Genomic DNA, 57,671 nt, shown 5'->3' on the forward strand with positions numbered 1-57,671 from the left:
ACCACTCCCAATCTCATCCTCCTCGATACAAACGGGGATGGAATTCCCGATGCGGTTGACAGCAATGGAGATGGGATTGCCGACTACTACATCAGTCCCAATCCACCTGGTTTTCTGACAACTGCACCTGGTGGAACAGGAAACCCAGTTGTCATCATCATTGATTCGAATGGGAACCCAGTTGGGTTTGATACAGATGGGGACGGCGTCGCCAATGACACGACCATTGTGACTATTCTTAGCGATACCACACCTCCCACTCTCACTAGTTCTTTGTTAGCTGGTTCCTATTCAACAGCACAGACGACTACGCTTACTTGTTCGGATAACAGAGCTCCTGGTTCCATTGTTTACACTTTGGATGCGAGTTCGCCTAGTTTTTCTCCAAAAACGGGAACAGTATCCAATCGATCCTCTCAATCCATTTCCTTATCGACAGAAGGAAATCATACGTTACAAGCGCTCTGCCGTGACCTAGCAGGAAATCTTTCAGCACCACTGAACATCACATATACGATAGATAGCCAAATCCCAGCGATCTCTATTGTGAGCCAAACAGCAGCAGCCATCAGTTCCCAAGTGGGTGCGATAAATAGTTCAACAATCACTTGGAGGACAAATCGTTCTGGCTCCTTTGTCATCCGAGAAGGGAGTGATTGTTCCCAAGGAACACTTGTGACTTCAGGAAATGCCTCTGCCAATGCGGACCAGCCCTTCCAACGGTCTCATTCCAATTTTACGGGTGAAGGCACGAAGACCTATCGGATTTGTGTCACTGGTTCGAATGGACTTACCGGTTTTGCCTCCGCAACTCTGATGCGGGACGATACGGCACCGACTGTTACCACTTCACCAGGAGCTGGGAATTTTAGTTTGGCAACATCTGTGTCTGCCTCTTGTTCCGATACTGGTGGATCAGGATGTGACAAGATCGCCTATGCCGTGCAAGTTGGCTCTTCGCCGAACAATCCTTCCATCCAAGGAACGACTGGCACAATCACAAGTGGAAACTTATACAATGCAAGCCTTGCCATGACGGATGGGTCCACCACCTATACAAAGTTTGTGGCAAGAGACCTTGCTGGGAATGTTTCCAGTGTTCACTCGCAAAATTATACGGTTGATACCGAAGTTGCGAACATCACAGTCAACACTTATACCCAAGCCACCAATGGATCTTCTCATGTTTCCCTCCATTGGCAAAGTTCAAAAGCTGGCACATACCAAATCCGAATCGGCGGCACCAATTGTTCCAATGGAACTGCGGTGAGCAATGGGGGAAATAATTCCAATGCCACAGGGAATGCTTCTGCATCCACAGAAATCACATCCACAATTGCCAACTCACAGTTTGCCGAAGGGGACAATACCGTTCGTATTTGTGTTGCAAACTTAGTCGGAAGCTTTGGCTCCAATTCACGAACCATTCAAAAAGACACGACAGCACCCGTGGTGACAATGGCCTCTCCTTCAGGTGTTGGTCCCTTTGCCACCGGAACCCAACTCCAACTTAGTTGTTCCGATACAAATGGAACCGGCTGTGATAAAATCATTTATACCTTAAATGGCACAGAACCAACGTTTGATGGAAGTGGTGCCGTGACAAATGGATCTGTGTATACAGCACCTGTGGCTCTTTCGGATGGTGCAAACCAAGTGCGTTACCTGGCCCGAGACTTAGCAGGAAACGTAAGTGCCGGTGGGAACCAGAGTTTCGATATCGTTGGCCCACCTGATGCACCAGTCTTTGTCTCTGCGCTTGGAGGAGGGACCACTGCATTCGTTCAATGGTGGCAGGTAACGGGAGCAACATCTTACACAGTGTATTATAGCACAAGTCCAGGAGTTACAGCTTCAGATTCAAGTTTTGGTCCAATAAACCAACCCTATGCGACAATTACAGGTCTCAATAGCGGGACATTGTATTACTTTAAGGTTGCTGCAAATAATGTCGTTGGCCAAAGTGCTTTGTCATTAATAGAGGCTGGTGCATTGACAACAGAGAACCCACCTGGCACAAGTTTAGCTGGCGATTTCATAGATATCTCAGCAGGTTACGATGTTACTCACGATTATAATCCAAGCGCAGCCATTGATGAAATAGGTAAAAAAATATTTGTATCTTCAATATTACAATCTACTAATCAAATACGATTAGTACGTTGTGAGCTCAATGGAACTTCTTGCATTGGCACTACCCTTACAAGTGAACAATCTGCTTCCCATTTTACCATTACGAAATCAAAATTAGTTTTTGATCCTTTTAACAGGAAAATACTTGTTATAAATAATATTGGATTACTGCCCACTATGTTTAAATGCGACTTAGATTTATCAAATTGTATCTATAGGAATATCTCTGCCGGCCAAGGACAAAATTCTGCTTCAAATAAAAGTATTAAAGGCATAGTGGACCCTATCAATAGGAAACTATTGGTTCTTTCGTATAATACCAATGGAAGTGCAGTGAGTCTTTTTCGATGTGATCTAGATGGAGTGAATTGCTCACATTCAAACATAATTAACTCTGGTGGACTTCGTTCGTCTGACATGATATTTGATCAAAAAAACAGGAAATTAATTATTGCAGGTTCAAATGGAAATGGTACGTTAATGGTTTTTAACTGTAATTTAGATGCTAGCTCATGTATTAACAGAATGAACATTGGATCTTTGTATTCTGGTGCCGTACCTAGTCTCGCAATAGATCCTACCAATGATAAATTGTTGATTGGTACTATGAATATAGGCAACTCAAGAAAACCTAATATTACTAAATGTAATTTAGATGGAACAAGTTGCACACAAACCGACGTATCTCTTGGTTACGGACATGGCTCTGGTAATTCCCCGGTTTTAAATGTTGATCTCGTCAACAATAAAATTTTACTGGTGACAAGAAATGAACCTAATCTTTACAGACCTGGTTTGTTTCGATGTGACTCAAATATTACAAATTGCAACCATACAGATCTATTAGGCCCCGGAGGGACCCAAGAATCAGGCAACCAAATTACGTTAACCGAATATACTGAACCAGAGGCAATTTTTGATCGAATTAATGGGAAACTTTTGATTATTGTAACCGCAGGTATATCTTCAAATAGAAGACCTCACCTCTTCATCTGGTAAACCCCTGCGCCAGGGATCCGAAGGGCTTAGGTCACCTGCCATCGCTCGATGGTGGGGGACGGGAGCGTGAGCGCACCCCGGAGTGAGCCCGGTCGGCTTTTATAAAAGTCACACCAGCGAACCAATGCGAGGCGCCCATCATCATGAAACAAAAATCTAATAACAAGTAACCAAAGGAACCCAATGAATCTGAAAACACTTCTAATGATCTTCTTTCTCTCTACGAACTTTCTTTTTGCACAAGAGGCAGTGGAAGAGCGAAAAACGAATCCCAAAACCTATGAATATGGATTGAAGGGACAAAATTTTACCTATGTTCCGTTTGAAACAAATTCAATCATCGCTTACAACAAATCGGATTTACGCAATAACAAAGATTTGGTGTATTTGCCATTCTTTAAGTATCGGAATATGGAGAAAAAATTTGGATTTGATTTTGATATGGTGAATATCAAACTTGCGGATCCTTACCAAAAAACGTTTTACTTGGGTAGTAATGGACTTTTTCCTTCGGCGATTCCCTATGGAAATTTCCAAAGGCAAGAATACCGGTTTAATTTCTTTTATATGCCTCTTGAGAACCAAATTTTTTATTTTGGACTTGGGTTATTAAAAATCGATCGGATGTATCAGGTTGAAAATTATGAATTTACCGACAGTATTCGTCATGACAAAATCAATTCCTACGGGATTTCCATTCCACTTCGTAGTAATATTCAAATTTGGGAAGGATTGGAATTAAATTTAGGATTGGATCCTTATATTACTTACGGTAACAGAGATTATGTGAACCAATGGACGGGAAATCGTTATTCGGCCGATGGCAGATATGGCCCTTATTTTTCGTTATCAAAAACCAATCCAAACAATATCACAGAAATTTTAGGATTTCAGGCAGAGATTTCTCTCTCCTACAAAATTTATGACCAAACTCGATTGTATTTTGGCTTTATGCGAAACCAGTCTAAGATCCGTTCCATCAATTTTGACCAAACAAATTATACCTATTATGGCGCAGACAATCAGTTGTATGTGACAAGTAGAAGCCCCTTTGAAAGTGCTATCGACACTCATAGTTCCTATTATTTAGGAATTTCAAACACACACTAAACCATTAGGACGACGATCCATTTTAAAATTTATCATTTAATCGGTTGATTTTGCATCTACTCAAATTGGAGTAGATGCATGAATGAATCAATGATCTTTGAAATCACTGTCCAATCCTTTAAAAAAGGTCTTGGGAATTTACTAAAAATTTTAGAAAAAGCAGAACTCCATGCGGAATCTAAAAAGTTCCCTTTCGAAAACTTACTGACGGCAAGATTATTCCCAGACCAATTCCATTTAACCAAACAAATCCAAATTGCCAGTGATACGGCAAAACTTTGTGTCGCGCGTATTTCGGGAAAAGAGGCACCGAAACACGATGATACGGAATCAAACTTGGCGGAACTGAAAACAAGGATCCAATCGGTAATCCAGTATTTAGAAACGTATACAGAATCAGATTTTAAATCTGTGTTTGAGATGAAAGTATCGCAGCCGAGATGGGAAGGACAGTATCTCACCGGATTTGAATACCTAACCCATCATGCAATCCCAAACTTTTATTTTCACGTCACTACTGCTTATGCAATTCTAAGACACAACGGCGTGGAGATTGGGAAAAAAGATTATTTGGGTGAGATGCCATTTAAGAAATAAAATCCATAGAATTGATTCGAGTATGTAAAAACTCGAGTCATTGCAAAAAGACAGAATTAAGAAATGTAAATTGGTGATCCATCAGAGATTTCTGAGTGGTTGTTTGAACTCATTTCAATTCATTCCATCGAATTAATCCGTTTATCCCCCCCCCCCCTGCGCCAGGGATCCGGAGGGCTTGGTCACCTGCCATCGCTCGATGGCTGGGGACGGGAGCGTTAGCGCACCCCGGAGTGAGCCCGCTCGGTTTGCAAAGGAAGTCCATTCAACGAACCAATCCGAGGCGCCCAAAAATTCATTTATGGAGATTGGATGATCATAGAATATCTTAATCACAACCTAATGGTTGGTCGCAAGCAATTGCAAACAATCATTCAATAAAAAAACCACCCGAGGTAACCCAAGGATGGTTTATCATGAATTCCTTTTCTTGTAAAAGGGAATTTGAATGGCCGCCTAATCGGAACCAGGCGACGACTCTTTTTTTGTTTTCCTAACGCGGTTTATGCGATCGGGCCGTATTGGCTGTAATCAAATTCCTTTGAACCAGTGAGATACTTTTTGTAGTTTTCTACAAATTGTTTCGCAAGGTCAGCGGCAGTTTTGTCGTATTCTTCTTTGTTTTCCCAAGCGTTACGTGGGTTTAGGATATGTGCATCCACACCATTTACCGATTTAGGGAAAGACACTTGGAATACTGGGTGTTTTTCAAACTCTGATTTTTCAATGTTTCCATTGAGGATTTCATTGATGATTTGGCGAGTTGCAGGAAGGTTCATCCTTTTTCCAACACCATACTTGCCACCCACAAGTCCTGTGTTGATGAGGTAGGCATTTACTTGGTGTTTTTTCATTTTTTCACCGAGTAACTTTGCATAGTATGTTGGGTGGAGGGTCATAAACGCCTGACCAAAACAAGCAGAGAAAGTCGCTTGTGGTTCTTTGACACCGCGCTCTGTTCCAGCCACCTTTGCCGTATAACCAGAAAGGAAGTGGTACATCGCTTGTTCGATGGAAAGTTTCGATACCGCTGGAAGCACTCCATATGCATCATAAGTTAAGAAGATCACAGTGTTTGGGTGACCCGCTTTCGATCCTGGTTGGATGTTGTCGATGTGGAAGATCGGGTAAGAAACACGTGTGTTTTCTGTTTTTGCCGCAGAAGAGTAATCTACTTTCTTAGTAGTTGCATCGTAGACAACGTTTTCAAGGAGAGCATCACGTCGGATCGCTGCATAGATTTCTGGTTCTGTTTTTGGATCGAGGTTGATGGTTTTTGCGTAACAGCCACCTTCAATGTTGAAGATTCCATTGTCGTCCCAACCATGTTCATCATCACCAATCAGTTTACGATTTGGATCAGTGGAAAGGGTTGTTTTTCCTGTTCCAGAAAGACCAAAAAATAGGGCGCTATCTCCATCCTTACCAACGTTAGCGGAACAATGCATAGTTAATACATTCTTAAGTGGCAAGTAGTAGTTCATGACGGAGAAAATCCCTTTTTTCATTTCCCCACCGTATTCCGTTCCACCGATGATACAGATTTTTTTCGCTAAGTGGAAGATCACAAACACTTCAGAATTGAGGCCGTGTTCTTTGTATTTTGCGTTTTTGTAACCAGATGCATTGATGATCGTAAACTCTGGGTTGAGTTTTGCGAGTTCTTCTTTGGTTGGGCGAAGGAACATGTTGGTGCAAAAGTGGTGTTGCCAAGCTCGTTCTGTTACCACACGGAGAGAGATACGTGTGTCGTCGTTTGTTCCTGCATGGCCATCGAAAACATAAAGTTTTTTGTTATCGAGGAATTTTGTAACTTCTGCGTAGAGTTCGTTGAAAATGGCTTCGGAAACCTTTGTGTTCACTGGTCCCCACCAAATGTTATTGGTAGAAGAAGGTTCATCGACAAAGTATTTGTCTTTTGGGGAACGACCCGTAAAAATCCCTGTATCCACCATCATCGTTCCGTTATCAGAAGTAACACCTTCTTTGTTATTCAATTCGTGCTGGTAAATTTCTTCGTATGATAAGTTATGGAAGACTTCGGACGGTTTTAGGCCTAATTCAGCAAGGCCTTTTAGATTAGTAGATACTGACATGGATCTCTCCTCGATTTCACTTTGTGTTTTTCTAGCTTCTTACTTTGCGAGTCGGTGTCAATAACAGAAAATGAAGATTCTCCACGCTTCCGCAGAATATTTTCCCTATATTAAGATGGGTGGCCTAGCCGATATGCTTGCCTCCCTCACAAAAGAACAGGCAAAGGCTGAGGAAGTTTATGTCGCATTACCTCTGATTGGGAAGTTGGGCAAAGAGCCGAAGTGGACTGGCAATGAATACAAAGCCCTGCTCCCAGAAGATGCCAAAGAAGGAACCATAGCTGTCAGCTTACTAACCAAAGCCAGATTCCTAGAGGCGGAAGAATCTGGTGTGAAATTGTACTTTTTTGATTCGGAATTATTTGCAAATCTCGAATCCATCTACGGGCAGGCGGAAGAACATTACCGCTTCGCTATCTTTTCTTACGCTTGTTATGCGTTAAGCCAATTCTTACAAGTGGATGCCTTCCATGCGCATGACTGGCACACTGCCATCGCTTTAGCCCTACAAAAAAATTCACAAAAATCCATCCCTTCCATTTTTACGATCCACAATCTCGCTTACCAAGGGGACCATCCCTTTTGGATGACTGGATTTTTAAAAGAAGATCCATTCCGACTCGTCACAAGTCCCTTTGAACATGATGATAAGTGCAATTATATAAAGGCAGGGATTCTCAGTGCAGGCCAAATCACAACCGTAAGCCCGGGTTACCGAGAAGAAACCTTAAATGAACCGAATGGATTTGGACTGAGTTATGTGTTAAACAAACGAAAGGATGATTATAGAGGGATATTAAACGGAATCGATTCAGACGAATGGAACCCTGAGTCCGACAAACGAATTTTCCAAACGTACAACACCACCAATTGGAAAGATGGCAAACGGAAAAACAAAGAATCACTGTATCAAGAAATCGGAAGGCCTAAGTTGCCATTGGATGCCCCACTCATTGGCCTGATCGGCAGACTCACCTACCAAAAAGGATTTCCCACATTCCTCCAAGCATTATTAGAAAGACGCCACCTACCACACCGTTATGTGGTTTTAGGCTCAGGGGATCCCGAAACAGAAAATGCGTTTTTCCATTTGTCGGATACATTGCCCGATGTGTTTTATTTTTATAAAGGATACAACGAATCCCTTGCTCATAAAATTGAGGCCGCCAGTGATTTTTTCCTAATGCCATCCCTCTTTGAACCTTGTGGCCTAAACCAAATGTACAGCCATGCCTATGGAACCATTCCAATTGTGTCTCGTGTCGGTGGACTAAAGGATACAGTAGAAGAATCAAATTTATTAAAGTACAAAACTGGAATTGTCTTTGAACCGAATGACAAAGCTTCATTAGGCTATGCTTTGGAACGAGCGAACAATTTGTTCGTTTCTCGCGAAAGAGATGATGTAGTGAAAAATATTATGAAACTTGATTGGACGTGGACAAAACGTAAGTTAGAGTATGATTCAATTTATAAAACTGCAATCGAACTTTTACAATGAATTGTTAGACCAAGAGCGAGTGACCATAGATTGATACTCAGAAATCATTTTTTCCTTGAGAAATAAATTGTATTGAAATGTTGTCTCCAGTAGACGATGAATTCTATTTATTCTGCGATTCTCATTTTTTTATTTTCCTTTAGCACTTGCAAACTCAATCTGAATAACCCCAGTGATCCTTATTCCCGTGATTTCTTTTTAACCAATGTCATGCGTGCTTTTTTATCCTTTGATCCATGTCCTAATTTTCAAAGTTGGAAACGAACTTATGGAACAGGAACAAATAAAACCACAGGATCAGATTTAATTGTACTCTCTAACGGAGATTATATGGTGTCAGGCATCACAAGGCAGTACATCATCCCAGGTTCTCCCACGGGAGTCACAAACAATTTTGCTGGGGCCAACGGAACAACTCTCAATACATTTTTAATGCGCATATCCAAAGAGAATGGTGATATCCTTTGGGTGGATTATCTGGGGGAGGCAAGTAGCGAGGTTACTTATAAACCTAAACTAAAAAAATATTCCAATGGAGATACTTCGGTTGCGTTTATTGTTAAAGGTGCCGAACAACCAGGGACACTCAATGCAAAATCAGGGATTGGAGCAACCTCAGCACTATTTGTTGGTCGCATCCGTGAAGATGGATCACGCGTATGGTTTACATATTTAGATTCAGCCAGTATTGGTGAATATATTGTCTCTGCGATGGATACATCCAACCGTTTGCATGTTTTTATTGAAAATACGGGAGGATCACCAGCTAACGCACCTTTTGTTGATGGCCCTGCCATAAGCAATACTTCTCTCGATCCAGGGACAGACACTGATATGATCCACTTGGCTGTGAATGAAAATGGTGTAATGATTTTCCAACGGTACTTTACAAGCTCCGGAGGAGATTATATTTTTGGAGCAGAAGCGAATGCCTATGGACTTTTTGTCACGGGAACGTCAAGCCAAGGATCCAATGGATCGACCCATCCCAATCCTTCCTACCAGGTTCCATTTGTTATGAAATTGAATGAAACGGATGGAACGATGGATTGGTATTCTTATATTGGAACGAATTCCGAATCGGACTATGGTGCCTCACGATTTTTTCTGAAAGATGATTTGATTTATATGATTGGGTATGGCCGCTTCACTTACGGAAGTCCAAAAGAACCAATCGTTGCCACTGACGGAGCAAACAAACATTTTATCATAACGAAATTGAATACTAGTGGTGCCACTCTTTGGAATACATTTTTAGGAAGTGCTTCCGAAAATGTAATGGATACAACGGAATCAGAACCAATCCTCCTAGCGAATTCGCAACTTTTAGTCAGAACACAGACCACAGCAGTGAATGGTCGTTTTGATTCGATTCCAGATTTGATCACTGGGAATGGATCCGGTCCTTATACCATCGCGGATGTATTTATCAATTCACAAACAGGAACTTTCGACAGATTTCATTATTCATCCAATTTAAGTTTGCCCGCAATGGAACAAACAGAAAGGATACGAGAGGTTTGCACAGGAAAGATCGTGCGACTAAACTATACCCGTTATACCACTACTCCACCCATTGAAGCCACACAAATCTCGATTGAGAATGTAAGTTTACCATAATTCAACCGTTCCAAGGTATGGGCGCATCGCAGTTGTTTGGTGGAAATACCATCCCCTGACCAAGCGACCGCGCTTTCCGCTCCAATCTTTTGCTTCGCAAAAGGATTTCCGCTGCAATCGCTTGCGCATTTCCTACCAATTAGTAGAGAATCTAACCACGGTTTTTCCCTATTTTGAAGTGATTTTTTTTAGTGTAAGCCTACAAAAGACTTGAGAATCAAATCCATATCGGTTCTCTTTTCAAGAAGAAACTCATTCAATAAATTTCCGATTTCAAATTGGGAATACAATATTGGAAGCAAATGAAAAAACATACGAAACTTAATTCTATTTTACTCATTCTTGCAATTAGCATCCTTTTTCTGGTCTCCCTTGGCAATTGCAAACTGAACTTAAACAATCCAGCAGATCCCTTTTCAAAATCGTTTTTAGAAACCTTTTTACTGAATGCGTATTTAAACTCACTTTGTGATCCCAATGTTAGAGGCAACCTTCGATTGGGTAGTGGAACGAAGATGATCATACCGATGTCAATCAAAACCCTGCGTAGTGGGAAAACGGTTGTAACTGCGATCACAGAAGAACCATTGGTATGGAATGGATCTGCCAATGGGATTCATTCCAACCACCAAAACTCTAGCTTCAATGCGGTGACATTTGTAATAGACAGACACTTTTCAAAAATCCTCTGGCTTGATTATTTGGGTGAGATGAGTTATGGAATCGAGGATTGGCCTCATGATCCCTTAATATCCGTAGATGAATTTTCCAATGGTGATTTAGGATTTTTTGTTTTGGTCAATGGACTTGGAAGATCCAATACAATCAATGATAAGGTAAATAATGTTGCTTATTACTTGGCCCGTTACAACCAAGACACAGGTGCAATCGTCTGGCAAGGTTATGCGAATAAAAACAATACTCGTATCACTATTTCTGGTTATGGATTGAAAATCAATGAGAGAGACGAGATGGTACTTCGTTTCACTTCTAATGCTGGTGCAACCCCAAGCTCCGATACGGCGGGACTCAGTTTTCCCAGTCTCCCGGTTCCCCAAACCGCATCAAATGGATCCATTTCAAATCAAACCGAAGTGGGGATTGCCATCATCAGTGGAGACGGAGTAGGAAAAATCCAATCGTTTTTCCCTAATACAGGAAATGTAACGGAAACTATGGATCATTTTGTGATTGGAGATAAAATTTATATTTTCGGAAATACAAACTTCAATTTTGTTTCAACATCTGGCCACCCATTTGTCAATGAGTTAAGGTCCTTTATCGGGATTGCCAACCAAAATCTAACTTGGGACTCCGTCGGTTATTTTGGTACGAGTGCTTCTACTTCACAAACTTTTTTACAGTATGTGACTTATGGGAATGGAAGATTCTTTATCCTTGGTAAATCTACCAACGCATTTTCCAATACAGGCACCCTCTACCCTTTTGAAGGATTAGGTCTGAATCGAAATTATTTTTTAGCATCCTCAACCATCAACTCAACGACGCCAAACTGGTTTCAGTTTTTAGGTTCAAACACTGTTGATGTTCCTGAAACCTATCCCAATGCGTTTGCTTACCGGAGTACAACCGATGAATTTTTAGGAGAACTATTAGCAAACGATAATGGTAGCCAATTTACAGGAATTCCATCCGACTTTGTGAGTGGATCCATACAAAATCCTTTTGGACAGGTTCGAGCCAAACTTGTTCCACAATCGGGACAATTCAAAACTCTAGAATATTTCAACGGAAGTGAAGCCGGTGGAAACAATGTAACGATACTCACGAACCAAACAGAAATTTGCCAAGGAAGGATGGTCAAAGTAAAATTTTTATCTCCAACCTCATCCACTGTGTCGAGCATCCGTTCCATTGAAGTTTCCACAAGGCCTGCAAGCGAGGAACCGTAAAGAATCCATAGTGAACTTAAGATCCTTTGTCAAATCCAAGATCGTAATTTGAATTTCTATCCCAAAGTTGGTGTGGAGAAAAATATCTTTTCCAATTTTTTTTTCCCAATTTTGTCACAAACAAAAAAACCCGTTGTCTTAAAGGGTAATCGAATCTTTAGGAGGATTCAATGAAATTCGCATCACTACTACTCACTGGCTTTGTAGCCATTGAACATGTTTTCATTTTGGTTTTGGAAATGTTTTTATGGAAAACGGAATTTGGAATGAAGGTATTCCAACTCACACCTGAAACAGCTGAGATCACTTCGAAACTTGCAAAAAACCAAGGTTTGTACAATGGATTTTTGGCGGCTGGACTATTTTGGGCTTTGTTTTTCATCAAAGACCAAAATCAAAAATTCCAAACCATTTTGTTTTTTCTCATTTGCATTGTGGTGGCAGGGATTTATGGCTCAGCGACTGCAAAATTTTCCATTTTGTTTTCGCAAGGTTTACCTGCATTCTTAGCATTAGTTTTACACTGGTTGGCTTACAAAAAATAATAATGAATGATCCGCACCTATCTTTATTAGAAGATTGTTTATTAGGGAAAACAAAAGCGTTGGAAGAGTTGATTCAATTCTTCCAACCAAAAGTATTTTCTTTGGCTCTCAAATTTTTATGGAACCCAGAAGATGCGGAAGATGCCACCCAAGAAATCTTAGTCAAAGTGATAACAAATCTAGGTGGGTTTCGAAGAGAAAGTAAACTCTCCACTTGGATTTACAAAATTGCAAGTAACCACCTGATCAATATAAAAAAATCCAAACTAGAATCAAAACAGATTCACTTACGAACCATTCGGGAAGAATTGCACAGATCACAAAGTCCTTCTGTTTCCAATGATGCATTTGAGCCTGCTTCACAAAGAGAAGGAGATGAGGTAAAAGAAAAAATATCTCATCTGGTTTTACATGTCCAAGTGGCATGCACCTATGCGATGTTACAAGCTTTAACAAGAAAGTATAGAATGGCCTATCTATTGGGAGAGGTATTTTCTCTTTCTAGTGAAGAAGCAGGTTATGTGATGGGAATTCGAGCCGATGCTTTCCGACAAATCCTAAAAAGAGCAAGAACCCAAATGGAAGAATTTTTAGGAAAAGAATGTAGTTTAACAAATGCGAAAAATCCTTGCCAATGCAAAAATCGAATCCGTTTTGCATCAAAAGCAGGAAGGATCAAATCCTACCTCCAACTTTCGGAACAAATGAAACGAGATGGAAGGTGGCATGAAATGAAACCACTCTTTCCCGAAACAACGAAACTTAGAAAGGCAGCGGAAGTTTTTCGTAACCAACCAAAGTTTTTACCGAAAAAAAACCAACTGGATTCAATCCGCGATTTATTAAATCACTCCTTTCCACTCTCGACTCGGTGAGTTGCCGTATATCCTTTTGTAAGCTTTTGAAAAGGAAAATGAAGAGGCATACCCAACATTTTGCGCAATTTCTTCCAATCCCATATTTCCTTTTTGGAATAATTGTTTGGCTTTCTCCATCCTAAGTTTCGCCAAATATTCCATAGGTGGAATTCCAAGTACATCCCGAAACTTGTTTGCTAAATTAGCACGTGAGATACCTGTTTCTTTGGCCAGAGATTCAATGGTCCAATCTTTTGCATAAGCATTGTGTAATTTTTCTAATGCATACAAAACAGATTTGTCCTGGAACGCTTTGATCCAACCCACAGTTGAATTTTCTTGTTGGTTCAACCAAATTCGAATCATATAGTATAACATAATATCTGTTAATCTTTGTATAATTAAATCAGTACCTAAGTTAAGTTCTAATTCTTTGGATAAAATCTGAATGATGTCTTCTAAGGAATGGTGTTTCTGGATGTTGGAATAAGGAATATAAATGTAGTCAGGAAGTTCAGCGAGTAAAGGATGGATGGGCCCAATTGGCACCTCATAACGAATGGTTACAAATGTAGTCACTGGAACGTCAGTTTTTGTTTGATTGAATTTTTCACCTAAAAATCGTTCAATGGTGACTACTTTCGCTTTTGGATCGGATAAGAGTTCGTGATGGATTCCTTTTGTGATGAACAACAAATCTCCTTTTTGTAATTGGAAAATTTTTTTTCCCATCCTCGCATAACAGCTACCTTGCGTGACGACATGAAAGCCCCCACTCCTTTCACAGGGAAAATGGAATCCAAAACTTTCATAAATTTGACCCTTAGATAATAAGTCGTTTTTCCAACCAGCCGAAGACAAAATATCTGATAATAAATCCATACAATGAAAATACACCAAAACATACTATTTGTCTACAAATTTATACGATTGGATATATTTTTAATATCATTCGACATAGACAGTCCATAATTTTTGGTTAAAATAGTATTAAATAGGAAACTAGATCCAAACAATGAATGCAATGGATCAAAAAAGGATAAACACATGAAAGTATTTGTATATGGCGGAACAGGCCTTGTTGGGGGACACTTAGTCAAAGAATTACTTAAATCAGGCCATGAAGTTTGGGTTGGTTCCCGTAAACCGGAAGCACAAACCAAGGAACCGAATTTGCATTGGGTTTTTGCCGATTCCAAAGAACCAAAAAAAGGGGTCGAGGTATTGGAAACGATGGATTCTGCTTTTTTCCTTAGCCCTCCTGGGGAAACAAACCAATATGAAATCCTCTCACCTTGGATCGAAAAAGCAAAACAAGTTGGATTAAAAAAATTAGTGCTCATGACGGCAATGGGAGTGGAACATGCACCTCCGGAAGCACCCTTTCGAAAAACCGAACTATTGTTAGAAAGTTCTGGGATCCCATACAACATCATCCGCCCTAATTGGTTTATGCAAAATTTTAATACATTTTGGATTGCAGGGATCAAACAAGACGGGAAAGTTTATTTTCCTGGTGGGAATGCGAATGCAAGTTTTATTGATGCAAGAGACATTGCTTCCGTTGCTTTCGTTTTACTAACTACCAATACCTATGAGAACCAAGCCTTTGCGTTAACGGGAAAAGAATCAATCGACCATGTCCAAGTTGCAAAACACTTAACATCTGTCAGTGGAAAAAATATTGAATATGTTGATGTAGATCCAAAGGTTTTCGAATCATCTATGGTTTCCGTTGGACTATCAAAAGATTATGCTTCCTTTCTTGTGATGATCGCTGGAGCCTTAAAAGATGGATTTGCATCCCCCATTGTTGACTCAGTGAAACAAATCACAGGGAAAGAACCAATTTCATTTCAAAAGTATGCAGAAGACCATGCAAATTTTTGGAAATAAAATTGATTTATAACACAATTTGCTACTGATCTACTGGAATAACAAATTTTTATTTTTTCAGTGGACCAGTAGGTTTCACCATCTTTTAATCTGCGATGAGAATCCGATTGGATGCACCCCCCTTCACATCTTCTAAAATATTTCGCAGTAATAATTTTTGAAAAGGAAGGAATGCCGACCCACTCACGTTCACATGATTTTTATAAAACTTTTTCGTTGGGATCACCTTCTTTTGTTTGAGAGTTTTGGGATCGTAAATGTGAAGACCAGAATTGCGTACCCAAACAAGTTCCCCTTCTTTCCAAAATCCAAGTTTATGGCCATGTGTCCCCCATTTGGATTTTTTTACGTCTGACAAGTTGTCTGTATTGTACATCCGAACTTCCCCCGTGTCGGAAGCAGCCATGTATAAAAACTTTCCATCCTTTGAAAAACTAATCCCATAGGGTGTAGAGGGAATCGAAAATGCTTGGAAACTATCTGTATCCAATTTAAATAAATACCCAGTTGGGTTTCGATTTTGAAATGCTTCCGCATAACAAGCGATCACTATTTGATTGGTCTCTGGATGGAACTCTGGTGTGTATGGATAAAATTTAGATTTGTATTCTTTAAGTTTTGTAACCAATTGGTTTTGGACTTTATAAACAAAAGCAGTTACATCTTCGGATACATCATCCTTTAAATCTGCATCCACAGCAAACGTAAAATAGGCAATTTGGTCTTTCTCTGAAAAACCAATAAAAGAACTTTGGGCAAAAGATTTTTTATCGTCTTCAGGAATTTCGAATATAGGTTCCACAACATCAATTGTATTTGTACCGAGATCCCAACCTACATAAAAGTATTTTTTAGCTTTCGATGATTTGGCTTTGTTTTCCAAAACAAATCCTGCACGTTTGCTGGTTTCATCATAAAATAAAAACTCATACACAGATAAAGGAAGGCGTTTGCCTTTAGTTTCAATTTGTCCGAGAAAGTCTTGTGTGTGCGCTAGATAATACGTTTCCAAAGGAATGGGTTTGTAAATTTTTTGTTTGGAACTTGTTTCATAAAAGTAAACTCCAGGTTCGTCAAAATCTGCGGTTTGCCCAATAAAAATCCATTTCCCAGCATTTACGAAGTAAGGGTTGTTGCCCTCCACAAATGTGGGACGGACATTGAAGTCTGTTGCAAAGCTAAACTCAGATTCGATTGTTTGCGAAATCAAAGTGGTTGTGAAAAGAAAACAAAGTAGAATTAAAAATCTTTTTAAGGGCATGGAACTCTCCCAATCTTTTGGTATGGTGGATTACACTACATGATCATCCATTTTTTACAACTATTGTTTACATAATTTTTTGACTAAAAGAAAGAAAAGTATCTAAATTAAATTTCGATTCGTCGCGATGAACACAGTTCGCAACATGGTCATAGACATACCACTGTTAGGACTTTGCACTTCATGATTCGCATTCTAATTCCTATTTGTATTTTCATTTTACTTTCTTGCAAACCGGATCTGAATAACCCAAACGACCCAGCAAAATCAGATTTTTGGATCCGTAACTTCATTCAATCCCTACTTTTAAATGACGGATGTCGAAACTTTTCAGCATGGGAAAGAAGGTATGGATCGGGTCTATATGCAACTTATGGAACTGATTTTCTTTTTTTACCGGATGGAGACATCATTGTCATTGGGGCAACAGAAGATCCAATTCTATCGGGCGTCACAGAAGGTATCACTGGAAATTTCCAAGGTACACCTGGTGAGAGCTTAAATTTATTCCTATTACGACTATCCAGAAATAATGGAGATATCGTTTGGGTTGACTATTTAGGGCAAATGTATAGCAACCTTAATTTCAATCCAAGGCTTAGCCGATTTGCAAATGGTGATCTTGCGATTAGTTTTATATCAACTGTCTCTGGACAGAATGTACCGGGTTTGTTATCTCCGAGAGAATCCAATCCGAATTCCATTTACGTAGGAAGGCATAGAACCGATGGCAGTCGGACTTGGTATACCTATTTAGACTCGGTTGATGTTGGTAATTTTTTAGTAACAGCAGTGGATGGCTTCGACCAAATCCATTTGTTTTTAGTGAATGAAGGATCCAATGGCCATACAGCATTTTCGGAATTACCTACTCCGCAAAATTCGCCTCAAGGAAGTGAATCAGACACAGATATTTTATATGCAATTCTAGAAGGAAATGGACAAGGAAAACTACAAAAATATATCGCTAGTGATTACTATGATTTTCCAAATAATGCAACCTATTTAAATGGTTCAATATACTTGGGTGGGGTTTCAGCAGGCAGCATGAATGGGTACATCCATCCAACGATTGGACAAACATTACCTTATATCATAAAAGTCAATCCGGAAGGAAACATAGAATATTTAGTTTATAATGGTAACCCGAGTGCAACTTACGGTGATAGCCGACAACTTGTCGTTACTGAAACTTCAATTTTACAACTGATCACAACCAATAGTTCTTGGAGTTCTGTTGTTAAGGAAACAATGCAAAATGATACAGAACATTATGCATTTGCACAATATGATCTAAATGGAAATTTACAATGGGTATCCTTTTTAGGATCATCCACCGGTGATGTAGAAATGTTTGAAGAACCACCAACGATCTTTGAATCTAAATCTGGATTATGGAGGAATCGCTCTCGTATCCCAAATTTGTTTGATCGTTACAGTTCTGGATCCTCGGTTTCCACAGGAGATGGGTCTGGCGCATATCAAATTGCCGATGTGTACATCCAACCAAATACAGGTTTTTTTGAATCCATTCGATATACTTCTAACTTTTCTTCCCCCGAATCAAAACGGACAGATCAAATGAAAGAATTATGTGCTGGGAAGGTTGGGTACATGGATCGGGTGTTCACTTCAACAGAAACCACTCCTACAAAATTAGGGTTCCAAACCTCAATCGAATGATTTCAATTCATCTTAAGAACTAAGGGCATCGTTCGATGTTTTTTAGTTCTTCATAGAGCCACACGGAACTAAGCACTTCTTTTCCATTCCGATAACGGATCTTATATGGTGTTCCTGATAAAAAGGATTTGGTCGCAATTTTTTCAATAAACAGTTTTGCCGTCCAATCCTTTGGATCTGGAGCAAAAAAAGAGGTTTTGGCTTCTTTCAATTTATATCGTAAGTGGTTCTCGGCCTCTTTTGATTCGTGTAGTTCTCCGTTGCGGATAAAACTTCCTTCAAAGTTTCCAATTTTTTTCAATAAGATTTCGATTTTACGGTCTTCCGATATTGGCTCACAAGATTTCGATTGTGATAAAAGGGAATGGAAGCAAATCATAAAAATGAAAGATGAGATGAGTAGTTTTTTTGTTTTTGGGAAAAACTTCATATGTTTGATTTCAATGTAATGAAAAGGTCTGATCCTTCAACCAATTAAAATAACATTGGTTCTGGCGATTCTGGTTCTGCATTTAAAAATTCGTTTGGATATGTTTGGATTAATTTTATTATATTTGATTCCTCGGACAGTTTTGGATCTAACCAACTTTCCCAGCTATCTTCCGTTAGATGAACCGGTTGTCGTCCTTGATTTCCACCAGAATTATGAATCTCTTTCATTAAAGAGTTTCCTTCTTGTGTGATGATACTAAACCAATAGGTTTTGGTTTTTTGGTTTGGAATCATACCGTAAATTCCCGCAAAACAAAAACTTTCACCAGATGCGGGAGATATTTTGTATTTTATTTTTGTACCTTTTTCGGATTTCCATTCATTAAAAAATGATGCGGGGATGATACATCGGTTCGATTTTGCGGCTACTGACCAGAATGGCGTTGCAAACAAACGTTCGACTCTGGTGTTAAAGATGGGTTTTGGAGACCATTCTGGTTGGATCCCCCATTGCATTGGCTCGAGTAAATTCCACTCACCCTTTTCTTCGGAATGAATGACAGGTGCAAACGAACTAGGATAAAATTCAAAATTGGGGACATTACGAAAGGATTCTTCCACTTTTTGGATATCAAAAACTCTGGTTCCTTGGATCAAACGAATCCATTTCTCAGTTCCATCTTTTAATTTGATGATGGTATACCCAAACCGTCCACACACAATGATTCAATGGAACCAATGATGAAAAATTTGCAACCAAAGAATTTAAACTTAGATCAAATTGGAATTTCTGACTTGAAGTCACCCCAAATTGACCTAAGGTCAATTTCTATTTTTTTCTAGCATAAAATTTGGAAGATTCGTAACTTGGAAGTATGAGTCGTGCACAAGTTTTAGAACGTTCCCCGAAGAAGAGAGCCGTTTTAGAAAAAGACAAACTATCCAAACGTACGTCCATCATACAAGCTGCGGCTTCCATCCTGCAAAAAAAAGATTGGTCAGAACTTTCTATGGATGAAGTTGCCAAACGTGCAAAAATTGCAAAAGGCACTTTATATCTATACTTCCCAACCAAAGAAGATTTATGTTTACGAATCCACAGTGCCGATTATGAATCTTGGTTTTTAGACCTAAACGAATTTCTAAATACTTGTTCACAACTCGATGCTAAAAAATTTTCCAATTGGTTTGTCCAATCCATGGACCGACACACAAGATTTTTAAAACTTTTACCCATTGTTCCAACGATTTTAGAAAAAAATGCAAGTATCCAAACCATCAGAGAATTCAAAACAAATATCAAATTACAAATCAGTAATGTATTACCTCAATTGATTCGATTTTTTCCTTTTTTTAGCGAACAATCTGGATTTCTTTTTTTAATGCAATGCCATGCATTGGCAGTGGGTTCTTGGTCCCATGGTTTTCCGTCTAACCAAGTGAGAGAAGCAGTCAAAGATACAGATTTAGAATTATTTGTTTTGGATTATAAAAGTTTTTTGGAAACATCAATCTTACATTTATTAAAAGGACACTCCACTACTTAATTAAGTTCATTTGAACATCATGTTAAGCAAAGTGTTTTTCTTTTTTTGGTTTGTAATTGCATTACGACCAGAGTCATCCAAATCCATTTCATACAAAATGCCAACGTCATTGTGAAAAATGTATTTTTTTCCGTCAAAAATCAGTCCTCTCTGGATTTCGGAATTCCAGGTTTTGCATTGTAATTGTAGTTTGTATTCATCGGAAAAAAATTTATTTGTTTCTGTAATCTTGTTTTTTCCTTTTGAAAGTAAGGCAACCATTGTATCTTTAAAATGGATGGAAGAACCCAAATTCGGTACATACAATTCATCTTTTTTAAGAAAATAAAATAAAAAGGGAACATCAATTTCTTGATTGTATAATGAATAATTATGAATCTGCGCCCCTTCTTCACCAAAACTTTCTCCGTGATCCGAAGTGATGATGAGTAAGGTTTCCGCTTCAAACTTAGATTTAAGTTCTCCAATGATTGCATCAATGAGTTTGGTATTTTCCATCAATGCATTTTGATGGCGGACCAACTTAGAAGGAGATTTGTTTTCCTTAGATACAACAAAATATGGACTATGTGTTTGGCTGAGTCCGATAAATAAAAAGAATGGGAACTTATCCTTAGGAAAGTATTTTAAATGAGATAAAATTACATTATCATCCATCCCCCAACTAAACGTTGTAAATTGGTCTTTGTATTCCAATTCAAATTTTGTTTTATCCCAAACGGAATTAAAAATCTTCGGAAAAAACTGTTCCATGCCTTCAAAGTAAATCGATTGGGTGTACCACATCTCAGTTTTATATTGGTGTGAATTTTTGAGGTACTTTGGCAAATTAAAATCTAAATCCATGTTTTCGGATTCAATCCTTGTACTACCAAGCCCTGGATCCCCAGTCATCCAAGTGTATAAACTTTTTGATGTGTGAGGCATCGGGATAAAAAAATGATAGCCATTTAACTTAGAATAATCGATATATCTTGATTTTTGTTCTAAGATATGTTTTCTCGAGACACCTTCCAAAACTACCATTACGATATTTGTATTTTCAGGGATATGATCCAAGTTATGATTAACATTTTGGTTTCGCACGGAAGCCCGAGGTAAATCACCTTCTGTTTCTCGCTGTAATGGTGTTGTCCATACGATCAAAAAATAAATCAATATAGCCAATCCAAAGCCGATATGGCTTTTCAGAATTCTAGTCACATGATTTGCCAAAAGGATCAGGAAAGGGAAATAATGAACCAATTGCCAAAGTGCAATAAAAGAAACTGAGTCAAATAAAATATCTTTACTTTGTAAAATGGCATAGGTTACCAATGAAAAACGAATTTCCGTTTGGAAAATCCATTGGTAGTTCAAACTGAAAACCAAGAGACAAAAAAAGATCATCTTTATGATGGCAAGTATGTTTGACTGATGATTTTCTTTTGAATGGAACCAATACTCTGTTAAACAATAAGAAACAAAAAGGAAATTGATAAAATTCGAATGGTAAAATACCCAGGATTTCCAAATCCATTCTCCAGGAAAATGGAATAGATAGAGAACCAATGCAAACTGAAGTAATCTAAAATTTGGGGAAAGTATTTTTGTTTTTAAATCATTTAACTTCAAATTGGACACTTGCTTTTTTTTGAATGCCATCAAATAATTCTAATCTTTGTATTCCTCTTTGGATGGATACACTTGCCTCTCCATTACTGGAAATACGAATCTCTTCTTTTTGATTCCAAAGTAGTTTTGGTTCCTTTAGGCTTTGGATTTCTCTGATCCGAATCGGAATATTTTGTTTTTCCTTGGCATGACTTGGATGGTATAAATACACCTGACCATTGGCTGGATATACAAAACCAACTCCAATCACAGTAGATTCTCCACCATTTTGGTGTTTGTTGCAAATTTCAGGTGTAATCATTTCCTTTCGCACTCGAAGTGCAATGGATGGACATTTATCTGTTGCCGACTTGCCTGTTAATTTACAAAAATTTCGAACTTCTGTAAACTTAGGAGTATAATTCATTTTGAATTTATCATTCATGAACAACCGAAAGACATTTTGTACGATCCTTCCTGCTCCAAACGAACCTGAAACATCCATTGTTTTTTCACCAGAAAAATTTCCCACCCATGCTGCCACTACGTAACGATCATTGAATCCAATCGTCCAAGAATTTCGAAAGTCTTTCGATGTACCTGTTTTAATGGAAACGGGAAATGGAAAGTTTAAATAACTGCGCCTACCAAATGCCCTTTGTCTGAGTTTGGAATCACTTAAAACAAATTTGATTTCTTCCGCAGTTTCTTCTGAAAACAAACGTTTTGAATCACCATAATAATAGGGAGTATCTTTGATATAACCTAATCGTATCTTTGGTAGGACACCACCTAACAAAAATGACCCATACATTCTAGAAAGTTGAAACAAACTTGCACCTCCTGTTCCGAGAGCAAGTCCTGGGCCATAAAAACTTGGTGATTCTTTTAAATGATGAAACCCAGCGGAAAGTAAAAATTGATAGAAACTAGGAACACCAATTTTTTGGATTGTGGTCACTGCCGGAATATTTCTAGAATTTCCTAATGCTTCCGCCAAGGTGATATCTCCCCAATACCTGAGATCTGCATTCCTTGGTAAATAGTTGCCACCTAGTCCAATGGGAAATGAATATTTTTCATCGGAAAAAATTGAATTTATCGTATAAAAATTTTTGTCGATAGCATACGCATATAACAATGGTTTTAGTGTACTTCCTGCATCTCGAAATGCAAGTGTACCATTCACCATTCCATTTCCTTCTTCAAAAAAGTTTTTTGAACCAATCATTGCCACCAAGGATAATTCATCGGTTTGGTTTCCAGTCCTTTCCAATACCAATGCAGATGCATTACTCACATTCCAGCGTCGTAATCCATCTAATTCTGAATTTACGATGGAATGGACTTCTGCATTTAATTCCGAAGAAACAGTGGATACAAATTCTTCCTCAGGTAACACTTTTAGATTACGAATCCAATTGAGAAAATGTTGGTTTTCACCTTTCCATTTTAAATTGCCTTCCTCAGGACTTTCTTTTTGAAATTCTAAACTCAAAGTTTTAGGATTCTTTAAGTATGGTATTTGATAGGGAATTTTTTCTCTTAATTGGTTGTATCGAAATTCAACTTCTGCATCGGAAGAAAAATTCTTTCGTATCAATACTGTTAAATAAACGGTTTCTTCTATGGATAAAAATCGGATGTGTTTGCCAAATAATTGTAAGGATGCAGATGGGAATCCAACCAAATTCGAATGTAAAGAAACAGAATTGAGATACGCCTCTAAAATTTCATCCTTCGTCATCCATATCTCAAACCGAATGGCAGTGATGAACTCAAAAACTTTTCTGACTGCCAATGGATAGTTTCTTATTTCTGGATACACAACACGTGCCAATTGCATCGTGATGGTAGAACCTCCACCTCGTTTCTGTTTCGTAAATAAATAGGAATAAACAGAGTTGGATAATGCTAAAAAATCAATTCCATGGTGGGACAAAAACCGTTTGTCTTCTGCAATGATAACAATATTCGAAACAAAATCAGGGTACTCACGTAAAGATTCCCAATCTTGTTTTGTTTGTGAATCATTGAACGACCGACCAATTACTTTTTTTTCTTTGGTCAAAATCCGAGTTGTGATTTGTTTTTTAAATAGAGCCTTATCGATTGGTTTAAATGAAAAACCTATCCCTAACAATAAAATCGTTGTTAAGGATAGTATTTTGATTGTGAATGAAGAGATCCAATTCACTCCACTTTCACTCTCACCGAACTAGTATTCCCAAAAAACTGTGGATGATACATCAAAAAAGTTTTGGATGCTGGCATCACTGCATTTCCTTTTGCAACAGGACGAATGATGTATTTGTATTCCGTTTCTCCTTTGCCAAGATAATCATCGGAAAAAATCACCCGATCATCACGGTATTCTGTATATTGACCATAGTATGATTCAGATTCACTGACTTCAGTGTCTTCGGCATCTGACTGTTTTTCGGTCAAAAAGGAAGTGTTAACAATTTCCGTATTACTTGGCAATGGATCAACAACCAATACAAATGCTTGGTCTTTTTGGCTCATCACTTTCACCTTGATGAGGTAAGTTGATCCCCTTTGTAAATTACTTACTTCTTTGAGAATAGGATTTCCATCGCTATCGCGACCGTCAATTCGATACATCGTCTTTTTGATCTCAAGTCCATTGAACCTTTGTTGGGTGGTATCCTTAACAGGGACGTATGCAAGTCTTGTTTGGAAATATAATCGACCTTCCGAACTAGTTCGTTTAAAGAAAATGGGACGTCCAGAAACATCCTTTCCATCAAACAATCGATCGAAGGTAATTTCTTCTTTGTAAATGGAATCGGAGGTAGGAGAAAAAGATTCATCTATAATAGTTTTTTCACCAAACACAACTTGTCCTTCAGTCTCACTGGTCGTGGCCTCAAATCGGTTTCGATATTCCGATAAAGCAAGTGCGATGGTTCCAACACTATGACTATCCGCCCAATAAGATTTATATTGGTCCATCATGATTGCTTTTACCAACTGAACCATTTTTGGATTTTTACTGTCAACGCGGAGCATAAGACGTAAATAATTTCCAAGAACAGAGGAAGTATTGTAATACGAATAATAATAATTTTCGTTTGGATTCTTTTTCATCGGTTTTACAATAAAAAGTTCCTTATCATATTGGATGTAACTGATAAAGTCTTCATACAACTTTTTAAATGTAGGATTAGATTGGTAAGAATCAATTTTGTTTTTGTCGGCAAAGGCTATCAAAAATATCCCTCGCGATTTTGGATTCAATTCGTCGAAATGATCGATTAAGGTTTTCTCAAGTGAGGAAACATCTTTGTTCTCTTTAGAAAATACTGAATAAATCAAACTTAATGTTTGATAAGAATCTACAGAGGTTTCTGTAGGTGATTTTACATAGGATTCCAAATACTTAAGGGCTGTTTGAAATGCGGATGCATTGGAACGTTTTCCTTTTTCTTTTCCAATTTGCATCACAGAAGCCACATATGCTGTTAGATACGGATAACCAGATCGGCTATAACTTTTCCATAATCGAAAACTTCCTTCTGAAGTTTGGAACTCAGACATTTCATCCAAAAACAATTTTTCGATTTGATTAAAATCATAAGAATCTTTGGCAGGTGCTTTATATTGGAACTCTCTTAAAAGTTCACCTGAACTCAAAGACAGAAGATAGGCAGATGTTCGTTGTTCCATACAAAAATATGGATTGGACTCATAAAAATCAAATGCGTTTTTGAGAGCTGTCAATGCTGTCCCTGAAATACGTATGTCCAAAGATCCTTTGTTTAATAACATTGAATCCTTTTTTGGGAATGCAATTGTTGTTTTAAATTCCGAATCCGTATATCCTGAAAACTGAACGGAAGTTATAGGATCAAATTCTTTGATTGGAAGTGTGATGATAAGTGAATCTGATAAATCTGCTTTCTTAAAATTTGGGAAATTAGATTCGTTTTCAGGTTCCACCGATACTTGATAACTCAGTTGGATGTCTTCGTTAGGTTTGTTTTGTTTGAGTTTGATAAATTGAGTTTCTGAAATTTGAAATGTTCTCAGAACTTCCTTTGTTTGCCCAGCAGAAAGTTCGATAGATTGCCATCCTTTCTCTTCTGGCAAAAACTTGGATTCTATTTTATATCGGAACTTCCCATTGATTTTTGTGTTATTGGTGATACTTCCACCTAATTCAAGGCTATCACCCACACGGATGAAACGAGCAACAGTTTTTTGTAAGACTAAATTCTTTTTTACCAAAAATTCAGAATTTGAAACACCATACTTTCCATTTGCAGACGAAGCTACCATTACCCTAAATGTTGTTAGGTTGTCTGGCAAAGTAAAACTTAGGTTTGCTTCGCCACTGCTGTCGGCGATTACTGTTGGATTCCAATAAGCAGTTAATCTAAAATCTTTTCTTGCACCAGATTCTGATTCAGCAGCGAAACCTCCCCCTGAATCTTCACCATAATCACCACCGGGACTGTCTCCCTTATTTTCATATAAATAATGTTTGATGATCATACTTCTTAGTTCAAAAGTTTTAATGATGTTGTACCAATATTGATAGAAAATTTGGATTGGTGATTGATAAGAATAACCAACCAAATCCAAAACGCCTCGATCTGCCACAGAAACCGTAAGTTCTGCACCTGGTGCAGTTTTAATCGCCAACTTCACTTGTTCTCTCGGTTGGTATTCCATTTTGTCTGTGTTGACTACGACTGGTGCTATTTTTGAGCCGAGTTCAACTTTTAAGGTCACAGAACCTGTTTTTGCCTTTGGAGCGCCTAAGTCCTGTTCGTTGAATTCCCTGATATCATCAGCGGATAATCCTTCTGGTACAGGCATACGTCCAGATAGTAAAACAACATTGACGTCCACATTTGGAAGGTAATCGTTTTCGATTGGAATTTCAATTGGAGCGCTATTCCCTTTCATGAGAAAGGATTTTTGGAAGTATACGGAATCTCTTTCTACCGTAACAATGACACGTGCATTTTGTAATGGAGACTTAATTAGGATTTTTGCTTTGTCTCCAATTTTGTATTCTTTTTTGTCAGAACGCAACTCGATGGAATCATCTCCACGAAAATCCCAAGTATAATATGATTCTTTTTCATATGCGTAAAAATCGACTCTCGAAAAAACTTTGTCTTTGTTTAATACTAAGATCGTATAACTACCTGGATCTTTTGTGCGGTAATCGAAGCTAACACCATCTGCCTTTGAGACGAGTTTTTTCACTTCCATCACTTTTTTGGTGAGTTGGTTACTTCGAAAGAAAAACTTACCGATCCCTTGTGATAAAACAGAAGTCCAATCGTTATAAATGATATAAGCTTTTAATTCAACTCCATTGACTGCCTTACCTTGTGTATCTACGGCGACAGCTGTGAACTGAAAAGGTTTGTCAAGGGATTGGTATCGATCCTTACACTTGAGGCCTACAGAAGTATCAGAAGGTTGGTAAGGAATGTTTGCCGATTTTGTTACAGATTTTCCGTCCACATCATACACAGAAGATTCTACAATGAGACTATATGGATCGGCGATTTCAATATCTTCGCCATCGGTAGAAAATTTTCGAGTTAATGATTCAATTGGGATATCAAGTTTATAAATTCCTGATTTGTCTAAAACTCCTTCGGAACCAGAGATGTATTCGGAATTACCTTCGGAATACTCATCTTCATAATCATACCATGTATCAGAAAAATCATAACTCGGATACTGTTCAAAGTGAAGGTATCGTTTCCGTTTTAAAACAGAGTAACTCACTTTGGCTCCACCCATTGGTGCGCCAAACATATACTTACCTTCTACCGTTCCCTTTACGTTTTGATTTTTTGTGGCAATTTTTGCAAGGGCTACATTCACCATAAAGTTAACTGGTCGAAACTCTTCTACTTGGAATGTATCATACGTTACGGAATATGATTTACCAGGTACTAAAATGGAAACTGAGTAATGTCCAAGTGGTGCATCATTTGAAACAACAAAACTTGAATTCACACCGCCTTGTGAAGAGGTAGTACTTGCAACATTGGAAACATCTTTCCCTCTAGAATCTCGGATTTGGACATTCACTGTTTTGGAAGCATAGGGAACTAATGAACCATTTCTTCTATCGGTTAAAAAGGCTTTGATCTCAACACGATCACCTGGTCTGTACAACTTCCTATCAAAGTATATTTTACCTTTGATGTTCTCTTCCGAGCTATAAGAAGAATAACCAGAGATATGTGTTTCATTAAAATGTAAAAATGCTTTGTCACCAGATTGGTCTTCTGCAATTAAAACAGAATATTCGATTAACTTCGAATTGGCGATGGATGGGACAGTACAATATCCATCTTGGTCAGTTTTACAACTTCCTTTTAAACTGCCTTTTACATACAAACTGATATTGGTATTGGAAACAGGTTCTGCTTTGGAAAGTGTATTGATCCATACGTGAAGGTTATTCGGATCTTCTTTTGTTGTGATTCCTAAATTGGTGGACTGTAAAAAACGGTTTTCCGTTTTAAATACTTCTTTGTTGTCCTCATCAACAACGATGGTTCCTAATTCAAGTGCCAACCATCCTTTACTATTCGGTTTTGAACCAAAGTATTTGTCGATGTCCATACCTTGGTTTCCATATGCATTTATTTTTTCCCCTGCTTTCCAAGTGGAATTTTTCCACTGGAGTTCGTTGGTATATCGATAGTATTTGTTTCCATCTCTAGAAACTGCATTTACTAAAGTAGAAACAGTTAATTCCGCAGAACGTACTTTAAACTCAGGAACATTGTAAATCGATATTGGAAGGACTTTGTTGAGATTGGATTCAAAAATATTTTCGTGAGACAAATAAAACGAAGGTTTGCGAACCATCTTTGGTAATTTAAAACTAACTGGATTTTCCAAAAAACAGTCATTAGTTGAATAAAACTTGGAAATAGTAATTTCATATTCGATGTTATCATCAAAATGCCAATTGTCCAAAGCGAATTCACGGCTGATAAATGAAGAATACCTTGTCCCTTGGTGTGACGGTTTGGGGCTAATGGAAACGGCGGCATCCAGTTCTTCAAACTCGGTATCTTCCGAAACAGAAATTTTATAATCCCATAAATTATCGAGATACTTAAGACCGGTTGTATCTAATTTAACTTCGATTCGGCAATCACTGGGAAATAAGGTGCGTTTTACGGATTTAAAAATTCCTTTGACGGATTGACAGGAAACAAAGAAAAACAAAATCAAAAACCAAAGGAATATCTTACGCATACAAACTCCAAGTACCGAATGTCATCTGTTCTACGATTGAGGCTTGGATTTGCCAAGTCTTTCCTGAATGAATTGGATTTTCTTTCCAATTTTTTTTAGTACCATCCTGTTTTTCGCTATGCTTTCACGAATTGGGAAAAGGATGAATGACAATGTCCCTTTTCTTTTATAAAAAACAATTTTTACAATTGCAAGCCCCCGAGGGGGAACCTACTGGCAACTACCAGATCTCTTGGCTTGGACCAAAATGGTTCCAATGGTTAGCCAAAACAGGATTACAATTCCTTCACTTTCGCCATTGGTGGGGCAAATCATTCCAAGGCAAAATGGTTGCGATCAATTTGTTCCAAAATCCAAAGGACTTGTCATTTTATGAAAAATACAATATGCATTTGAGTTTTGAAACTTCAAGTTTAGATGGAAAACCTTCATTATTTTTACGTTACACAAAAGAAGCACCCTTCCCTTGGCCATATTTTGTAGATGAATTTAGAGTTTTGGGTGATGGGGAACTTTTGGGATTGAGTTATCCAAAATTTGCCCCGTTTTTAGGCCTTCCTTTTCTGATTCGAAAACAAGAATCCAAATAATTTCAGGACCTTTCCGAGAGATTTCTTTCGTCGAATTGGTTTATGACCCAATCCAATTCCCTTGAAATCCAAATCCTGTCCGATTTCGAGGAAGTTGTTTTCTCAATTGGATACCCAAAATTAAACATCTTATATACGAGTCCATCCATCAAATCCCTGACTGGATATGAGAGCTCCTTCTTTACAAAAAATACAAACTCTTGGCAAAACATTATTTTTAATGAAGATAGAAACTTACTCAAACATGCGTTAAAGTCTTTAACCAAAACACAAAAGTTCAGACTTCGGTTTAGGATCGAAACAAATGATAAAATTATAAAATATATCGAATGCCGAGGTAGGCTCATTCAAAACCCAACGGATCAAAGTTATCGGATTGATGGAATTGTAAATGATATATCAGACCTACTCCCACTGCAAAGTTTATTCCGGGATGAATCACTAGACTTCAAACACTTGTTAATCGAAAATAATATGATTTTTAATGGTTCACAAGATTCCATGTTCCTGATTGAAGTGATGGATTCTGGAGATTTTGTGATCCGTAGGATCAACCAAGCCTATGAAAGGTCTACTGGGATCACCCAATCCATGGTCCAAGGAAAAACTCCTTTACAACTTTTGGGAGAAGAACTTGGGATTGTTGTCGTCGATAATTTCAAGAAAGCAATTGATGCAAAAAAAACGATCTCGTATGAAGAAAGTTTTGCGATGCCTGCAGGGACCAAAATTTGGATCACCGAACTTACCCCCATCGAAATTGAAGGTAAATTTAAATACATTGTTGGAGCAAGTAAAGACATCACCGAACAAAAAGCAGCTGAAAATGCATTAAAAGAATACAATGAAAGGTATTCTTTGATATTGGAAGCAAGTTCGGATGGTTGGTTTGATTGGGATCTTGTGAACAATACTGTTATCTATTCTAGACGATGGTGGTTGGAATTTGGCAATGATGAGAAACCTGAAAATGTTCCCATTGGGTATTGGAAAAGTTTAATCCATCCCGATGACGCAGATTGGGTTAGTGAATTTTTAGAAAATATTTTAGCCTCACAAAGAGAAACTTTTGAATTCACATTCCAAATGAAAAAAAGAAAAGGGAATTACGCACACGTATTATCAAAATGTTACATCCAAAGTGACAATTTAGGCAACAAAATACGAATGTTAGGTTCCAATACAGATTTAACAGAAACCAAAAAAATTGAATATACGTTACGCCACGCCAAAGAACTGGCAGAAGCTGCAAATATCGCAAAAGGCAATTTTTTAGCAAACATGAGTCACGAAATCCGGACTCCATTAAATGGAATCATTGGATTCACTGAACTTTTATTAAACTCTCCCTTGGAAGAAGAACAAAAAGAATATCTTAAGAATATTTCTCTTTCCGGAAAAAGTTTATTAGAACTCGTAAACCAAATTTTGGATTTTTCAAAAATTGATTCCGGCAAATTTGAATTGGAGTATGTGAACACAAATCTAAAGGATTTAGTGGTATCTACCTTCAATCTCTTTCAAGTTTCAGCAAGCGCCAAAGGAATTCGTTTAGAACTTTTTTTAGATCCCAAGTTACCAAACTTTGTGTCACTGGACCCTCTTCGCACAAGACAAATCCTTTCCAATCTTATAGGGAACGCGGTCAAATTCACCCACGAAGGATCGGTAAAAATTTCAATTCACCAATTGGAACAAAAGGAAGGGATGGTTACCATTTCATTTGAAGTGGCTGACACAGGGATAGGGATTGATACAAAAGTTCGATCTAAATTATTTGATAGTTTTTCACAAGCAGACACATCGATCACTCGTAAGTATGGTGGAACAGGACTTGGCCTAACCATCACTAACGAACTTCTATTGAAAATGAATTCTAAATTAAATATTGAAAGTGAATTAGGTGTTGGTAGTTTATTTAGTTTTATTTTAACACTCGATATCAAATCTTCAGGCGAAAGCATTTCCTCAATCTTTGAGGATAAACCATCCCAAGTAATCGAATCCAATTTTAAACAAATTCCAGAATTCCAACATGACATTTTGATTGTGGAAGATAATGATCTGAATCGAAAACTTTTAGCGAAACTATTACAAAAAAAATATCCTAATTCCAAACTTCGTTTTGCGATCGACGGAGTGGAAGCACTAGCTCAATTCCAAACAAAAAAACCAGATTTAATCATCATGGATTTACAAATGCCAATTATGGATGGTTATACAGCAGCGATCGAAATTAGAAAATTAGAGTTAAATCCAAATAAAAAAACACCAATTGTTGCATTAACAGCTGGTGCCTATTATTCAGTGAAAGATTCGGCTTTGGAATCGGGAATGGATGATTTTTTAACCAAACCGATTTCCGCCACCTATCTTTATGAAACTGTCGAAAAATGGCTTTCTTTAAGCCGCATGTAACAAGTATTCAAAAGCACTAATGGCTGCTTTTGCACCTTCTCCCATGGCGATGATGATTTGTTTGTAAGGTGTGTTTGTCACATCTCCACAAGCAAAAATTCCATCGACATTGGTTTTACATTTTTCATCGACCAAAATTTCCCCAAATCGATTTGTTGCTACAAGATCTTTCACAAAACCACTGTTTGGTACTAGACCAATTTGAACAAAAACTCCATCTAATGGAATGGTTGCAGTTGTTTCAGTAGAACGATCTTTGTAGGTCAAACCTGTTACTTTGTCGTCACCGGTTTGGATTTCGGTTGTTTGGGCTTTCACCAATGTTCTAATATTGGGTGAATTTGCCACTTTGTCGAGTAATACTTTGTCAGCATTCAATTTGTCACCAAACTCCACCAAGGTGACAGATTTTACAATGCCACTAAGGTCGAGTGCCGCCTCAACTCCCGAGTTTCCACCACCAATCACAGCCACATCCTTGTCTTTGAAAAAAGGACCATCACAGTGAGGGCAATAGGCCACACCTTTACCAACAAATTCTTTTTCCCCTGGAACATTGAGTTCTCTCCATTTTGCACCAGTAGAAAGGATCACTGTTTTGGAATGAATTTTTTCACCAGTGTTTAGATGGATGACCTTTGTTTGACCAGGTTCAATTTTTTGAACACGCACATTTTCTTTCTTTTTGATTTGGTTTTTTTCAAGTTGGTCTGCCAACACATGAGTTAACTCCGGTCCAGTGGTATAAGGAACAGAAATGATATTCTCAATTCCTAATGTATCCTTCACTTGTCCACCCAATCGATCTGCAATGACTAAAGTTTTTAAACCCTTTCTCGCAGAGTAAACCGCGGCAGTCACACCAGAAGGCCCTCCACCAATGACGGTTACGTCGTACACATCATTCGGATCCATCACCTCTGCTTTTTCTTCTTCGACCGGAAGGGAATACAATTCCAAGAGTTTGTCAAAGATTACCGAAGCTTCCGCTTTCCCACTTAAAAAACGTTCCCCATTCAAATATACGGCTGGAACTCCCTGAATGTTTTTCTCTTTTACTAATTCCGGATACATAGCACCATCAATCATATTATGGGATATTGATGGATTCACAAGAGCAAAACTGTTTAAGGTTTGTACGACCTCTGGACAATTATGGCAATCCAAAGAGATAAATGTTTCAAACCGAAATTCACCGTTTAACTTAGATACGGCGTTTAACATCCCTTCTTCTAATTTGATTGGATTTCCACCTGATTGTAAAATAGCCAGTATAAAGGATGTAAATTCATGTCCCATCGGAATTCCTGAGAAATGAATCCCAGTTGGATTTCCATTAGATTCTATTGAAAACCGGAGTCCATCTGACAAATCATTTGAATCTTCGAGTGTGATGAGTGAACTCAAAGACTCTACGTCTTTTAAAAAATTAACAAGTTCTTCTCTCTTTTCATGTTCACCTGAATACAAACGAATGGTGATTGGCTTTTGGATCCGATCGAAATATTGTTTTACTTGTTCTTTTGTTGATTCATCTAACATAACTTCCTCCTGATTTTAGGCGGGCAATGCCCGCCTAATTTTGTTTAGATTTTACCTACCAAGTCAAGACCAGGTTTCAATGTTGTATTACCTGGTTTCCATTTTGCAGGGCATACTTCACCGTCGTTGTTCGCAACATACTGAGCTGCTTGTACCTTTCTGACTAATTCTTCTGCAGATCTTCCGATTCCCAAATCATGGATTTCAGCAGTTTTGATCACTCCTTCAGGATTTACAACGAAGGTTCCACGAAGCGCTTGGCCATCGTCTTCGATCATCACACCAAATCCTCTTGTGATTTTGCCGGATGCATCCCCAAGCATTGGGAATTTGATTTTTTTAATGGTGTCACTTGCTTCGTGCCATGCTTTGTGAACAAAATGTGTGTCAGTAGATACGGAATATACTTCCACTCCCATTTTTTGTAATTCTTCGTAATGATCTGCAACATCCCCAAGTTCTGTTGGGCAAACAAAGGTAAAGTCAGCAGGGTAAAAAACAAAAACAGACCACTTTCCGAGAACGTCTTTTTTGCTGATTTTTTTAAAAGCACCGTTATGGAAAGCTTCTGTAGTGAAGTCTGGAATTTGTGTGTTGATATTGGACATTGAATATCCTCCTTTTCTTGTTAAGAAGAATATAGTCCATTTTGAATCATTTGTAAAATAAATGTTATAAATGCTGTGATTTATAAAAGCTATGAAGGTTGTCTTTTGGGTTAATCTTGGGCGATTGACACTCCGATGACTTTGAATTTCTCCTTTTTATGGTATTCCTTTGGGATCACAGAAAGGATAAGATTTGTAAGTTTGTTTAGAATTTTTGTTTTATAAAATCCCTTCTTATAAACCAAACTAATTTCTCTTGCGGGTTCTGGTGTTTGGAAAGGAACAATTCTGTCGGAAACTTTGTCCACAGCAAGTTTTGGTAATAAGGTCACTCCAATCCCCATGTCTACCATTCGTTTCAATGTTTCCACACTACCACTTTCGATTTTTGCCAAAGCGTTTCGGTTACAAATTTTTAAGGACTGGTGGCGAAAACAATGTTCTTCACCCAAAACTAATAATGGGTATTTTTCAATGTGTTTCATGGAGACAGATGCAGACTTTTCTTTTGCATCTTTTGGATAGTACACAACGAATGGCTCATAGTATAATTGATGTTCAACGATGTTTGGGATTTTCAGTGGTGTGGCAAGGATTCCCAAATCAATTTCTTCAGACTCTAGTTTTTCAATGATAGTGAGTGTTGGCAGTTCTGAGATTCTAAAATTGACCTTTGGGAATTCTGTTTGTAATTTTTTGTAAATAGAAGGGATCAAATAATTACTGACTGTTGGTATGATTCCTAAGGATATATTTCCAGCAGGTTCATCTTTCCATTGTCCGGCAATTTCAAAAAGTTTATCTGCTTCTTTGAGTGTGGACTTAGCCTGTTCCACAACTTCTTTGCCAAGTTTTGTTGTAATGATGGGATTTTTTTTGCGATCAAATAAATCAAACCCCAATTCCTGTTCTACTTTTTGAATTTGTAAACTTAAAGTCGGTTGTGCAACTAAACAATGTTCGGCGGCCTTTGCAAAACTCTTAAATTGATCCAATGCGACTATATATCGAAGCTGTGTAATCGTCATAATTTTTCCTTAAAAATTTCGACAGGGACTGGGACAGTTGGAAAACTCGCTTGCGTTCTCTTCTGACTTCGCTAAGTTTAGTGGATAGCGATGAGAATTCTCTCATTTTTTTCCCTAATTTTCCTAACTACGTCCCTATCACTCGTAGCAGAACCAATTTGGATCGATGGGGAAACCATCACTCCCGTTTCTGAGAATTGGACTTTCACTGCCAATGGTGCCACAAAATCCATACACGTCGGAAAAGGACTTTCTTCTCAAGGGTACCTTCCTCCTGTTCATGGATATTATGAAGTTGAATTTTATTACAAACCAAGCCAAAAGCCAATTGGTATTTACTTAGACAGAGTCCAAGAGGTAGATATCTTAGAAGTAAATGGCGTTAAACTAGGCCAAACTGGTAAGATCACATCAGATGGGCAGTATTTCCCCAATTGGTATTACAAACGCCTCTACTTCATTCCCAATCATGTATTAAAAGAAAACACAAGTAACCATCTTAAAATTGAAATCCATTTCCGAAACCAAACCTTTCAAGGTGGAATCTTTCGCCGAATTCCTGTACTTGGAAATTATGACAAACTCCATGAATTCATTCTTTTAGAAGATGGACGTGACTTTTGTTTTATCATGTTATTTTTTGGAATTGGTGCTTACCAAATATTTTCGATTGTTTTAAAACGACAGGCCAAATCGAATTTTTATTTATTGGTATCCACTTTGGTTTTTGTAATGTGGAGGCTTCCTCTTTTAAACATCAGTTATACTTATACTGATTTTTCCTTTTTCTTCTGGTTAAAAGTGTTTTTCACTGCACAAACCATTTTACCAGTCTCCATTTTTTTATTCAGTTATTCCTTATTCCAAAACAAATTGTTTCTAAAGGAAAGGTTTCTTGTATTTTTTTTATTAACGATTGCTTTTCTCCAAACATGGAACATCGAACTTCCAACTAGAATTATACTATTACGAATATGGGAATTTTCTTTATTAATTGTAGTTTTCTTTATTTTAAGGGCTGTGATTCGAGCAGCCAAAGCAAAACGGATAGAAGCATATTTTTTATCCTTTGGTTTTCTTTGCATCTGTATCGGGGCAACATTTGATATTATCATTGATGTAACCTCTGGAAAAAATATTTACCTCACTCAATACGGTTTTTTAGTTTTAATGATCCTTTCAGGTGTTGCCATCTCTTACCGTAATGCAAAAAACGAAAGTGAATTGTCCATTCTAACCAAGGACCTGGAAACACGCGTTAAAGAAAGGACCATAGAATTAAGAGCAAAAAACCAAGACTTAGAACAAGATTTATTTTTTGCATCCCAACTCCAAAGTTATTTATTACCAAAAAATCATCCAAACACGAATGGAATTCGGATTCATACCACATATTTACCGATGAGGCAGGTTGGTGGTGATTTATATGATTGGGTTGAGTTAGATGAGAACCGGTTGATTGTACTCATCTCTGATGTTGCTGGACATGGAGTACCGGCAGCCTTTGTATCTTCGATGGTAAAAGTCCAGTTTAGGGAACTGGCAAAAACAATCCATTCCCCAAAACTGATTTTAGAACATATGAACCAGTCACTCACGTCATTGGTGAGCAAATATTTTATAACCGCCTGTTGTGCGTTAATCGATACAAAGGAAAACACAATTATATTTTCAACCGCAGGTCATCCAAATCCAATTTTATTCAACAAAATCCAAAATCGATTTGAATTTATGAATATGAAAGGACCAATCATTGGATGGCGTGAAAGTTTTACATTTAGTGAATGGAGACATGATATCCAAAAGGGAGATCGTTATTTCTTTTTCACTGATGGAGTAACGGAAGCGAGGGCAGAAAATAAATTATTTGGGGAAAGCAAAATTCTTGATTTATTAGAGAAGGGTAAAGACAAAGACATCAAAACCTTGTCTCAAGAGATTGTAGTCCAAATCACTAAGTATTCTGAAGCAGAACTGAAGGATGATGTTACGTTTTTCTTTGTAGATATTTTATAATTATAAACGATGGAATCTACATCCTACTCAGTATTGATCATAGAAGACGAGTATCCTGCAAGGATGCTTATGATGGACTATGTCATGAATTGTCCTGAACTCAAACTTGCTGGCATTGCCGAAAGTGGTGATAAAGCAAATGCACTTCTTGGTGAAAAAAAATTTGATATCGTCTTCATGGATATCAATTTACCCGTAATCAATGGAATGGATTTACTTAGAGTCCACCACTCCAAAACTACATTTTTTATCATCACAACAGCTTACAGCGAACATGCGGTGGAAGCCTTTGATTTAGATGCTACTGACTATTTGCTGAAACCATTTTCCTTTGAAAGATTTAAAAAATCCGTTGAAAAGGCGCTTCGTTTTCTCCAAGAAGGCAAACAAACCCAACCAAACACCTCAGATACCCAAATCCATTTAAAAATCCAAGCAGAATCAGCAGTGTTTCTGATTCCTTTTCCTGATATTCAATTTATTTCCGCAAATAACAAAAGTTGCGTGATCCATACAACCCAAAAAGATTATGAAACCCCAAAATTACTTAAGGAAATTGAAGAAAAATTACCATCTGGACAATTCATTCGAATCCACAAAGGATATCTCATTAATTTAAGTTATGTGGCAAGTATGCGATATGATAAAGGTGGTTCCTACACAATCCAACTTAAAAACGAGGACGAAACCACATTACCCGTTGGCAGATCTTACGCACAGTCCCTCCGAGAGGCACTAAAACTATAATTTTTTGTATTCACTCCCGAATGAGTAGCGTTCATTCCGAATCGAGTAGTGAACGAGAATTTCGCCAAATATTCCATTGACTGTGACCCTCTAAGTAGGAAACAGAGACGACGGAGTTTTCTTGTGAACAAAAATATCGCCTTAATTTTAACATTCGTATTATCCCTGTTTGTATCGAATTGTGCCTCCTCTTCAGTTGGGATTGCCACAAGTAACAAACCTATCCCAAACACTCCTTACGAAACAGTTAAAACTGTAGATAAAACCTTTACTTGGTATGCATTGGACATCATCATTTTTGGAGTCCATCTATCAGAACCACCTGTTGCCAACCTTTATGAAAAAGTGATGGAAGAAGAAACAGGTGATGCCCTCGTAAACATTCGTTATTGGAATGAAAAAGCAATTTTTGGTCCGATAACTCGTTATCGATTCAATATTAAAGGGGATCTCGTTAAGTTCCCAAATTCCCAAACTCCAAGTAAAACCAAAAGGTAATGGAAAACCCGATGAAGGTGTATCAAATGATCGCTCGACTTGGAATCCTTTTCACTCTTGTTGGATTTGCCAATTGTATTGGATCAAGAGTACCAAAAGACATTTATCTATTTGATTCAGCAACCGTTGTGAGATCAAACGAGTACAAGGTGATAGGAAAAGGGACTGGCCAAGATTCTGCTTTTTTCCTTTTAGGGATGTTCCCTGTAACAAAAGCCCCTAGCGTAGAAAGAGCGATGAGCCAAATTTTAGAAAAGTACCCAACAGGAAAAACATTAATCAACATCAAAATCCAAAATGAAGACAAAGCTTATTTTCCATTAGGACTTGTGAGTGCTGTCAATGTAACGGCGGATGTTGTGGGTGATGCAGAAGAAACGATCCCAACAAATGGGAAGGATAAAAAATGAAAGGTTCACTCCTATTAATTCTAGTTTCCTGCTTTTTGATTTTCAACTGCGCGGAAGGTGTGGATCGAGTGGATACGAATGATGCACAAAGCCAAGTGTATTCCGCAGCAAAATTTGCATCTGAAAAATGTGGCAATCCACTACCAAACCCACCACTTGTGATCGTAAATAAACCCATCCAAAGAAACTTAGACCTCTGTACCATCGCCATCACACGTACAGAGTGTCCGTTTTTAGGTTATCCACTTGTGTGTACCCTAATTTATCTCGAAGAAGAAACGGGAGACATCCCTTGGTATTTAAACTTCAATGAAATCAGCAAACTACAAATTAGATAAATCCATCCTTTTTGGTTTCCTTCTTTTTTTGATAGGATCCCCGATCTTTGCCGTATCCATTACTGCAAAGCTGATCAATCCAAAAAAAGAAATCGCAGAAAAGAATTTATCCGTTCTTATCTTTGAAACCAAAAAATTTGCACAAACAGACTCAGATGGGAATGTCACCTTAGAATTTCCATCAGCCGGCGAATACACATTACGTCTGTTACGTGACACAGGAATCCAAGAGATCAAAATTTCTGTTGGGTCCCAAGATGAAACAAGAACAATTTATACAGAGAAAAAAGCCTCGGCACCAAAAACAGGAATTGTGGTGGAAGGGGAAAGAGAAAAGACGATAGCGTCTCGCACAAAAGTAAGGTACGAAGAAATCAAACGTATGCCAGGAACTTTTGGAGAAGCACTGAGAGCTTTGGAAACATTGCCAGGTGTGATTCCCAATATTGGTTTCGGTGGTGGAGCAAACGGAATCATCATTCGTGGTGCCAATCCCAATGCAAACACTTACCTTTATGACGATTTACCTATCTTATACCCGTTTCACTTAGATGGACTAACTTCTGTAATCCATAATGACTTAATCAAATCAATTGATTTATATTCAGGTGCCTACCCAGCTAACTTTAACAACGCGACAGGTGGTATCATCGAAATTGAAACGGTTGATTCTGTTCAAAAAACCAAAGGTGCCTTTCAAGTTTCACTATGGAATACCACTGCTTATGCCGCAACACCCACTTCAGGTGGAAAAGGTTATTTAGCGATTGCCGGAAAATTGGGTTATTTAGACAAAACCTTAGGTGCCACTGGATTGTTACCGGAAGGGATTCGTTTGCCTCGTTACAACGACTCTCAAATTAAGTATGTTCACAACTTTACTCCGGAACACCAAATTGCTTTTTACAACCTTACGGCTCAGGACAATTTTGCAATTGATATCCCAAACAAACCTGCGAATGATCCTACGTCTTCTCAATTGGCACTTTTAGGTGGGGCAAAAGCAAGTTTTGGACAAAGTTTTAGGACAACTGCTCTTCGTTATACGTGGATTCCTGGAGACAAATTTCAAAATCGATTTACGTTAATCAACTTCGACCCAATTGGAGAATACAATGTGGGAGTGGGAAGTATCCAAGGAAAACAATACCAAAGAGGAAGTTACGTTGGTGTTAGACAAGATGCTTACTGGACAGCGACAAAGTTTTTAAAAATTGATTTTGGAACGGAAGTTCGTCGTTTTTCATTTAGAGATTATGGAACCGAAGTTGCCTTACGAGATCCAACCAATCCGTCACCAAACCCATATAATACTACTAACCCTGATTTTGTGGGTAGACCTATCAGCATCCAAGGTAATTCACCATACTATAACGCCTACACAACGTTACATTTTAAGTTTGGTAACTTTTTATTTGAACCTGGTGCAAGATACGATTACGTGCAAGTGACAGGGAATGGAGCCCTCACTCCACGTGCCACTGCATCTTACACTTTCCCTGAAGTAGGGAAAGGGATGACACTCTACGGAAGTGGTGGAGATGTATCACGTTTTCCTTTAACAACCAATTTTAATTCTGAAACAGGAAACCCTGATCTACGATTTGAACGCGCAAGAAAAGTAAGTGCGGGGATTGACCAAAAGATCGATCAAGTTTGGCAAATCAAAGCAGAAGTCTTTAAAAACGAATTTAAAGATACGATCATTGATGACCCATATGTCTCCACTCCAGTTGGACTCAACCCAGACAAATCCCAATGGTTACGACAACCAATCGTAGCCAATCGTCCTCTCAATTATTCCAACCGTGCAACCGGTTGGTCGCATGGATACGAGTTACTCATCCGTAAGAATGCAAGGCCAGGAACTCGAGATTGGTTTGGTTGGATTTCCTATACATGGTCACAATCTTTTCAAAATTCCAATTTATACCAAGTATACGAAGGTGACACAACTCAAGTCGGTGGGATTGAACGTAAAATTTTGGCTGCATACTTTCCAAACTCTGTGGAACAATTGGCACCTTGGGATAGAACCCACGTGGCAAACGTGATTTATGGATGGAGGATCAATGAAGGTTATCAAATTGGAACTAGATGGAGTTATTTAACATCTGTGCCTTCTAGGCCGATTATCGGAGACGATGGTGGTCGTTTTTCCAATCCACTCAATGGGTTAACCTATTGGAACCCAACCTACTCTAACAACCCTTATACGTCTGAGTATGGTTATGTAAAACGTGGAACAGATTTCCACCGATTGGACGTTCGATTTGATATCTTTGAAAACTATTCGTGGGGATACTTAAACTGGTATCTGGAAATCGTAAACGTATACATGAGAAAAAATAAAAATGGATATGATTTTGATAACTCCAGACCATTTTCTGCAACAAACCCAAGAGAAAATGATACATTTGGAACTTTAGAATTACCTGGTGGAACAGTAATTCCGTTTTTTAACATCGGTATGGAGGTTCACTTCTAATGAGATCCATTGTTAGCGTTCTGTTAGTATTCTGTTTGTTTTCTTGTGAAGAAGGCAAAAAATTTGAAGATACATACAACCAAGCTTTGATTTTGCAGTACCTAGTGACTCCCAATAACCCGCAAGAGTCATGTGAATCAATCATAACCAATAAAGATTTGTGTTTCCAATCCTATTACCAAGCAACCGGTGGAAGTTTTACTGCAACAACTGCTACTGTCAAAACACAAACTTGCCAAGGATTGATCTCAAGTGCTTTGTATCGAAATATGTCATCCATTGCACAAACTTGTTCGTTTAACTGCCAAGCTTCCGATTGGAAAACCAAAACCGATGCCGGTACATGCAGAGAATCGACACCAACTGCGTTAGTGGAAGCGAGTGTGAACAATCCATCAGTAATTTCATGTTTACGTTCTTGTTTTGCAACCACGAACAATCAGATTTCAAATGAACAGATACCATCATATCTATTTTTTAATATAATTCAAGAAGGAGAATAAAATGCAGGAATATGTAGAATTAGGTGAGGAATTAGTTTTTATTGCAATGGGAGTTGCGAGTGTCGTGGCTTTGGCTGTGTTTGCAGAAAGATTGATTTACTATAAAAAATCTTTGGGTAAAAAAAACGAAAACTATTTAACAGAAGTTAGAAACTCATTACAAGAAGAACCAGAGATTCACTGGAAAACAGACGCTGGTGAAGAATCAATTTACAATCGATTCATTCAATTTGCGTTGAGACAACTCAAACTTGGTAGAAAAGGTTTGGATGAAAGTTTAGAAGGTCAAATTCTTTCAGAAAAATTAGAATTAGAAAAACGATTACCGATTTTAAACACATTGGGGAATAACGCACCTTTCATTGGTCTGTTGGGAACGGTGCTTGGTGTCATCAAAGCTTTTTATGGTTTGGGTACACTCGGAAGTTCTGGTGCAGAAGTGGTGATGCGCTCCATTTCAACTGCCCTTCTTGCAACTGCAGCTGGTCTTGCTGTCGCGATCCCAGTAGTTATGGCAAATAACTATTTTTCAAGAAAAGCAAAAGTCATCTTACAAAACTTAGAAATTCTGAAAAAAGAACTACTCTCTTACCAAATGAATAAGACAAAGGTATAAATATGGCTGGAGCATCAGGATCACAAGACGAAGAAATTGGAAGTATTAACATCACACCGATGGTGGATGTAATTTTAGTGCTTCTCGTTATCTTTATGGTTACGGCAAACTTTCTGAAAAAAGAAAGTTTAAATATCAATTTACCAAAAGTACAGGCAGCGGATCCAAACGTGGCAGAATCGGTTCAAGTTGCACTCACCAAAACTGGTGCGATTTTATTAGAAGGGAAAGACACCGATATCACCGGACTCGTTCGGAATTTGGAAAGAGAGGCGAAAATCAGGCCTAACATGCGTTTGACTCTATCTGCGGATGAAAGTTTGCCTTATGGAAAAATTACGGAGCTGATGGGAATTATCCGAAAAGCCGGAGTGACAAAAATTGCCCTCAGTGTGAAAAAATGAAACGTTTTTCAGATTTACTTCAGCAGTTAAAAACTTCAATCAAACAAAATAGGGAACGAGTGTTTCATATTTGTTTAATCGGAAGTTTGTTTATCCATACGGCGACATATGCAGGGTATCGCATAAGCCAATTACGTGGTGAAGAAATTGTTGAAGAATCAAACTTTGAAGATGTAGACGTCAATTTTGAGGAAATTCCACCCGAACTGATTGGAGGGACTTCATCCCCTGCTCCAATTGAAAAACAAGAATGGGTGGAAGGCAGTAATAAGGACAAAGCAGACGAACCTGACAATTCCGATATCAATCCAAATCAATTGTCTGGAAATGGAACTGATAAAGATGGTTACTTGTTTTCGTTTAACGGAGATAAGATGCCAACTGCCATCATCGATTTTGACTTAAAAGAATATTTTCCTCCTCAGGCTAAGGCTGCCAACATTATGGAAAAACAAGTAGTACTACTTGTTCAAGTAAATGAGGACGGAAGTTTACAATCAGCAAAAATCGTTTCAGGTAGAGCAGGCTATGGATTTGATGAAGCGGCAATGAAACTCATCAAACGTGTACGATTTAGTCCAGGTTATGTGCAAGGCCAACCAAAAAAAATGGCACATCGTTTACCCATCACCTTCTCTCTTGAAGATTAAACAATGGGTGTTGCAATCAGCAGATTTTTAGAGAAACCATATCTTTCAATCTGCTTATTGTTTTTAATCACCATTGTTTCTATAACCTCTTACGTATATTCCATCTTCAAACCAAAAGACAGTTCTATCTCTGAATACTATCTATCTGAAAATGCCGAATATTTTGTTGGTGATATTCCAAAAGACGATACTGGGAAAATTGATTTTCAAAAAATGCACAAAGTGCATTGGTTATCATCCTCCGGATGGATTGACGATGAAGAGTTCAAACGCATTACAGATTCTGAATATATTTGGTTACGATCCAAAGCTTTTTCTGAATTAGCAAATGAAGACTTACATTTTTTATTGGAACATGCTGGCTTAAATATAGAAATTTTTAATGAGAATGGAGATTCCATCTTTAAGTATGGAGAATTTTCAGATCCTAAATATTTGCCTAATATTTTCCAATCAAAATTTTCCTGGGTAAAAATTCCGAAAGATGATTCAAAATTTTATTATCTAAGATTGTTTCACAAAAAAGGGATATTGTTTTCCATCACCATCATTGAAAATTTGATAGGAAAACAAACTGCACTGTACCGTGAAATCGCATTAAAAAACCTAACAGCGATTTTTTTTCATTCTTTCTTTTTGATGATTGGAATTATTTGTGCTTTAGTTTACTTCATTGAATACAAAAAACAATACAATATCCTTTTGGATTTCTCTTCTTTTTCTTTATGTTTTGGAATACTTGGATTAACTTCAAACGAATTCATACGTTATCTTTTTACAAACACACAGACCCTATACATCCTTTCTATTATTTCCTCAAATTTTGTTTTTATACCAATGTTATCTGGTGTGAGGCGTCTATTTGGAAGTGGATCCTTTCGTGTATTAGATATATTAATTTATGGCGATGTGATCATTTGTTCTCTCACAACCATTTTAGTATTCTCCTTACCATTTTCCGATTTTTCGCATAGTTTATTAATCAGTACACGAAGTTTTTTCATTTTATTCAATTTACTGAACATCATCGGTCCCATTTTTATCACTTATGAATCCTGGAAAAAAGGAAACAAAGAAGCATTTGGTCATTTCATTGGGTTTAGCATCACATTAGTTTTAGTGATTTTAGAAATCATTATGGCTATCAAATACAATGACACCACTCCAACAGGGATTGTATTTTGGGGAGTTTTATTTGGTGTTATTTCACAAGGTTTCGCCTTAGAACGCACTTTGTTTACCGATAGACAAAAAGCATTACTGTACAAGGAAGATTTATTAAAAGCAGAAAAAACTTTAAAAGAGAGCCAACTCAAAACACTCCAAACAAAAATGAATCCTCATTATTTGTTTAACTCCTTAAATACAATCCATGCCTTACATAAGATTAAACCAGAGTTAATTGGTGATGCAATCATGAGCCTTGCAAACAACTATCGTTTCATATCCGATAGAACAGACCGCGATTGGATTCCATTTGAAGAAGAATGGAATTTCTTAGAAGACTATTTGCACTTACAAAAACTTAGATTTTATGACACCATTCAAATTGATTTCAAAAAATCTGGTGATTTTTCGTCTGTCGTTTTACCACCTCTTTTATTACAACCTATCATAGAAAATTCATTCAAACATGGATTCCGTGGTTCTAGTGAAGGTCAATTGCAATTATTCATCCATGCAAAGATGATAAAGGACTCAGTATTTAGTTTTGTGGTTTATGACAATGGAACAGGAATACCAGATGAACTGTTATCCGACAAACAGAAGTTAATGAGCAGATCACTTGGGAATATCAAAGAAAGATTGAAAAATCTATATTCCGAATTTCAGTTTGACATCACTAAAAACTATCCTGAAGGGACACGAACTGAAATTCAGATCATCTTAACGTCTAAGGTTCAGTCAACAACCTAAGTTCTGTTGCCAATGAATTGGCAGATACTCCACCAGGAAATGTTTTTAGAACATTTTGTTTTTCATCTAACACATAAATAAAATTGGAATGATCGATACGATACGATTTCCCATCTCCCACTTTCTCCCTCACAATTCCAAACATATCTGTAAGTAAAACTAAGGATTCGGCGTTTGGAGATAACGCAGTTAGATTTTTACTAGGAAAATTTTGAACGTATTTTTCCAAAGTGCTGGGAGAATCGCGATCAGGATCCAATGTGATGAATACAAATTGAAAGTTTTTTGCTTTCTCACCTAATATCAGTGAGGCCCTCCCAAAATTTGTTAAGGCAAGTGGACACATATCAGGGCAATGCGAAAATCCAAAATACAAAACAGTTTTTTTTTCAGTCCAAAATTTTGATTCCAAACTTTTTCCATTGGGTAAAACGAAACCCAACCGATTCCAAGTTTCCCAGTTGATGTTTGTTTTAGAATTACATCCGATACTTAAAAACAGAGAAATGAATATGAATAAAAATATTTTCATTGTTATACGGCAACTATCCAACCCATTCCACCATTTTCTGCCATGTGGGTTTGGTGTGGGTGAAACATATACCTTCCTTTTTTTGTGAGCACAAACTCAATCACAACTCGTTCTGTTTGACCAATTGTGACAACATCGGAATGTCCATCTGGCACAACGCTACCCAGACTACGAATGATATCAAAGGTTTGGGCGTGTAAATGGAATGTCATCACAGGATCTCTTTCCATCATATTCTGAATGTAAAATCGAACTCTTTCCCCAACAGGGACTTTCATCGGATAACGATCATAAATTCCTGCAATTCCATTCCATGTGTAAAAGTCATTTTTGCCCTGTCCTTTTGTATCCCATCCTGAAAAAGTTAGAACAAATTCATGAGCTGGTTTTCTTTTCACAGGAGGATCGACAAGGAGCGCACCATACAGACCTTTGGCGGTATGTACCATCAGTGGAGGAACGTGGCAGTGATAGGGATGTAATCCAATTGGACCTGCTTCAATTTCATAAGTCCTATCTCCAAATGCTGGAATTGGTTCCCAACCGTCTTCTAAAGGATCATGTGTTCCATGAAAATGTAAGGAATGCGGATCAGGACTAGAATTTTTCACATGGATCTTCAATCGATCACCTAGATTAGCTCGTAAGATTGGTCCTGGCACAACACCATCAAAGGTCCAAGCCTGGTAATTCACGTTATGAGCAATATTAACACTTAATGGAAATAAATTTAGCTGAAACTCTTTTGTTTTATTTTTTGTATTACTATAATTAGGTGGGAAATAAAATCGACTTGTATACTCCTCTTTGATAAAAAATGGAGGATGGGCCATACTTCCATACGTATTCGTTCCCCTTAAACTGCCTCCAACTCCAATTGAATTTTGGTAATTATCGCTGATCGAAGGAGTTGTGACAACACCGAAATTAGTCGATGCAGAGGATGGATCAGAAGGTCCACAAATATCATTGGTTCTTTTGGAGTTAAAACCCATGGAACCAAAAATTGATCCCACAAATCCCATCACTCCAAAACCAATGGTTGTTAAAAAACTTTTCCGATCCATTTATCGTACCTAATTAGATATGGGAAATCAGACTTAAGACCCAAACTAGGATCAGTACTGCACTTCCACCACCAACGGCAATTTGTTTGAATTTCTTTTCATACTCTGTATCCACAAGCAATAAATACAATGCAGGGCCAACAACTGGTACAACAAGAATGAAGAGTGACCAAACCACTTGTTTGATTGTGGTCATATCTTTTTGTTTTGATAATCCAAATAAAGCAAGTGGTGCCCAAACCATTGTTAATACAAAAGGTAGGTAATACGCATACGATCCGATAAAGTAAGTCCAAAAACTTGGGTTTGCATAATTTGTTTCCATAAATAACTCCTATTAAGTAATCGACGGTTCTGTAACCGCTGTCATCGCATAACCAGCATAAGCTAGTATTGTTAAAAATAAAACTATCCCACCAAACACAACAGTGTTTCTTACGACTGGTGAAATTTTTGATTCTTTCGAATATAGATAAATTAATGCTCCAACAAATGGTAACAGTAATATCAACCAAAAGTACCGATCAATTTTTGCATTTTTAACTGAAAATCGATCTAACATCGCAAGCCCTGTCCATGCCGCAAAAATTGCAAATGGCAAGAGGTAACCCATGATATGGAAGTACCATGTTTTCAATGTTCCAGGGAAATGGACCCTCCAACCAGATGTGTACATTTTATTCGTTTCTCTTTCAAAATCCTTTAAATCAAATTTAGGTAATTCTGCAGAATCGATCAGACCTTTGTTGGTTTCAAAAACATCATGAGCAGGAACAATTTTTGTTAAAGCTTCCGATGGCATATTGGTTTGAGAAGGTGGGATGGGTTGGTTTTTATAAGAACCCAAAACAAATTCCTTCAAGTTAGCTTGGACAAACAAAGCGAGTAATCCAATACTTGATGACATATCTCCAATATGTGGATACCGAATTCCTGAACAGGATTGTAATGATTCGAGCAATGGAGGACTTGATACTCCGTAAGAGTTTCCTTCAAAACAATTTCCCACATTCACTGGCCCACTGAGTGCAATATCACCTCTTCCAGAATGATACACTTTGTTATTTCTCACAACATTGTTATTGGAAATCCAAATGTTTTCATCTATGTTCATGGTCACAAGAATTCCGTAATTGTTGTGATTGAAGACCAAATTGTCTTCGACAACATTTTCTAATGCTCCAAGAAGTGCGATTCCATTTCCGATAGAAGGGTATTCTAATTTTTTTGAAGGTGCGTTTGTATTATTGTTATCATAAACAATATTCTTTTTCACAACCATCTGCTTTTGCGGAGGTAATAATTCACGATCTAATGTATTTGGACCAATTCCCAATTGGTTTTTCCTCCAAATAGAAGATAATAAATAAATATTTCCACTCGAATTGGTTCCCGAATAACCTAGTGCATTATTTTCAGAAACTACGTCATTGATGATCGCATTACATGGATTACATTGACCAATATAAAAACCTGAATCAGGTGATCCAGAAGCGTACGAATGTTCAATCAATCCATCAACGGAATCAAAGGCATACACACCATAGTCACCATTATTATAGGCAGTGATATAAGACCCACGGTACCCCTTTACTCCGGTCCAATACACACCATTCAGTGTTGCATTTCTAGTTGTGATGTTTTCAACAGCAACACCATCAGCACCGACCACCATAATTCCATTGCCTCTTAAAAACTCTCCATCAATAATGGTTTCGTTTCTATCTTCTCCACGAATGGTGATCGATGGCGTTGTGACGGTGACTTCTTCTTTATAAATTCCTTTTGCAACCAAAACGAGATCACCCGGAGATGCCGCATCCACTGCGTTTTGAATGGTTTTGTATTGTGATGGAACTTTGCGAGTCACACCAGTCCATTTTTTTGAAATTTTTGATTTTGTCGTGTTTGCCAGTGGATTATAGGACGCATCTCCAATTACGGCAACACCAGTCATTCCTATCTTACCATCGGGTGATGCATGGAAGGAACAAAAGTAAGGGAACACTCCCTCTTCTGGGAAAAACACATCGGTATGTGCCCCACGAAACATTGCTAAGTTGCCATAGGTTGTTTCTGTAGACCAATCTTTGTTTATTGAGATCGCGTTGTGAGGATTATTTCCCTCATTCACAAAACGAATTTTCCCACCTTTGTAAGTGCGAATCACTGGTGGATGGAATGCATTGTCCATCATTGTAACATGAACGAATGCTGTACTCGCGGGATCTTCAGAATTGCAAAAATTCAAACCAAAGGTTAAGAACATTGCCACGAAGATTCCAATCAAAATCTTTTTGGTTTTTTCCATAGTTATTCCCGAAACGTGAGGAATTCCTCACATTTTGAGAATTATAGAATTGTGTTAAAACTTTGTCAATGTTAAATCATCGAAAAGTTGAAAAATATACCAAAAGAAGGGTTTTCAGTTCGGCCAAAACCATCTTTTTTTCAGAGGGCTTTTGGGTCCGGCTTACTATTTTCATCACCGAATCCACGGACTCAACGATCATCAGAGCGATATAAAATGCACGTTTTTTGTTCACTTTTGGGAACATGGCCAAAATCACTTTTTCTGCCAAAGATTTGGCAAATCGATTGTTACTTTCAGTGTCCAATAACAACAGAGCTTCGTTTGTATACAAAATAGAATTGATCAGATGGTATCCATTCACCTCACTTAACGTTTGTTCAAAGGCTTCCAGAGTAAAATCGATAAAACTTGGAGTGAATTTTTTACTTCGTTTCAACTCGTTAGTTACTTTTTCAAAGAATAAATCATGCATAATCAAATAACAATTTTCTGCATGTGAGTAAATGATGGACTCTTTATTAGGGAAAAATTGATAAATGGATCCAACAGAAATTCCACTTCTTTCTGCTATCAAATCAGTAGTTAACGCATCATAGCCAACTTCGCCTAACAACTGAATAGCTGTATCCACAATTTTTTGGTAACGTTCTTTGGAACGTTTTTGTTGAGGTATTTTTCTTGGATTGATGACTACATTCATTCTGATCGTAACGCCACGATCGGACTTAGTTTTGCAGCATACTCAGAAGGCCACCAACCAAACAAAATCCCTATCGTTATGGAAAACAAAAAAGCAAATCCGATGGAAGGAAAGGATAAAACGATCGTCCATCCAAAGTATTCTTGTAGAAATAAAACCGCCAAAATACCAAAAATCAGACCAACAATCCCTCCTGTGAGACTTGTCAAAGTTGATTCGATTAAAAATTGCAGACGGATGTCTGATTCTCTGGCACCCAGCGCTTTCCTTAGTCCGATTTCCTTTGTTCTCTCTTTTACAGATACCAACATGATGTTCATAATTCCAATACCTCCGACTAACAAAGATACTGTGGCAAGTGCAACTAATAAAGTAGACATAGTTTGATTCGTTTCGGACACCGCAGATTGGATATCAGCCATGCTCATCACTTGGTAGATATTTCCCATTGCTTCTGTTGTCCCATGCCTTTCATGCAAAAAACGTTTGATGGATGTGATAAAATCATCTGACGATTCATTGGGATCCAATTCCATTTCTAAATTATCTACAGCATCTTTATTGAGTAACCGTTTCATCGCAGTGTTGAGAGGTATCAGTACAACATCATCTTGGTCACGAAACCCAGTGGATCCTTTTTCTGGTAATTGACCAATCACTCGAAAGGAAACTCGATTGATCTTTAAATACGTACCCACAGGGTTTTTGCCTTCATACAATTCTCTTACAACCGTATTTCCGACGAGGCAAACCAATGCACGTTTTTCATCCTCTTGTTCCGTAAAAAATCGTCCTTCTGTTGGTTCTAAATTTCTGAGTGATTCATAATTGTAACTTGCCCCAGTCACAAAACTATTCCAATTCCTGTTTCCAAAAACAAGTTGTGCTCTACCATTCACAACAGCTGAAATTTGTTTCACTTCTGGGAATTTTTTTTGGACAGCATTCACATCATATACATCCAATCGATTGACAGTTCCTGCTTCCAATGACACCCCACCACTTCGCATCCCACCCGTTCGTACAATGACTAAATTCGCACCTAACGAAGAGAATTGTTCTTCTACTGATTTTTTGGCTCCTTCACCCAATGCCATTACGGAAATCACACAGACAACCCCAAACAAAATTCCAAGTGCAGATAAAAATGTTCGAAGCCGATTCGAGGTGAGAGAAATTAATGACTGCTTCAAAATTCCTTTGAATAATTCCCATCCGGTTTTTCTGCGCAGGGAATTTTGGTAATGCGTTTGTATGGTTTTGGTATTTTTTTTGGATTCTTCACTCACGATCTTTCCATCACTGACATGGATGATGCGGTCACAATATTCTGCCATTTCTGGTTCATGGGTGACCATAACAATCGTTTTGCCTTCTGAATGAAGCCTTTGTAATTCCAACATGATTTCGATTTTACTTTTTGAATCCAAATTTCCAGTTGGTTCATCTGCAAAAATGATTGGCGGATCATTTAACAAAGCTCTTGCGATTGCTACCCTTTGCTGTTGTCCACCAGAAAGTTCGTTTGGAGTATGGAACAATCGATTTTTGAGACCAACTTTTGTTAACTGTGTTTCAGCAACTAATTTTGGATTTTGAATATCAGTGTAAAGCGCTGGCAATGAAACATTTTGTAATGCATTTGTTTTTGCCAATAGATGGAATTGTTGGAAAACAAATCCAATCATACTTCCTCGAATATCAGATAAAACATTGGAAGTCTCGTTTTCTACGTGCCTACCGAATAATTTGTAAGACCCACTATCAGCATGGTCAAGCAGTCCCATCACTTGCAATAAAGTGGACTTACCTGAACCGGAAGGCCCCATGATCGCAACAAATTCTCCAGGTTTGATTTCTAAATGAATATGATTCAGAACGGAAAACTTTGAATTTCCAATTTGATATGACTTTGATAAATTTTTAATTTCGATTGCTAACAAAAATTATCTCTTCGGAATTTTTGGTGATGAAAACGGCCCACCACTCCCATTTGATTTTTTGGAATCTTGTATTTTTTTCTTTCTGAAAACAGATTCTCCTTCTTTTAGACCGAATAAAACCGCTGTGTTTTGGTCATCGAATGATCCAATGGTTACAATCGATTCTTTGTATAATTCATTTTCTTTGATTAGTATCACGCCCTTGCCATCATTACGTTTGATGAATTCATTCGGAACCAATAAGACATCTTTTTCTTCAGACAAAATAAAATCCACAGTGATCGACATTCCACTACGTAAGTATCCTGGTATTCTATTTAAATCCAAATCAACATTGTACATGGTTACGTTGTTTTCAATCACAGCTTCATAGCCGATATGTTTGACCTTTGCTTGGATCGGTTCATCGGAAAAGGAATCAACAACGATGTTTGCCTTCTGTCCGATTTTAATTTTAGATAAATCAGTTTCATCCACTTTGGCTTGGACCATAAGGTTGTCAGACAAAACATATAAAATATCTTGTTGGGTAACTGTTTGACCAGGGCTAATATTGGAAGCGATCACCAAACCTCTTAAAGGTGAAATCACAGGTGTTGGTTTATAAAAATCTTCCCATTTTTTTAATTCATCTGCACCTTTTGCTCGAGCTGCATCTAAAAGAGCGGCTCTTTCCGTTGAGCTCATCCATGCCAGAATTTTGCCCTTGCCAACTTGATTCCCTTCTTCCACCAAAATAGATTCAACTCTACCTGCAATGGGTGGTTTGATTTCCAAACGATTTTTGGGAATGGCAGTTCCTGTTGCTCGAACAGTGACAACTAAATCACCACGACTTACGATTGCTGACTCTATTTTGTAATCTTGTTTTGATTGGTTCCATCCAAATCCGAAATACAAACCTGTGGATGCAAAGAGAACAAATATGAAAATATAAATTTTATTCTTCATCAAAACATTTTCCTAAATTGCGAAGGTAAGATGCTTCTGCCAAGCTGAGATCTCGTTTTCCTATCAGCAAATTTTTTTCTCGATTGATTAGATCATTTTCGATGATATCCCAATTTTCAAAACTAATTAATCCATTTGAATACTGAGATCTTGCAATCGTTGCTCTTATTTCTGAAGCTTTATAAAATTCTGTCAAAATCAATAATTGTTCAGAAGCATTTTTGAAATTTATATACGATTGCTCTAGGGAAAATGATAATAGGTTTTTTTTAGAATCACGAGTGTGAATCGATTTTTCATATTCTGATTTTGCGATTTTGACATTATAATAATCTCTTCCACCATTAAACAATGGATAAGTCAAATTTAGACCAAAACTATAATTTCTAGGTTTGGGTAACCACACATCATCTTGCCTTGTGATTGTTGCACTTAAATTGAGATCTGGGTAAAATCCAGCTTCAGCCACACCAATGTTTGCCTGAGCTGCGCGCACTTTGGATTGTTCTGCCATTATGGAAGGATGAGAATCCAAAAGATTTCCCTTTTCTTTTTCACTAATTTTTTTTTCTACTATAGGTTCGTATACAAAAGTTGTATCCATGGTAACTTCAAATGGTGTAGCAATGACTCTTTCTATTTCCTTCCAATTCGTTTGGAACAATCGTTCCGCAAAAGATACTTCGTATTCCGATTGTTTTACAAACGATTCACTGAGTAAAAAACTTCCTTTGTGTTCTCGTCCTACTTCGTAACGAAGTTTTACCAAATCACGATTTTTAGTTCGCCTTTCTTTAATTTTGATTGAAAGTTGGTGGAGTTCTTTAGCATAAAGCGCTTGTGAATATGCTGATTTTAACTCAAAACAAATTTTAAGTTTGGAATCACTTAACGTTTGTTTTGCCGCCTGAAGTAAAGCTTCTGTTTTTTCAATTCCACTTTTATCACGAAAACCAGCAAATAAATTTTGGTTGGTACTAAGTCCTACCGAATACCGATTCACAGCAGTTGGTCTCGATTCACCAGTTCCTGTTTGTTGGTTTTGTGAGGACCCACTTGCCCCACTGACCAAGGGGTCATTGACGGTTCCTGATCCACTAAAATTGGCTGAAGATTGTCTAGCGGAAGCAAGTACATTGACAGTTGGGTAATACCCCGCATAACTTTTTTCATTTTCATAAAATGCTTTTTCATAATCAGCTTTTACGGATAAATATTCGGGATTAAATTGAATTGCTTTTTGCCATAACTCCTTTAATTGGACTTGTTTTGAAACCTCTCCAACCAAAACAGAAGGCAAAAGAAATAGAGATAGGATGGAAGGCAATTGGAGTTTCACTAAATAAGAAACCCGATTTCCCAATGAAAAGTTCCATGAATTTTTAAAAAAATAAAAAATAGGGAAGAAGGTCTTAATTTTTTTTCCAATCTTACCAACTTCCAGAACTCCCACCTCCTCCAAAACTGCCGCCACCTCCACGAAACCCACCTGAACTTCCACCACTCGACCAACCGCTGCTACTGCTTGCACTCGAAGAACTCGCAAAACTAGATTGATTCATCCTTTGTCGACCGTGAGGTGTGAGTAAGTGATAGAGTTTGTAAAGTCCGACACCGATCGCATATACAAGAAATACAGCGGCTCCCACATTGGCACCATGAATGGCCGTTGGGAACAAACTCCAAAACGGAAATAAAAAGAAATAGAGGAACCAGCCAATATAAGGTGCGTTAGCTGCATAAAAAGTAAAAATACCCAATACAAATACTATAAAAAATGTTAAAAAAATCTTTAAACCAATTGGCAATTCATCACTTGCCCCAGACAAATCTCCCAAAAAAGATAAGGGACCAAGGTGGGAATAATCTTTAGGTTCAGGCATATGGTATTCCCCTTCAATGGCACCCATAATGGCTTTGATTCCATTTTGAATGCCAACATCAAATTCTCCTTTTTTGAATGCAGGTTTGATTTCATTTTCTATGATATGGTGGCACAAAACATCGGTTAATACACCTTCTAACCCATAACCAACTTCAATTCTCAACTTTCGATCTTCCATTGCGATGAGCAAAAGTACCCCGTTATCCTTTTCTTTTTGGCCCAATTTCCATGCCTCAGCCACTCGAATGGAATATTCTTCTAGGTTTTCACCTTCTAGTGATGGAAACATATAAACTGCGATTTGGTTCGAAGTTTTTTTCTCGTGGTCTTTGAGTTGTTTTTCTAAGGCAGAAACAAAGTCCGAATGAAGTGTCCAAGTTTCATCAGTGACCCTTGCCTTGAGATTTGGGACATCTTTCGCAAATATGAAAATGGGAAGTAAAAATAAAAAAGAAACCAATATCCTTTGCATAGAGGAATATTGGTTTCTTTAAAACCTGTTTACAAGAATTTTTTTCCTACTTCTGGATGCGAGTCGCACCGTAATAAGCTGAGATTGGTTTTAATTCTTCAAATCCAATCAAATTCACCTGGCCACCGCGCTCTTCGTAGTCTCGTTTAAAACTTTGTAAAAACTCAATTGCTGAAAATCCGATCATTTTAACACTTTCATCGAATTTCAAATCCACTCTTTCGCCTGGTGCAATTTTACGAAGTAATAACTTTAATGAAATCATATTAGAAAAAAGTAAGGCATGTTTCACATACATCGTATGGACTTTATTCTCTGATGTTTTAGTGATATCGGCAATAAATATATAACGAAATGAAACACCAAAATACATTTGAATTAGGATTGCTGTTACAATTCCACAGAAAACACCTACTAACAAATCTTCTACGATTGTCACTACCACAGTGACTAAAAAGATCACAATTTGATCCCAACCTTTTTTGTAGGTTTCTTGGAAAACATGAGGAGAAGCTAACCGAAGGCCAACCATAATCAATATCCCCGCAAGGGACGCCAAGGGAATCCTGTGGATCAGGCCAGGAAGTAAAACAATAAACAATAACAAAAACAATCCATGGAAAAAATTGGACCAACGTGTTTTTGCACCATTTTCGATGTTTGCTGATGACCTAACCACTTCTGCAATAATGGGCAAACCACCGATCCAACCTAAAAAAAAGTTTCCAAATCCTTTGGCGACAAGTTCCCGATCCATATTGGATTTCCTACGATAAGGGTCAGTATTGTCGACGGCCGTTGCAGTTAACAAAGATTCGATACTTGCAATGAGAGCAATGGTAATGACCATTACCCAAAAAACTCCATCTTTCCATCTGGAAAAATTGGGAAAACTCAAGCCATCATAAATATGATTTGGTAAATTGACTAATTTTTCCGGTCCAATTTTGTATGTGTGGTTTAACAAGGTGTACGAATGTTCACCGGTCAAATCAAAAACCATTCCGAGTACAATCCCAACTAAAACCGCAACTAACGGTGCAGGCAGTTTTTTTAAGATAGGGTTTTTGATTTTTGTTAGAATGGCAATGATCACAATAGCAGATAGGCCAATGATTGCCACCTCTGGATTTACATTCACTATACTTGTTGGAATCTCCACCAGAAGTCCCAATATCGTTTTGGCAGTTGGTGTGATCCCAAGTGCTACATAAAATTGTTTTGAAATGATGATGATTCCAATCGCTGCCATCATGCCATGGACAACCGAGATTGGGAAGTATACGGTAAGATTTCCAGCTTTCGATAGTCCTAAAATCACTTGGATCGCACCAGCGATTACAATGGCTGCAAGTGTTAACTCAAAACCTAATTTTGCATCACCACCACCCAAAACCAAGATGGAATTTAACACAACTGCAATGAGTCCCGCAGCAGGGCCGTTGATGGTCAGGTGAGAACCACTAAAGAGTGATACAAAAATCCCACCTACGATTCCAGAAAAGATCCCTGCCATCGGAGGAGCACCAGATGCCAAAGAGATTCCCAAACAAAGTGGAAGTGCAATGAGAAAGACGACAAAACCGGACACAATGTCCGTTCTCCAGTTTTCTTTTAAACCAGGTAACCAATCTTTTGGTTTTTGTTTGTCCATAGGAATTTCCTCTACTAATGTTTTCTTTATTTATTGATTTGGATGATTTGACGTAGATTTTCTGAATTGATTGGGATTGATTCCCGATTGTTTTTTGAATTCTAAATAAAAAGCAGACCTAGAACCAAAACCTGCTTTTTTCCCTACCTCAGCTACATTCATTTCAGGTTCTTCTAAAAGTATTCTTTTTGCTTCTTTGATTCGATATAAATTCAATAAAGTAGGGAAATTAAAATTGTATTCAACATTGATCAATTCGCTTAATTGATGATAGGTGAGACCCAACCGATTTGCAATCATCTCTTCATTACAATTTTCATCTAAATAA

Annotated in this window: 46 protein-coding genes (1 of these 46 running past the window's edge); 24 read left to right on the plus strand and 22 right to left on the minus strand. The window is 37.8% G+C overall.

Annotated features, from left to right (window positions below; all coding sequences use genetic code 11):
• The 3 genes from EHQ62_RS17265 to EHQ62_RS17275 form a co-directional block, all read left to right on the plus strand.
• Positions 1–3,132: chitobiase/beta-hexosaminidase C-terminal domain-containing protein (locus EHQ62_RS17265; protein WP_135645152.1), on the plus strand; the 3,132-nt coding region annotated here is incomplete at its 5' end.
• Between the two features lie 183 nt (positions 3,133–3,315).
• Positions 3,316–4,242, plus strand: a complete 927-nt coding sequence (locus EHQ62_RS17270; RefSeq protein WP_135645154.1) for a hypothetical protein — start codon at positions 3,316–3,318, stop codon at positions 4,240–4,242.
• A gap of 78 nt (positions 4,243–4,320) precedes the next feature.
• A complete protein-coding gene (locus EHQ62_RS17275) occupies positions 4,321–4,839 on the plus strand; it encodes a DUF1993 domain-containing protein (RefSeq protein ID WP_135645156.1) in 519 nt (172 codons plus the stop codon).
• Between the two features lie 503 nt (positions 4,840–5,342).
• Here the strand turns inward: EHQ62_RS17275 and pckA are convergent.
• Positions 5,343–6,935: a phosphoenolpyruvate carboxykinase (ATP) gene (pckA, locus tag EHQ62_RS17280; RefSeq protein ID WP_135645158.1), complete on the minus strand. Its 1,593-nt coding sequence runs from the start codon at positions 6,933–6,935 to the stop codon at positions 5,343–5,345.
• 70 nt (positions 6,936–7,005) lie between these two features.
• Between pckA and EHQ62_RS17285 the strand changes: the two genes are divergently transcribed.
• The 5 genes from EHQ62_RS17285 (at position 7,006) to EHQ62_RS17305 (ending at position 13,389) form a co-directional block, all read left to right on the plus strand.
• Entirely contained in the window at positions 7,006–8,436 is a 1,431-nt protein-coding gene (locus EHQ62_RS17285) for a glycogen/starch synthase (protein ID WP_135645160.1), read from the plus strand.
• Positions 8,437–8,532: 96 nt separating this feature from the next.
• A complete protein-coding gene (locus EHQ62_RS17290) occupies positions 8,533–10,056 on the plus strand; it encodes a hypothetical protein (protein ID WP_135645162.1) in 1,524 nt (507 codons plus the stop codon).
• A gap of 302 nt (positions 10,057–10,358) precedes the next feature.
• On the plus strand, positions 10,359–11,969 hold the full coding sequence (locus EHQ62_RS17295; RefSeq protein WP_135645164.1) for a hypothetical protein: 1,611 nt from the start codon (positions 10,359–10,361) through the stop codon (positions 11,967–11,969).
• A gap of 170 nt (positions 11,970–12,139) precedes the next feature.
• On the plus strand, positions 12,140–12,514 hold the full coding sequence (locus tag EHQ62_RS17300; protein ID WP_135645166.1) for a DUF1304 domain-containing protein: 375 nt from the start codon (positions 12,140–12,142) through the stop codon (positions 12,512–12,514).
• Complete coding sequence (locus EHQ62_RS17305) at positions 12,514–13,389, plus strand: RNA polymerase sigma factor (RefSeq protein WP_135645385.1); 876 nt, start codon at positions 12,514–12,516, stop codon at positions 13,387–13,389. Before EHQ62_RS17300 ends, EHQ62_RS17305 begins: the two co-directional genes overlap by 1 nt.
• On the opposite strand, the gene EHQ62_RS17310 is transcribed toward EHQ62_RS17305, so the two are convergent.
• Positions 13,357–14,253 (minus strand): AraC family transcriptional regulator, encoded by an 897-nt coding sequence (locus tag EHQ62_RS17310; protein WP_135645167.1) that lies wholly within the window; start codon positions 14,251–14,253, stop codon positions 13,357–13,359. The two genes, EHQ62_RS17305 and EHQ62_RS17310, sit on opposite strands and share 33 nt — an antisense overlap.
• A gap of 165 nt (positions 14,254–14,418) precedes the next feature.
• On the opposite strand from EHQ62_RS17310, the gene EHQ62_RS17315 reads away from it, so the two are divergent.
• Positions 14,419–15,267, plus strand: a complete 849-nt coding sequence (locus tag EHQ62_RS17315; RefSeq protein ID WP_135645169.1) for an NAD(P)H-binding protein — start codon at positions 14,419–14,421, stop codon at positions 15,265–15,267.
• Positions 15,268–15,352: 85 nt separating this feature from the next.
• On the opposite strand, the gene EHQ62_RS17320 is transcribed toward EHQ62_RS17315, so the two are convergent.
• A complete protein-coding gene (locus tag EHQ62_RS17320) occupies positions 15,353–16,528 on the minus strand; it encodes a YncE family protein (protein WP_135645171.1) in 1,176 nt (391 codons plus the stop codon).
• A 183-nt stretch (positions 16,529–16,711) separates the two neighbouring features.
• Between EHQ62_RS17320 and EHQ62_RS17325 the strand changes: the two genes are divergently transcribed.
• On the plus strand, positions 16,712–18,211 hold the full coding sequence (locus tag EHQ62_RS17325) for a hypothetical protein (RefSeq protein WP_135645173.1): 1,500 nt from the start codon (positions 16,712–16,714) through the stop codon (positions 18,209–18,211).
• Positions 18,212–18,230: 19 nt separating this feature from the next.
• On the opposite strand, the gene EHQ62_RS17330 is transcribed toward EHQ62_RS17325, so the two are convergent.
• Positions 18,231–18,641: a DUF5329 family protein gene (locus EHQ62_RS17330; protein ID WP_135645175.1), complete on the minus strand. Its 411-nt coding sequence runs from the start codon at positions 18,639–18,641 to the stop codon at positions 18,231–18,233.
• Positions 18,642–18,685: 44 nt separating this feature from the next.
• The gene (locus EHQ62_RS17335) at positions 18,686–19,363 is read right to left on the minus strand and encodes an SOS response-associated peptidase (protein ID WP_135645177.1); all 678 of its coding nucleotides are present in this window, start codon (positions 19,361–19,363) and stop codon (positions 18,686–18,688) included.
• A 155-nt stretch (positions 19,364–19,518) separates the two neighbouring features.
• Between EHQ62_RS17335 and EHQ62_RS17340 the strand changes: the two genes are divergently transcribed.
• On the plus strand, positions 19,519–20,190 hold the full coding sequence (locus EHQ62_RS17340) for a TetR/AcrR family transcriptional regulator (protein WP_135645179.1): 672 nt from the start codon (positions 19,519–19,521) through the stop codon (positions 20,188–20,190).
• Between the two features lie 6 nt (positions 20,191–20,196).
• Here EHQ62_RS17340 and EHQ62_RS17345 read toward each other — a convergent pair whose 3' ends face one another.
• The 3 genes from EHQ62_RS17345 to EHQ62_RS17355 are packed head-to-tail and all read right to left on the minus strand — an operon-like array spanning position 20,197 to position 29,052.
• A complete protein-coding gene (locus tag EHQ62_RS17345; RefSeq protein ID WP_135645181.1) occupies positions 20,197–21,834 on the minus strand; it encodes a sulfatase-like hydrolase/transferase in 1,638 nt (545 codons plus the stop codon).
• The gene (locus EHQ62_RS17350; protein ID WP_244241831.1) at positions 21,791–23,980 is read right to left on the minus strand and encodes a transglycosylase domain-containing protein; all 2,190 of its coding nucleotides are present in this window, start codon (positions 23,978–23,980) and stop codon (positions 21,791–21,793) included. The genes EHQ62_RS17345 and EHQ62_RS17350 overlap by 44 nt, the downstream gene beginning before the upstream one ends.
• The gene (locus EHQ62_RS17355; protein ID WP_135645183.1) at positions 23,977–29,052 is read right to left on the minus strand and encodes an alpha-2-macroglobulin family protein; all 5,076 of its coding nucleotides are present in this window, start codon (positions 29,050–29,052) and stop codon (positions 23,977–23,979) included. The genes EHQ62_RS17350 and EHQ62_RS17355 overlap by 4 nt, the downstream gene beginning before the upstream one ends.
• A 152-nt stretch (positions 29,053–29,204) precedes the next feature.
• On the opposite strand from EHQ62_RS17355, the gene EHQ62_RS17360 reads away from it, so the two are divergent.
• Complete coding sequence (locus EHQ62_RS17360; RefSeq protein ID WP_135645185.1) at positions 29,205–29,642, plus strand: hypothetical protein; 438 nt, start codon at positions 29,205–29,207, stop codon at positions 29,640–29,642.
• A 42-nt stretch (positions 29,643–29,684) separates the two neighbouring features.
• The gene (locus tag EHQ62_RS17365) at positions 29,685–32,060 is read left to right on the plus strand and encodes a PAS domain-containing hybrid sensor histidine kinase/response regulator (RefSeq protein ID WP_135645187.1); all 2,376 of its coding nucleotides are present in this window, start codon (positions 29,685–29,687) and stop codon (positions 32,058–32,060) included.
• Here the strand turns inward: EHQ62_RS17365 and ahpF are convergent.
• The 3 genes from ahpF to EHQ62_RS17380 form a co-directional block, all read right to left on the minus strand.
• Positions 32,046–33,602 carry an alkyl hydroperoxide reductase subunit F gene (ahpF, locus tag EHQ62_RS17370; RefSeq protein ID WP_135645189.1) on the minus strand — a complete coding sequence of 519 codons (1,557 nt, stop codon included), beginning with the start codon at positions 33,600–33,602 and terminating at the stop codon, positions 32,046–32,048. The genes EHQ62_RS17365 and ahpF overlap by 15 nt on opposite strands.
• Before the next feature lie 44 nt (positions 33,603–33,646).
• Positions 33,647–34,210 carry an alkyl hydroperoxide reductase subunit C gene (ahpC, locus tag EHQ62_RS17375; protein ID WP_012389934.1) on the minus strand — a complete coding sequence of 188 codons (564 nt, stop codon included), beginning with the start codon at positions 34,208–34,210 and terminating at the stop codon, positions 33,647–33,649.
• A 110-nt stretch (positions 34,211–34,320) separates the two neighbouring features.
• The gene (locus EHQ62_RS17380; RefSeq protein WP_135645191.1) at positions 34,321–35,238 is read right to left on the minus strand and encodes a hydrogen peroxide-inducible genes activator; all 918 of its coding nucleotides are present in this window, start codon (positions 35,236–35,238) and stop codon (positions 34,321–34,323) included.
• Positions 35,239–35,328: 90 nt separating this feature from the next.
• On the opposite strand from EHQ62_RS17380, the gene EHQ62_RS17385 reads away from it, so the two are divergent.
• The 11 genes from EHQ62_RS17385 to EHQ62_RS17435 all read left to right on the plus strand — a co-directional run bounded on the left by EHQ62_RS17385 (position 35,329) and on the right by EHQ62_RS17435 (position 45,825).
• Positions 35,329–37,254, plus strand: coding sequence for a PP2C family protein-serine/threonine phosphatase (locus EHQ62_RS17385; RefSeq protein WP_135645193.1), 1,926 nt, complete (start codon positions 35,329–35,331; stop codon positions 37,252–37,254).
• Positions 37,255–37,263: 9 nt separating this feature from the next.
• Positions 37,264–38,001: a LytR/AlgR family response regulator transcription factor gene (locus EHQ62_RS17390; RefSeq protein WP_135645195.1), complete on the plus strand. Its 738-nt coding sequence runs from the start codon at positions 37,264–37,266 to the stop codon at positions 37,999–38,001.
• A 123-nt stretch (positions 38,002–38,124) separates the two neighbouring features.
• A complete protein-coding gene (locus EHQ62_RS17395; protein WP_135645197.1) occupies positions 38,125–38,499 on the plus strand; it encodes an LIC20211 family lipoprotein in 375 nt (124 codons plus the stop codon).
• 26 nt (positions 38,500–38,525) lie between these two features.
• Positions 38,526–38,909: a hypothetical protein gene (locus tag EHQ62_RS17400; RefSeq protein WP_135645199.1), complete on the plus strand. Its 384-nt coding sequence runs from the start codon at positions 38,526–38,528 to the stop codon at positions 38,907–38,909.
• The gene (locus EHQ62_RS17405; protein WP_135645200.1) at positions 38,906–39,247 is read left to right on the plus strand and encodes a hypothetical protein; all 342 of its coding nucleotides are present in this window, start codon (positions 38,906–38,908) and stop codon (positions 39,245–39,247) included. The genes EHQ62_RS17400 and EHQ62_RS17405 overlap by 4 nt, the downstream gene beginning before the upstream one ends.
• A complete protein-coding gene (locus EHQ62_RS17410; protein ID WP_135645202.1) occupies positions 39,219–41,735 on the plus strand; it encodes a TonB-dependent receptor plug domain-containing protein in 2,517 nt (838 codons plus the stop codon). The genes EHQ62_RS17405 and EHQ62_RS17410 overlap by 29 nt, the downstream gene beginning before the upstream one ends.
• A complete protein-coding gene (locus EHQ62_RS17415) occupies positions 41,735–42,238 on the plus strand; it encodes a hypothetical protein (protein WP_135645204.1) in 504 nt (167 codons plus the stop codon). Before EHQ62_RS17410 ends, EHQ62_RS17415 begins: the two co-directional genes overlap by 1 nt.
• 1 nt (position 42,239) lies before the next feature.
• Positions 42,240–42,854, plus strand: a complete 615-nt coding sequence (locus EHQ62_RS17420; RefSeq protein ID WP_135645206.1) for a MotA/TolQ/ExbB proton channel family protein — start codon at positions 42,240–42,242, stop codon at positions 42,852–42,854.
• Positions 42,855–42,856: 2 nt separating this feature from the next.
• Entirely contained in the window at positions 42,857–43,258 is a 402-nt protein-coding gene (locus tag EHQ62_RS17425; RefSeq protein WP_015676210.1) for an ExbD/TolR family protein, read from the plus strand.
• Positions 43,255–43,908 (plus strand): energy transducer TonB, encoded by a 654-nt coding sequence (locus EHQ62_RS17430; protein WP_135645208.1) that lies wholly within the window; start codon positions 43,255–43,257, stop codon positions 43,906–43,908. The genes EHQ62_RS17425 and EHQ62_RS17430 overlap by 4 nt, the downstream gene beginning before the upstream one ends.
• A gap of 3 nt (positions 43,909–43,911) precedes the next feature.
• Positions 43,912–45,825: a sensor histidine kinase gene (locus tag EHQ62_RS17435; protein ID WP_135645210.1), complete on the plus strand. Its 1,914-nt coding sequence runs from the start codon at positions 43,912–43,914 to the stop codon at positions 45,823–45,825.
• Here the strand turns inward: EHQ62_RS17435 and EHQ62_RS17440 are convergent.
• The 11 genes from EHQ62_RS17440 to EHQ62_RS17490 form a co-directional block, all read right to left on the minus strand.
• Positions 45,803–46,357, minus strand: a complete 555-nt coding sequence (locus tag EHQ62_RS17440; protein WP_135645212.1) for an SCO family protein — start codon at positions 46,355–46,357, stop codon at positions 45,803–45,805. The genes EHQ62_RS17435 and EHQ62_RS17440 overlap by 23 nt on opposite strands.
• Before the next feature lie 2 nt (positions 46,358–46,359).
• Complete coding sequence (locus tag EHQ62_RS17445) at positions 46,360–47,424, minus strand: multicopper oxidase domain-containing protein (protein ID WP_135645214.1); 1,065 nt, start codon at positions 47,422–47,424, stop codon at positions 46,360–46,362.
• Between the two features lie 13 nt (positions 47,425–47,437).
• On the minus strand, positions 47,438–47,749 hold the full coding sequence (locus EHQ62_RS17450; RefSeq protein ID WP_135645216.1) for a PLDc N-terminal domain-containing protein: 312 nt from the start codon (positions 47,747–47,749) through the stop codon (positions 47,438–47,440).
• A gap of 12 nt (positions 47,750–47,761) precedes the next feature.
• A complete protein-coding gene (locus EHQ62_RS17455) occupies positions 47,762–49,735 on the minus strand; it encodes a right-handed parallel beta-helix repeat-containing protein (protein ID WP_135645218.1) in 1,974 nt (657 codons plus the stop codon).
• Positions 49,736–49,811: 76 nt separating this feature from the next.
• Positions 49,812–50,438 carry a TetR/AcrR family transcriptional regulator gene (locus EHQ62_RS17460; protein WP_135645220.1) on the minus strand — a complete coding sequence of 209 codons (627 nt, stop codon included), beginning with the start codon at positions 50,436–50,438 and terminating at the stop codon, positions 49,812–49,814.
• Entirely contained in the window at positions 50,435–52,381 is a 1,947-nt protein-coding gene (locus EHQ62_RS17465) for an ABC transporter permease (RefSeq protein WP_135645222.1), read from the minus strand. Before EHQ62_RS17465 ends, EHQ62_RS17460 begins: the two co-directional genes overlap by 4 nt.
• A 3-nt stretch (positions 52,382–52,384) precedes the next feature.
• Positions 52,385–53,332, minus strand: a complete 948-nt coding sequence (locus EHQ62_RS17470; RefSeq protein ID WP_135645389.1) for an efflux RND transporter periplasmic adaptor subunit — start codon at positions 53,330–53,332, stop codon at positions 52,385–52,387.
• Positions 53,322–54,650 carry a TolC family protein gene (locus tag EHQ62_RS17475; RefSeq protein ID WP_425269550.1) on the minus strand — a complete coding sequence of 443 codons (1,329 nt, stop codon included), beginning with the start codon at positions 54,648–54,650 and terminating at the stop codon, positions 53,322–53,324. The genes EHQ62_RS17470 and EHQ62_RS17475 overlap by 11 nt, the downstream gene beginning before the upstream one ends.
• 112 nt (positions 54,651–54,762) lie before the next feature.
• Positions 54,763–55,689, minus strand: coding sequence for a TPM domain-containing protein (locus EHQ62_RS17480; protein ID WP_167482900.1), 927 nt, complete (start codon positions 55,687–55,689; stop codon positions 54,763–54,765).
• A 46-nt stretch (positions 55,690–55,735) separates the two neighbouring features.
• On the minus strand, positions 55,736–57,343 hold the full coding sequence (locus EHQ62_RS17485) for a SulP family inorganic anion transporter (RefSeq protein WP_135645224.1): 1,608 nt from the start codon (positions 57,341–57,343) through the stop codon (positions 55,736–55,738).
• 30 nt (positions 57,344–57,373) lie between these two features.
• Positions 57,374–57,671, minus strand: partial view of a helix-turn-helix domain-containing protein gene (locus EHQ62_RS17490; protein WP_135645226.1) — the end only. Its footprint extends 1,268 nt past the window's final position; the window shows 298 of its 1,566 coding nt (coding positions 1,269–1,566); the start codon falls outside the window, past its right edge; its stop codon occupies positions 57,374–57,376.

The sequence above is a fragment of the Leptospira jelokensis genome, assembly GCF_004769635.1.
Lineage (GTDB): Bacteria > Spirochaetota > Leptospiria > Leptospirales > Leptospiraceae > Leptospira_A > Leptospira_A jelokensis.

What these genes read in the sequence shown, in the direction of transcription:
- EHQ62_RS17295 (WP_135645164.1), top strand. Translation starts at nt 10,359, where the DNA reads ATGAAAAAACATACGAAACTTAATTCTATTTTACTCATTCTTGCAATT.
- EHQ62_RS17390 (WP_135645195.1), top strand. Translation starts at nt 37,264, where the DNA reads ATGGAATCTACATCCTACTCAGTATTGATCATAGAAGACGAGTATCCT.
- EHQ62_RS17270 (WP_135645154.1), top strand. Translation starts at nt 3,316, where the DNA reads ATGAATCTGAAAACACTTCTAATGATCTTCTTTCTCTCTACGAACTTT.
- EHQ62_RS17360 (WP_135645185.1), top strand. Translation starts at nt 29,205, where the DNA reads ATGTCCCTTTTCTTTTATAAAAAACAATTTTTACAATTGCAAGCCCCC.
- EHQ62_RS17300 (WP_135645166.1), top strand. Translation starts at nt 12,140, where the DNA reads ATGAAATTCGCATCACTACTACTCACTGGCTTTGTAGCCATTGAACAT.
- EHQ62_RS17430 (WP_135645208.1), top strand. Translation starts at nt 43,255, where the DNA reads ATGAAACGTTTTTCAGATTTACTTCAGCAGTTAAAAACTTCAATCAAA.
- EHQ62_RS17435 (WP_135645210.1), top strand. Translation starts at nt 43,912, where the DNA reads ATGGGTGTTGCAATCAGCAGATTTTTAGAGAAACCATATCTTTCAATC.
- ahpC (WP_012389934.1), bottom strand. Translation starts at nt 34,210, where the DNA reads ATGTCCAATATCAACACACAAATTCCAGACTTCACTACAGAAGCTTTC.
- EHQ62_RS17415 (WP_135645204.1), top strand. Translation starts at nt 41,735, where the DNA reads ATGAGATCCATTGTTAGCGTTCTGTTAGTATTCTGTTTGTTTTCTTGT.
- EHQ62_RS17445 (WP_135645214.1), bottom strand. Translation starts at nt 47,424, where the DNA reads ATGGATCGGAAAAGTTTTTTAACAACCATTGGTTTTGGAGTGATGGGA.
- ahpF (WP_135645189.1), bottom strand. Translation starts at nt 33,602, where the DNA reads ATGTTAGATGAATCAACAAAAGAACAAGTAAAACAATATTTCGATCGG.
- EHQ62_RS17275 (WP_135645156.1), top strand. Translation starts at nt 4,321, where the DNA reads ATGAATGAATCAATGATCTTTGAAATCACTGTCCAATCCTTTAAAAAA.
- EHQ62_RS17380 (WP_135645191.1), bottom strand. Translation starts at nt 35,238, where the DNA reads ATGACGATTACACAGCTTCGATATATAGTCGCATTGGATCAATTTAAG.
- EHQ62_RS17450 (WP_135645216.1), bottom strand. Translation starts at nt 47,749, where the DNA reads ATGGAAACAAATTATGCAAACCCAAGTTTTTGGACTTACTTTATCGGA.
- EHQ62_RS17405 (WP_135645200.1), top strand. Translation starts at nt 38,906, where the DNA reads ATGAAAGGTTCACTCCTATTAATTCTAGTTTCCTGCTTTTTGATTTTC.
- EHQ62_RS17290 (WP_135645162.1), top strand. Translation starts at nt 8,533, where the DNA reads ATGAATTCTATTTATTCTGCGATTCTCATTTTTTTATTTTCCTTTAGC.
- EHQ62_RS17355 (WP_135645183.1), bottom strand. Translation starts at nt 29,052, where the DNA reads ATGCGTAAGATATTCCTTTGGTTTTTGATTTTGTTTTTCTTTGTTTCC.
- EHQ62_RS17420 (WP_135645206.1), top strand. Translation starts at nt 42,240, where the DNA reads ATGCAGGAATATGTAGAATTAGGTGAGGAATTAGTTTTTATTGCAATG.
- EHQ62_RS17470 (WP_135645389.1), bottom strand. Translation starts at nt 53,332, where the DNA reads ATGAAGAATAAAATTTATATTTTCATATTTGTTCTCTTTGCATCCACA.
- EHQ62_RS17425 (WP_015676210.1), top strand. Translation starts at nt 42,857, where the DNA reads ATGGCTGGAGCATCAGGATCACAAGACGAAGAAATTGGAAGTATTAAC.
- EHQ62_RS17455 (WP_135645218.1), bottom strand. Translation starts at nt 49,735, where the DNA reads ATGGAAAAAACCAAAAAGATTTTGATTGGAATCTTCGTGGCAATGTTC.
- EHQ62_RS17440 (WP_135645212.1), bottom strand. Translation starts at nt 46,357, where the DNA reads ATGAAAATATTTTTATTCATATTCATTTCTCTGTTTTTAAGTATCGGA.
- EHQ62_RS17480 (WP_167482900.1), bottom strand. Translation starts at nt 55,689, where the DNA reads ATGCAAAGGATATTGGTTTCTTTTTTATTTTTACTTCCCATTTTCATA.
- EHQ62_RS17410 (WP_135645202.1), top strand. Translation starts at nt 39,219, where the DNA reads ATGAAATCAGCAAACTACAAATTAGATAAATCCATCCTTTTTGGTTTC.
- EHQ62_RS17400 (WP_135645199.1), top strand. Translation starts at nt 38,526, where the DNA reads ATGATCGCTCGACTTGGAATCCTTTTCACTCTTGTTGGATTTGCCAAT.
- EHQ62_RS17325 (WP_135645173.1), top strand. Translation starts at nt 16,712, where the DNA reads ATGATTCGCATTCTAATTCCTATTTGTATTTTCATTTTACTTTCTTGC.
- EHQ62_RS17485 (WP_135645224.1), bottom strand. Translation starts at nt 57,343, where the DNA reads ATGGACAAACAAAAACCAAAAGATTGGTTACCTGGTTTAAAAGAAAAC.
- EHQ62_RS17345 (WP_135645181.1), bottom strand. Translation starts at nt 21,834, where the DNA reads ATGGCATTCAAAAAAAAGCAAGTGTCCAATTTGAAGTTAAATGATTTA.
- EHQ62_RS17460 (WP_135645220.1), bottom strand. Translation starts at nt 50,438, where the DNA reads ATGAATGTAGTCATCAATCCAAGAAAAATACCTCAACAAAAACGTTCC.
- pckA (WP_135645158.1), bottom strand. Translation starts at nt 6,935, where the DNA reads ATGTCAGTATCTACTAATCTAAAAGGCCTTGCTGAATTAGGCCTAAAA.
- EHQ62_RS17385 (WP_135645193.1), top strand. Translation starts at nt 35,329, where the DNA reads ATGAGAATTCTCTCATTTTTTTCCCTAATTTTCCTAACTACGTCCCTA.
- EHQ62_RS17340 (WP_135645179.1), top strand. Translation starts at nt 19,519, where the DNA reads ATGAGTCGTGCACAAGTTTTAGAACGTTCCCCGAAGAAGAGAGCCGTT.
- EHQ62_RS17310 (WP_135645167.1), bottom strand. Translation starts at nt 14,253, where the DNA reads ATGGATTTATTATCAGATATTTTGTCTTCGGCTGGTTGGAAAAACGAC.
- EHQ62_RS17365 (WP_135645187.1), top strand. Translation starts at nt 29,685, where the DNA reads ATGACCCAATCCAATTCCCTTGAAATCCAAATCCTGTCCGATTTCGAG.
- EHQ62_RS17320 (WP_135645171.1), bottom strand. Translation starts at nt 16,528, where the DNA reads ATGCCCTTAAAAAGATTTTTAATTCTACTTTGTTTTCTTTTCACAACC.
- EHQ62_RS17285 (WP_135645160.1), top strand. Translation starts at nt 7,006, where the DNA reads ATGAAGATTCTCCACGCTTCCGCAGAATATTTTCCCTATATTAAGATG.
- EHQ62_RS17315 (WP_135645169.1), top strand. Translation starts at nt 14,419, where the DNA reads ATGAAAGTATTTGTATATGGCGGAACAGGCCTTGTTGGGGGACACTTA.
- EHQ62_RS17330 (WP_135645175.1), bottom strand. Translation starts at nt 18,641, where the DNA reads ATGAAGTTTTTCCCAAAAACAAAAAAACTACTCATCTCATCTTTCATT.